The sequence below is a fragment of the Shewanella maritima genome (assembly GCF_004295345.1).
Lineage (GTDB): Bacteria > Pseudomonadota > Gammaproteobacteria > Enterobacterales > Shewanellaceae > Shewanella > Shewanella maritima.
In genome coordinates this window covers 980,414-1,038,084 of the sequence record NZ_CP036200.1, presented here as the reverse complement: position 1 = coordinate 1,038,084, position 57,671 = coordinate 980,414, and the positions used below count along the sequence as shown (strand labels likewise).

General features: G+C 45.6%; 46 protein-coding genes (2 of these 46 running past the window's edge). 24 read left to right on the top strand and 22 right to left on the bottom strand.

Annotated features, from left to right (window positions below):
- Both EXU30_RS04380 and EXU30_RS04375 read right to left on the bottom strand, forming a co-directional pair.
- On the bottom strand, nt 1–998 hold the 5' portion of the coding sequence (locus EXU30_RS04380; protein WP_130597993.1) for an RluA family pseudouridine synthase. 763 nt of this gene lie to the left of the window's left edge; the window shows 998 of its 1,761 coding nt (coding positions 1–998); the start codon lies at nt 996–998; its stop codon lies beyond the left edge, outside the window.
- A 147-nt stretch (nt 999–1,145) separates the two neighbouring features.
- Nucleotides 1,146–1,805: a hypothetical protein gene (locus EXU30_RS04375; RefSeq protein ID WP_130597992.1), complete on the bottom strand. Its 660-nt coding sequence runs from the start codon at nt 1,803–1,805 to the stop codon at nt 1,146–1,148.
- 250 nt (nt 1,806–2,055) lie between these two features.
- On the opposite strand from EXU30_RS04375, the gene EXU30_RS04370 reads away from it, so the two are divergent.
- Both EXU30_RS04370 and EXU30_RS04360 read left to right on the top strand, forming a co-directional pair.
- Nucleotides 2,056–2,640, top strand: coding sequence for a DUF4442 domain-containing protein (locus EXU30_RS04370; protein ID WP_207234101.1), 585 nt, complete (start codon nt 2,056–2,058; stop codon nt 2,638–2,640).
- Between the two features lie 503 nt (nt 2,641–3,143).
- Nucleotides 3,144–3,863 (top strand): SDR family oxidoreductase, encoded by a 720-nt coding sequence (locus tag EXU30_RS04360; protein WP_130597991.1) that lies wholly within the window; start codon nt 3,144–3,146, stop codon nt 3,861–3,863.
- Nucleotides 3,864–4,216: 353 nt separating this feature from the next.
- Here the strand turns inward: EXU30_RS04360 and EXU30_RS04350 are convergent, their stop codons facing one another.
- Together EXU30_RS04350 and bla are read right to left on the bottom strand one after the other, a co-directional pair.
- Nucleotides 4,217–5,194: a LysR family transcriptional regulator gene (locus EXU30_RS04350; protein ID WP_130597990.1), complete on the bottom strand. Its 978-nt coding sequence runs from the start codon at nt 5,192–5,194 to the stop codon at nt 4,217–4,219.
- Between the two features lie 251 nt (nt 5,195–5,445).
- Complete coding sequence (gene bla, locus EXU30_RS04345; RefSeq protein WP_130597989.1) at nt 5,446–6,300, bottom strand: subclass B1 metallo-beta-lactamase; 855 nt, start codon at nt 6,298–6,300, stop codon at nt 5,446–5,448.
- A 361-nt stretch (nt 6,301–6,661) separates the two neighbouring features.
- On the opposite strand from bla, the gene EXU30_RS04340 reads away from it, so the two are divergent.
- The 9 genes from EXU30_RS04340 (at nt 6,662) to EXU30_RS04300 (ending at nt 17,130) form a co-directional block, all read left to right on the top strand.
- Nucleotides 6,662–7,699, top strand: coding sequence for a DUF2235 domain-containing protein (locus EXU30_RS04340; RefSeq protein ID WP_130597988.1), 1,038 nt, complete (start codon nt 6,662–6,664; stop codon nt 7,697–7,699).
- A gap of 31 nt (nt 7,700–7,730) precedes the next feature.
- Complete coding sequence (locus EXU30_RS04335; RefSeq protein ID WP_341274640.1) at nt 7,731–8,720, top strand: cobalamin-binding protein; 990 nt, start codon at nt 7,731–7,733, stop codon at nt 8,718–8,720.
- Nucleotides 8,721–8,987: 267 nt separating this feature from the next.
- Entirely contained in the window at nt 8,988–10,259 is a 1,272-nt protein-coding gene (locus tag EXU30_RS04330) for an efflux RND transporter periplasmic adaptor subunit (protein WP_130597987.1), read from the top strand.
- Nucleotides 10,260–10,317: 58 nt separating this feature from the next.
- A complete protein-coding gene (locus EXU30_RS04325) occupies nt 10,318–10,587 on the top strand; it encodes a hypothetical protein (RefSeq protein WP_130597986.1) in 270 nt (89 codons plus the stop codon).
- A gap of 49 nt (nt 10,588–10,636) precedes the next feature.
- Nucleotides 10,637–11,365: an ABC transporter ATP-binding protein gene (locus EXU30_RS04320; protein WP_130597985.1), complete on the top strand. Its 729-nt coding sequence runs from the start codon at nt 10,637–10,639 to the stop codon at nt 11,363–11,365.
- Nucleotides 11,366–11,377: 12 nt separating this feature from the next.
- On the top strand, nt 11,378–12,691 hold the full coding sequence (locus EXU30_RS04315; protein ID WP_130597984.1) for an ABC transporter permease: 1,314 nt from the start codon (nt 11,378–11,380) through the stop codon (nt 12,689–12,691).
- A gap of 108 nt (nt 12,692–12,799) precedes the next feature.
- Nucleotides 12,800–14,008, top strand: a complete 1,209-nt coding sequence (locus EXU30_RS04310) for an ABC transporter permease (RefSeq protein ID WP_130597983.1) — start codon at nt 12,800–12,802, stop codon at nt 14,006–14,008.
- Nucleotides 14,009–14,163: 155 nt separating this feature from the next.
- On the top strand, nt 14,164–15,630 hold the full coding sequence (locus tag EXU30_RS04305; RefSeq protein WP_130597982.1) for a sigma-54-dependent transcriptional regulator: 1,467 nt from the start codon (nt 14,164–14,166) through the stop codon (nt 15,628–15,630).
- Nucleotides 15,631–15,735: 105 nt separating this feature from the next.
- A complete protein-coding gene (locus EXU30_RS04300; protein ID WP_423213374.1) occupies nt 15,736–17,130 on the top strand; it encodes a sensor histidine kinase in 1,395 nt (464 codons plus the stop codon).
- 26 nt (nt 17,131–17,156) lie between these two features.
- Here the strand turns inward: EXU30_RS04300 and EXU30_RS04295 are convergent, their stop codons facing one another.
- Both EXU30_RS04295 and EXU30_RS04290 read right to left on the bottom strand, forming a co-directional pair.
- Entirely contained in the window at nt 17,157–17,450 is a 294-nt protein-coding gene (locus tag EXU30_RS04295; protein WP_130597981.1) for a hypothetical protein, read from the bottom strand.
- 254 nt (nt 17,451–17,704) lie between these two features.
- Nucleotides 17,705–19,201, bottom strand: a complete 1,497-nt coding sequence (locus EXU30_RS04290; RefSeq protein WP_130597980.1) for a hypothetical protein — start codon at nt 19,199–19,201, stop codon at nt 17,705–17,707.
- Nucleotides 19,202–19,965: 764 nt separating this feature from the next.
- Between EXU30_RS04290 and EXU30_RS04285 the strand changes: the two genes are divergently transcribed.
- Nucleotides 19,966–20,349, top strand: coding sequence for an MAPEG family protein (locus EXU30_RS04285; RefSeq protein ID WP_130597979.1), 384 nt, complete (start codon nt 19,966–19,968; stop codon nt 20,347–20,349).
- Between the two features lie 35 nt (nt 20,350–20,384).
- Here EXU30_RS04285 and EXU30_RS04280 read toward each other — a convergent pair whose 3' ends face one another.
- Complete coding sequence (locus tag EXU30_RS04280) at nt 20,385–20,891, bottom strand: YcxB family protein (RefSeq protein WP_130597978.1); 507 nt, start codon at nt 20,889–20,891, stop codon at nt 20,385–20,387.
- A gap of 158 nt (nt 20,892–21,049) precedes the next feature.
- Nucleotides 21,050–23,731 (bottom strand): [protein-PII] uridylyltransferase, encoded by a 2,682-nt coding sequence (gene glnD / locus EXU30_RS04275; protein ID WP_130597977.1) that lies wholly within the window; start codon nt 23,729–23,731, stop codon nt 21,050–21,052.
- A gap of 133 nt (nt 23,732–23,864) precedes the next feature.
- Here glnD and EXU30_RS04270 point away from each other — a divergent pair, with 133 nt between their 5' ends.
- On the top strand, nt 23,865–24,575 hold the full coding sequence (locus EXU30_RS04270) for a 16S rRNA pseudouridine(516) synthase (RefSeq protein WP_130597976.1): 711 nt from the start codon (nt 23,865–23,867) through the stop codon (nt 24,573–24,575).
- A 241-nt stretch (nt 24,576–24,816) separates the two neighbouring features.
- Entirely contained in the window at nt 24,817–28,113 is a 3,297-nt protein-coding gene (locus EXU30_RS04265; protein ID WP_130597975.1) for a S41 family peptidase, read from the top strand.
- Nucleotides 28,114–28,219: 106 nt separating this feature from the next.
- On the opposite strand, the gene EXU30_RS04260 is transcribed toward EXU30_RS04265, so the two are convergent.
- Complete coding sequence (locus EXU30_RS04260) at nt 28,220–28,657, bottom strand: OsmC family protein (protein WP_130597974.1); 438 nt, start codon at nt 28,655–28,657, stop codon at nt 28,220–28,222.
- Nucleotides 28,658–28,697: 40 nt separating this feature from the next.
- On the opposite strand from EXU30_RS04260, the gene EXU30_RS20230 reads away from it, so the two are divergent.
- From EXU30_RS20230 to hpf, 4 genes are all read left to right on the top strand, one after another.
- Complete coding sequence (locus EXU30_RS20230) at nt 28,698–28,841, top strand: hypothetical protein (RefSeq protein WP_165398961.1); 144 nt, start codon at nt 28,698–28,700, stop codon at nt 28,839–28,841.
- Nucleotides 28,842–29,082: 241 nt separating this feature from the next.
- On the top strand, nt 29,083–32,049 hold the full coding sequence (locus tag EXU30_RS04255; RefSeq protein ID WP_130597973.1) for a TonB-dependent receptor: 2,967 nt from the start codon (nt 29,083–29,085) through the stop codon (nt 32,047–32,049).
- Nucleotides 32,050–32,089: 40 nt separating this feature from the next.
- Complete coding sequence (locus EXU30_RS04250) at nt 32,090–36,430, top strand: alpha-1,6-glucosidase domain-containing protein (RefSeq protein WP_130597972.1); 4,341 nt, start codon at nt 32,090–32,092, stop codon at nt 36,428–36,430.
- A gap of 543 nt (nt 36,431–36,973) precedes the next feature.
- Nucleotides 36,974–37,330, top strand: a complete 357-nt coding sequence (hpf, locus tag EXU30_RS04245) for a ribosome hibernation-promoting factor, HPF/YfiA family (protein WP_130597971.1) — start codon at nt 36,974–36,976, stop codon at nt 37,328–37,330.
- A gap of 91 nt (nt 37,331–37,421) precedes the next feature.
- Here hpf and EXU30_RS04240 read toward each other — a convergent pair whose 3' ends face one another.
- Nucleotides 37,422–38,144: a YebC/PmpR family DNA-binding transcriptional regulator gene (locus tag EXU30_RS04240; RefSeq protein WP_130597970.1), complete on the bottom strand. Its 723-nt coding sequence runs from the start codon at nt 38,142–38,144 to the stop codon at nt 37,422–37,424.
- A gap of 340 nt (nt 38,145–38,484) precedes the next feature.
- On the opposite strand from EXU30_RS04240, the gene EXU30_RS04235 reads away from it, so the two are divergent.
- Nucleotides 38,485–38,754, top strand: coding sequence for a TIGR02922 family protein (locus EXU30_RS04235; protein ID WP_130597969.1), 270 nt, complete (start codon nt 38,485–38,487; stop codon nt 38,752–38,754).
- A 122-nt stretch (nt 38,755–38,876) separates the two neighbouring features.
- On the opposite strand, the gene EXU30_RS04230 is transcribed toward EXU30_RS04235, so the two are convergent.
- Complete coding sequence (locus EXU30_RS04230; RefSeq protein WP_130597968.1) at nt 38,877–41,537, bottom strand: EAL domain-containing protein; 2,661 nt, start codon at nt 41,535–41,537, stop codon at nt 38,877–38,879.
- A gap of 471 nt (nt 41,538–42,008) precedes the next feature.
- Here EXU30_RS04230 and EXU30_RS04225 point away from each other — a divergent pair, with 471 nt between their 5' ends.
- From EXU30_RS04225 to EXU30_RS04215, 3 genes are all read left to right on the top strand, one after another.
- Nucleotides 42,009–42,350, top strand: a complete 342-nt coding sequence (locus EXU30_RS04225; RefSeq protein WP_130597967.1) for a zinc ribbon domain-containing protein YjdM — start codon at nt 42,009–42,011, stop codon at nt 42,348–42,350.
- A 230-nt stretch (nt 42,351–42,580) separates the two neighbouring features.
- A complete protein-coding gene (locus EXU30_RS04220; protein WP_130597966.1) occupies nt 42,581–43,255 on the top strand; it encodes a class I SAM-dependent methyltransferase in 675 nt (224 codons plus the stop codon).
- On the top strand, nt 43,255–44,343 hold the full coding sequence (locus tag EXU30_RS04215) for an HNH endonuclease (protein ID WP_130597965.1): 1,089 nt from the start codon (nt 43,255–43,257) through the stop codon (nt 44,341–44,343). The genes EXU30_RS04220 and EXU30_RS04215 overlap by 1 nt, the downstream gene beginning before the upstream one ends.
- A gap of 53 nt (nt 44,344–44,396) precedes the next feature.
- Here the strand turns inward: EXU30_RS04215 and EXU30_RS04210 are convergent, their stop codons facing one another.
- Complete coding sequence (locus EXU30_RS04210) at nt 44,397–45,296, bottom strand: helix-turn-helix domain-containing protein (RefSeq protein WP_130597964.1); 900 nt, start codon at nt 45,294–45,296, stop codon at nt 44,397–44,399.
- 449 nt (nt 45,297–45,745) lie between these two features.
- Between EXU30_RS04210 and EXU30_RS04205 the strand changes: the two genes are divergently transcribed.
- Both EXU30_RS04205 and EXU30_RS04200 read left to right on the top strand, forming a co-directional pair.
- Nucleotides 45,746–46,603, top strand: a complete 858-nt coding sequence (locus EXU30_RS04205) for an alpha/beta hydrolase (protein ID WP_242620318.1) — start codon at nt 45,746–45,748, stop codon at nt 46,601–46,603.
- Nucleotides 46,604–46,718: 115 nt separating this feature from the next.
- Complete coding sequence (locus EXU30_RS04200) at nt 46,719–47,333, top strand: nuclear transport factor 2 family protein (protein ID WP_207234100.1); 615 nt, start codon at nt 46,719–46,721, stop codon at nt 47,331–47,333.
- Nucleotides 47,334–47,482: 149 nt separating this feature from the next.
- Here the strand turns inward: EXU30_RS04200 and EXU30_RS04195 are convergent, their stop codons facing one another.
- The 10 genes from EXU30_RS04195 to EXU30_RS20495 all read right to left on the bottom strand — a co-directional run.
- Nucleotides 47,483–48,709 carry a beta-ketoacyl-ACP synthase gene (locus EXU30_RS04195; RefSeq protein ID WP_130597961.1) on the bottom strand — a complete coding sequence of 409 codons (1,227 nt, stop codon included), beginning with the start codon at nt 48,707–48,709 and terminating at the stop codon, nt 47,483–47,485.
- A complete protein-coding gene (gene fabG, locus EXU30_RS04190; protein WP_130597960.1) occupies nt 48,709–49,437 on the bottom strand; it encodes a 3-oxoacyl-ACP reductase FabG in 729 nt (242 codons plus the stop codon). Before fabG ends, EXU30_RS04195 begins: the two co-directional genes overlap by 1 nt.
- Nucleotides 49,438–49,472: 35 nt before the next feature.
- Nucleotides 49,473–49,937 carry a hotdog family protein gene (locus tag EXU30_RS04185; protein WP_165398960.1) on the bottom strand — a complete coding sequence of 155 codons (465 nt, stop codon included), beginning with the start codon at nt 49,935–49,937 and terminating at the stop codon, nt 49,473–49,475.
- The gene (locus EXU30_RS04180) at nt 49,930–51,117 is read right to left on the bottom strand and encodes a beta-ketoacyl-ACP synthase (protein WP_165398959.1); all 1,188 of its coding nucleotides are present in this window, start codon (nt 51,115–51,117) and stop codon (nt 49,930–49,932) included. The genes EXU30_RS04185 and EXU30_RS04180 overlap by 8 nt, the downstream gene beginning before the upstream one ends.
- Nucleotides 51,114–51,740 carry a DUF3261 domain-containing protein gene (locus EXU30_RS04175; RefSeq protein WP_130597957.1) on the bottom strand — a complete coding sequence of 209 codons (627 nt, stop codon included), beginning with the start codon at nt 51,738–51,740 and terminating at the stop codon, nt 51,114–51,116. The genes EXU30_RS04180 and EXU30_RS04175 overlap by 4 nt, the downstream gene beginning before the upstream one ends.
- Entirely contained in the window at nt 51,737–54,190 is a 2,454-nt protein-coding gene (locus EXU30_RS04170) for an MMPL family transporter (RefSeq protein WP_130597956.1), read from the bottom strand. Before EXU30_RS04170 ends, EXU30_RS04175 begins: the two co-directional genes overlap by 4 nt.
- A 47-nt stretch (nt 54,191–54,237) precedes the next feature.
- Nucleotides 54,238–54,897 carry a LolA family protein gene (locus EXU30_RS04165; RefSeq protein WP_130597955.1) on the bottom strand — a complete coding sequence of 220 codons (660 nt, stop codon included), beginning with the start codon at nt 54,895–54,897 and terminating at the stop codon, nt 54,238–54,240.
- The gene (locus tag EXU30_RS04160) at nt 54,897–55,373 is read right to left on the bottom strand and encodes an acyl-CoA thioesterase (RefSeq protein ID WP_130597954.1); all 477 of its coding nucleotides are present in this window, start codon (nt 55,371–55,373) and stop codon (nt 54,897–54,899) included. Before EXU30_RS04160 ends, EXU30_RS04165 begins: the two co-directional genes overlap by 1 nt.
- Before the next feature lie 91 nt (nt 55,374–55,464).
- The gene (locus EXU30_RS04155) at nt 55,465–57,012 is read right to left on the bottom strand and encodes an HAL/PAL/TAL family ammonia-lyase (protein WP_130597953.1); all 1,548 of its coding nucleotides are present in this window, start codon (nt 57,010–57,012) and stop codon (nt 55,465–55,467) included.
- A protein-coding gene (locus tag EXU30_RS20495) for an LpxL/LpxP family acyltransferase (RefSeq protein WP_165398958.1) crosses the window boundary here: on the bottom strand, nt 56,999–57,671 show its 3' portion. It continues 353 nt past the right edge of the window; the window shows 673 of its 1,026 coding nt (coding positions 354–1,026); its start codon lies beyond the right edge, outside the window — the gene reads right to left on this strand; its stop codon occupies nt 56,999–57,001. The genes EXU30_RS04155 and EXU30_RS20495 overlap by 14 nt, the downstream gene beginning before the upstream one ends.

Sequence of the window (57,671 nt, the reverse complement as noted above, 5' to 3'; positions counted from 1 at the left end):
CCCCACCAGAACTCCGCCATTGCGATGGGCTCAAACTTATGGGTAAAGGCGTACTGCAGTAGCTTAGGTGCTGCGCATTCTCCTGCCGCCGCTGGTGGCAAGTGATTTGGGGTATCAGCAAAAATCGCATTGAGATCTTTAATCTCACCCAAGCCATTGTTGAATTGGTATTGAGCAAATAGTTGCTGTTGTAATTGGTTCGAGCGTTGTTTACGAGCCGCCTTTAAGCCTTGTAATTCGTCAGTTAATTTATCTAACGCGCGCTCAACTTCAGTGATTCGCTCAAGCCAATGCGCTTTTATTTCAGCCAGATGGTTTTTTTGCGTCACGCTTTGGCGACTAAGTTCTATCGATAAGTTATTAAATGCTTGCTCGGTAATGACTTGCTGCTCAAGTTGCGCTTGTGCCTGCTTGCGTTGTTCTTTTCGTTGTTTACGTCCAGTTACCATTAACTGCTGTTGAGTTTGAACAGCTTGGTCTCGCTGCTCGGTTAGCGATCGCTTGTTAACTTGGAATTGCATGAGTTGCTCACTGTGACTCAGCGACTCAATTTGCGCATTGATTTGGTTTATTTCTTGGCTCTGCTTGGCGAAAAAGCTGTCTTGCGTCAGCATGTCGAATACAGGTGGTACAAACGGAGACAGTAGATTTTGATCGGCAAGCTTGCCTGAAAATGCCGCAATAAAACCCAGCTTGCCCTGCTGGTTTTTAACCACCAATACACCAAACATCTTACCGACAGCAGATTGTTGCTCATCACTGTCATTTAAACCAAAGTTATGCTGCCAAGGGTTAGGCTCAAGATAATCTTGTTGCAGTTGTTTCGCCGCTAGCTCAGACAGCGCATGCGGCTGATAATAGAAGGGAAATGTAAATTTCTCAGGCAAAGCGATTTGACTGATATCATCATTAAACTCAATAAAGCAGTCTGCATCGTACGCATTGGCATTGATATCAGCTTGTGCATTATTTATTGAATCGCTCGTTTTCACCGACATATTACAACTAACAACCTAAAATAAAATTCGCGCTATTTTACCTTGATAGTCTTAAGCAACCAAATTGAAATCTAAGTGCATAGATGAGTCTTTTCACTTGTAATAAATTCAGTTGCTTAGCGTTTTACTCTGACCCAATTTGCTGCTTTAGTTGTTGGAAGTGGTGTTGATAAGCTCTTTAAAGGTATCGCCGTTAAATTCAATATCTTTGATATAGCTAAAACCAGCTTTGTTGATGTGAGCCGCAAAAGAGCGGGCGTTATCTTGATGAACATAGGTGTAAACAAACTGGTAGTTTGTTGCCATTTCCATTGCGCTGTACTCGTAAAGTTTGGCAAATACTCCTTGGCCGCGGCACTGCTCACCCACACATACAGGTCCCCAAAAATAGCTATTTGCTGGAGTGATAACACCTTGTTTATGGCTAATGTTCACTAGGCTTTCACTTAGCTGAGTCAGCGTGGCAGAGCACTGCCAAAACTGCCATGAAGCACAAACCGCCATGGCGACAATTTGCCTGCGTTGCTGAGTAACGCTGAGTTCAGAGTTATAAGGCCCAGAGGTATTGAGTTCTTTTACTTTCGACTTGTCAGCTTTTAGTTCAGCGACGTCTAACTCAGCGATGCCTAACTCAGCTACGTAAACCGTTTGTTCTGTTTCGATGATGTGAGTGAGTTGCTCAGCGCTTAATACAGTATTGAGAAACCCTTGCGACTTATCTTGCCCGTCGAGACTGTCGATATGGCAGGATTGCTGCAAAGCAACTAATTGGCTGACATCTTCAATAGTTGCGCGTCGATACATCATCTTGAGCCCTCTTTAAAACAGAATAAGCTTAAGAGCCTAGCAAGCTTGGGAATAGGTATCTGTTCTTTAGATAACGCTTAAGCGATTCCATTTGGAATAAAACTACTTTTTAAAGTTGATTTTAATCAATGCTTTATAGGTTTACTCTGACCCAATTTAGATAAGTAGTTTAGTGTTGTAGTCGTAGTGGTGGGCTTGCAGTAATAGGGCATTTACTCCAACTTGAGTTTTCTATACTCTGTTCAAACGAGTGTTTGATTTTATTGCTGAGCAAGTTAGAGAGAAGTTGCCTGTGACCATCTATCAAAAGATTGCCAAAGTTGGGCCTAAACTAATAGGTCAAGATAAGCTGTTTAAATACGGTTTTAATTGGCTGCCTATGTATCGTCGCAGTACTGGGCGGATCGTATCGGTGTCGAAAGACTTAACCGAGGTGACTATGCGTTTACCTTTGTCTTACCGTAACCGCAACTATGTAGGCTCTATCTTTGGTGGCAGTATGTTTTCTGCGGTTGACCCAATTCCTATGGTGCAACTGATTAACCTGCTTGATAGTCAGTATGTGGTGTGGGATAAGTCAGCTGAAATCTACTTTAAAGCGCCAGCCCGTGAAGATTTATATGCAGACTTTGTATTTACTGAGCAAGAGCTTGAGCAAATCAAGCGCGATGTTGAGCAGCAACAAGAAATCAACCTGATTAAAACTACCCAATTAACCAACAAAGCCAGAGACAAGGTATTTTGCGAAGTGAAGAAGACCTTGTATATCTCCACTAAAGCGCACTACAAGAAAAAGCGCGCTAAACGTCAACAAGCTAAAGCGGAGCAAAGCTAAACCAATCAGCAATTTTAATTCTCGATTCTCAAAGCTTAGCCCTCAAAGCTAAGCCACAAGCTCAAACCTAAGCCATTAGCTCAGCGCCTAGGCCTATTGTTGTTATCTGGCAACAGTTTGTGAACTTTATCGCTATATATCAACAAATCTTGGCTCGTTATTATTACCTCACTGTCGCAGCTAACTAGGGCGTGTTGATCTTTGCTGATTAGAATTTGTTCGAATTAAAAGCACTTTAATCGCGACGCGAGCGATGACGTCTAGTCACCTAAACAAATTCGCTCGCAACAAAGAGTAAAGTGCTTTTAAACGAACCTTTCAGGCAGCGCTTGTTGTCATTTCTACTGCGTTAACGACTTATCATGTGGAACAACCACACATCAAAGTCGTTGCCTTGTATAAATTTCCAACAAGCAGCTGCAAAAATAATCTTGAAAGATCAACACGCCCTAGATACAGGCTGCACAAACTGAATTGGTCGATGTACAAGTTAGAGGTAAGTGATGAAAAAGTTAGTGGTTATTACAGGTGCAAGCTCAGGTATCGGTGAAAGCATTGCAAAACGTTTGAGCGATGAAGGGCATCCGCTACTACTGATTGCCCGTCGTGTTGAGCGTTTAACTGCGCTAAATTTACCAAATGCGCTTTGTGAAGCAGTTGATGTGACTGACAAACAAGCGTTTAGCGCTGCAGTGGCAAAAGCTGAGGCACAATTTGGCGCGGTAGATTGCTTAATTAACAATGCAGGCGTGATGTTGCTTGGGCAAATCGATACTCAAGATAGTGACGAGTGGCAGCGCATGTTTGATGTCAATGTCATGGGGTTATTGCACGGTATGCAAACTGTACTTAAGGATATGAAACTGCGTAAAACAGGCACAGTGATCAATATCAGCTCGATTGCTGGTCGCAAAACGTTTGCTAATCATGCCGCGTACTGTGGTACTAAGTTCGCCGTGCACGCTATTACTGAAACTGTTCGTGAAGAAGTCGCAGATAGCGATGTGCGTTTAACCACGATTTCTCCAGGTGCCGTTGAAACTGAGCTGTTGTCACATACAACATCAGATGAAATCAAAGCAGGTTACGATAGTTGGAAACAAGACATGGGCGGCGTATTAGCTGCTGATGATGTGGCGCGCGCGGTAAGTTTTGCCTATAGCCAACCACAGAACGTGTGTATTCGTGAGATTGCACTGGCACCAACACGTCAGCAGCCATAATTAGCTCTTAGTGTTAATTAGCGCGTTAATGGTAGAGTTTAAGTAGCGCGTTAATAGTAGAGTTAAGTAGCGTATAGATGGCAGTGTTGCGCCGCACTTAAACAAAAGGAAGCCAAGTGCTTCCTTTTGTATTTTTATAGCTTGTGAATCAATGCTTTTTTACAAGACTACTAAATTAGATAGCCATTACTGCCTAAAGCGCTTAACACAAAACTCGATAAAGGCACGCAGGCGCTTGGGTTGATATTTGTCTTTATGGTAAATGGCGTAAAAGGGGATGCTGTGGGTTTAAAGTATGCCAATTTGGCATAGGTACAATTGGGTCTCTGTCATCTTTATCTTGTAGTGCATGCCTAATACCTAAAGCGCTCAACACAAAACTCGATAAAGGCACGGAGGCGTTTTGGTTGATATTTGTCTTTATGATAAATAGCATAAAAGGGGACGCTGGCGATATGCCAATTGGGCATAATTGCGACGAGTTCACCTGACTGAATTTGTGCTCGGCAATACATTTCAGGCACGCGAATAATGCCGTTGCTTTTAAGCGCTGCGTTAACCAAAGTACGACCATTTTTACAGCGAAGTTTACCCGCAATATTGACTTCGTAATGAGGGCTAGTTTGCTGCTGCACAGACCCATTTTTGTCAGAGCCGTTTTTATCAGAGCCGTTTTTGTCAGTAGCCGTGTTGTTCAATTCTGTATTTGCTTCGCTTGCGCGATAGCGCCATTGAGTCACTGACCCTGTAATGCAACGGTGGTGTTTTAGTTCGCTTGGATGCTTTGGCTTGCCATACTTCGCTAAATAAGCTGGGCTGGCTAGGGTAAGCATATCTATTTGCATTAATTTACGGCCAACGAAACCTGCATCATCTAACTCACCCATACGAAATGCCAGATCAAACTCATCTTTAATCAGATCAATTCGATGGCTGCTAAAATCGAGCTCGATATCCACTTCAGGGTGTTGTAGCATAAAATCGCTAATCAGTTCAGTAACCACATCTTCCCCAATCGGACCGCCAACACAATTGATTGCGAGTTTGCCGCGAATGGCGTCATTGTCATCAATGGTGGCAAGTAGCGCCTGATCAAGTTGGTTTAATGCTGTTTGTGCCTGTTTTAGTAGCTGTTCACCTGCTTGGGTGATCTTTAAGCTGCGAGTGGTGCGGATCACCAGGGTGACACCCAGTTGCTTTTCAAGCGAGCTTAACTGACGTGACACATGGGAGCGCGAAACGGCCAGTATTTCAGCCGCTTTAGTGAGGTTACCTTGCTCGGCAATTAATACAAATGCCCTAAGGTCCGCGAGATTGATTTGATTGATCATAGGAGAATATTAGCGCGCTTTCGTTTTAGCCGCTGCACCTAGCTGTGGCCCATACTTGTGACGTTTATAGCGCCAGTATTACTAACGGTCACCCAAAAAGCTACCGTTAAAAGCAAGGTAGCTAGCTAACTAACAGAGTCACTAAATAACAAAGCCTCTAAATATGAGAGCCACCTTAGCAACAAGGCGGCTTTGTTATTTAGCGATGTTTAGCTTTACTCAAGCAAGTTTTGAATAGCGAAGCGCTAGGCTTACTTCATCATACCCGCGGTGTATTTTTCAATGAGATCTATGGTGTGATCTAGCAGGCACTGATCGCCAATGGCGCCATGGCCAGGCATGATGGTTTTTGCATCTTTGAATTTGTCTTTAAGATGGGCAATTGAGCTCGGCCATGCGTCGATATTGGCTTCACCCACATAACCTAAAGTGCGGCTGCGGATACTTTTTACTAGGCAGCCACCGTACAGGAATTTATGTTCAGGTAACCAGACGACTAGGTTGTCTTCGGTATGGCCTGCGCCAACATAGTGGACTTCGATTTTATTCTCTAGCATTGCAAAAAAGTCACCACTAAAGCTCTCGCTTGCCAGTGGCTGACCTGTTTTTTGTAGCAGCGCATTGGTCTTGTCAGACACATAAGTTGGCACGTTAATGCTATTTAAATAACCAACTCCACCTGTACGATCAGTATGGGAATGGGTCGAAATGCTAGCTGCTAAGGTTAAACCTTGCTTGTCTACCCAGGCGACCAGTTGCTTGGTGTCTTCTGCTGTCCACGGCGTATCGACCAAGTAGGCTTGTTTGCCATCCACATAAATCAATCCGTTTGACCCAACCATGCCAAAGTTTTGCGTTTGCACGTACGAGCTATGCATATACACGTTCTTGGTAATGCGATTAACACTGAACTTACCTTTTTTCAGTGCTGGCATTTTTGCGTGTTGCGAACTGGTTTTACATTGTGCCGCTTCGGCCGTCATATAGCCGGGTAAGGTTAGTGCGCTGGCGATTAAACCTGTTTTCAGCGCTTTTGATGAAGCGATGCGGGTAACAAGCTTGCTTACTTGATTCAATCTGTGTGGATGGCGGATTGACTTTTTCATCTTGCTCTCTGTGCTGTGTATCGCTATCAGTTCGTGACATAAACCTAGCTAAATAGCGGTGGCGTAAATGCCTTATTATGTTGTAATAACCGCGCGATTTTGCGTTGTAAAATAGCGTATTGCAAGGACTAAGCAATGGAATCGCTCCAAATATAGCAATTAGCTAATTTAGTTAACTTATTAATAATAATTGCTGCGATTTTTAGAGGGTGTGATACACAATACGGTTAAAAATATCAGCCAAACTTTCGTTGAAACTTCTCAGCAAATGTTGAACTAGCGACAAAAGCAATCATAGGTATTAAGCAAACTGCAGCTTTTGCCTGTATGGTAATAGCTGCACGATGCGCGAGGGATGAAAATGGCAAAACGGATAGTGATATGTGCTGATGGCACCTGGAATCGACCAGAAGAAGATCTAACTAAAGATCAAGCCAGTAATGTACTGCAGCTTGCCAGAGCGATAACGCCTGTGGCAAGTGATGGGGTCAATCAGCAAGTGTTTTACGACTGGGGCGTAGGTTCGTATTACGACAATGTGATTGGCGGTGCTACAGGTCGAGGGTTACATAAAAATATTGTCGACTGCTATCGCTATATAGTGCAGAACTATGAAGCTGGCGATCAAATCTATTTATTTGGCTTTAGCCGAGGTGCTTATACCGTGCGCTGTCTATGCGGGCTGATCAACAATTGCGGCATAGTAAAACGCGCTGATGCCAAACTGATCCAGCAAGCGTTTGACCACTATAAAACCCAGGCAAAGTCCTATGCACCAGATGGGGTAAAATCACAGCAATTTCGCGCGCATCACAGCCATCAGTCAAGGCAAATTCACTTTGTTGGGGTTTGGGATACCGTTGGCGCAATGGGAATACCTAGTTCACTGCTGGGTTTGTTTGAAGATAAAGACGAGTTTTACGATACCAAGATAGGTAGCAATGTGTCGATTGCCCGTCACGCTTTAGCCATTGACGAGCATAGACGTGATTTCGAGCCGACAATTTGGCAGGTACGTGATGGCGTAGACATGCAACAGGTGTGGTTTGTCGGTGCCCACAGCAATATTGGTGGTAGCTACTTGCCCGATAAAAATGGGCAAATGTTATCTGACAACGCACTTATTTGGATGCTGCAGCAGGCAACAGCCGCAAATTTACAGATTGAGGCCCATCTTACTGACAGACTCGCGCCTACGCCGATGGCAAGACTGCACAATTCAAGGCGCAGTTTTTATCGCATTAAACGTAAATTTTATCGCGAGCTGGACAACCAGGTTGCGCCAGTGCAGATCCACCGTTCAGTCAAACAGCGCTGGGACAATGACGAGAGCTATCGCCCTAAGAACTTACAATCTTATATCGATGACTTTGGTTGGCCCGATAATTTGGTAGACTAGCGCCAGATATAGCTGGGGATAAGGAATTGTTTTGTTAGTAAAAAAATCAAAGGCTGCGGCGGTATTGGGAGCAGAGTCATTTGGAGTCGGCTTAAAGGTAGCCTCTAAAGCGCGTCGCCTTTTAGGCTTTGCTGTGGCGTGTGGATTATCTGCTTCTGCAATGCTCATTACTTTGCAAGTACAAGCTGAGACTCGCCGCTCTGAAGCTAACAGCCAAGCTGAGACTAACCGCTCTGAAGCAAACAGCTTTGAAACACGCGTGAAACCTGCGAAAAAAATCATCGCTTTGTCACCGCACTCTGTCGAGCTGCTATACGCCATCGGCGCAGGAGATAAAATCCTTGGCACTACTGAACACGCTGATTACCCAGAAGCGGCTAAATCAATTCCGCGTATTGGCGGTTATCATGGTATTCAAATCGAGCGTGTGATTGAGATTGACCCAGATTTAATCGTGGTGTGGCAATCAGGCAACAAGCTTAATGATATTAATCAACTCATTGAGCTTGGTTTCCCTATCTACAACTCTAGTGCCAAAACCTTAGATGACGTTGCCAAGCACTTACGTGAATTGGGCGAGCTAACCGGTCATCGCTCTCAAGCTGAGCAAGCAGCTCGTGAGTATGAAACCGAGCTTGCAGCAATTCGTGCCCAGTACCAGGCGAAAGCGCCAGTAAAGGTGTTTTACCAGCTGTGGTCAAACCCACTGCGCACAGTTGCAAAGGGCAGTTGGATTGAGCAAATCATCAGCGCCTGTAATGGCGACAATATCTTTTATGATGCAGCGAGTGAATACCCGATAGTGAGCATTGAAAATGTGCTTTTAGGTGGCGCAGAGGTGATTTTGCAAAGTCAGGAAAAGGGTAACTACCTTGGTATTGAATGGAGCAAATGGCCAGAGTTACCAGCAGTGAGCAATAAGCACATTTATCAATTAGATGCCGACTTACTTCACCGCGCCGCGCCGCGAGCGGTTAAAGGCGTTCGCGCTATGTGTGAGGCGATTGATAAGGCGAGATAGCGACTTTGTTGAGTCAATCTCTAACCTAGTCATCGACCTAGTGTCCACCTAAGTTCGAATAAATAAACCTCACTTAACTCAAAAGTGTCCGCCGGACACTTTTTTTGTGTCCGTTCATAGATTATTAAGTGTCCGCGGACACTTTTAGTTTACCTATTAAATTCTAACTATCTGTTATGTAGTGTTTTATTCGTTATGGCACACTCTGTGCTGTATCTAGTCATTGAATATTGTTGCGGACAGCTCGATTGGGTTTAAGGACGACAGATGATTAAAGATACCAGTGCACAAGATACCGTTATCGCACCTACGTTAGGGCAAAAGCTAGGGCAGAAATTCCGCATACCTTTAGTTGCTGGTGGCGCTTTATTACTGGTTAGCGCTCTTGGCTTTGCCAGTTTCGACCGTGATACCAGCATTCGCTCGGTAGACAGTGAGCAACTCCGTTTCGCTACCGTGAGTCGCGGCACTCTGGTTCGTGATATTGCTGCGACGGGTAAAATTGTTGCGGCAAACGCGCCGATTTTGTACAGCACAGAGCAAGGGGTGGTAACCCTACTGAGTCAGCCTGGTGACACTGTCAGTGCCCAGCAAGTGGTCGCCACCATTGCCAGCCCTAAATTGCAAAGCCGTTTTGAGCAACAAAAATCGTTACTTGCCGCGATGCAAAGCGATTTAGAGCGCGCCAAGCTTGATGCAAGGCGTGAGCAGCTGCGCGTTAGTCAAGTGCTCGATATGGCCAAAGTGGATTTAGAAGCAGCAGATCGTGAAAGTCGCCGCGGCGATCAATTGATTGAAACCAGCCTAATTAGCCGCATCGACTTTGAAAAAGGCAAAGATGATCTGCATAAAGCTAAGCTGCTGCATAAGCATGCGTTGCAAGAAGTTGACCTGATGCGCGATACCTTAGCCTTTGAGTTAAAAAACCGCGCTTTAGAAGTTGACCGTCAAGCGTTAGTGGTCAATGAGCTAGCAAGACAAATTGAAGCGCTGAATATCAAGGCACCTGTTGACGGCATAATCGGTAACTGGTTAGTCGAGCAAAAAGCGCGTATTGGTGCTAGCCAATCATTGCTAACGGTTGTGGATTTAAGCGCCTTTGAAGCTGAGTTAGCTGTGCCTGAATCTTACGCTGATGACCTCGGAATAGGCATGGATGTTGAGCTGAGCTTTGGTCATATCAAGGTGATAGGTCAGCTGGCATCTATTTCTCCTGAAGTGCGCAATCGTGAAGTGGTTGCCAGAGTGCGCTTCACCCCAACCGATGAATTATCTCTTAGACAAAATCAACGACTTTCTGCCCGTGTATTGCTAGAGCATCGCCCAGATGTGCTGATGGTAAAACGTGGCGACTTTTTAAATCATGGCGGCGCAAGTGCCTTTGTGGTGAATGATGATGTCGCTTCGCTAGCGGAAGTGACGCTAGGCGCGCGCAGCATGAGCCATGTTGAAGTTATCGCAGGTGCTAATGAGGGCGATGTTTGGGTGGTATCAGGTACTGAAGAGTTTGGTCGCGATAAACAAATTCAACTGCGCTAGTACACCTAGCACCTAGCACCTAGCAATAAGACAAAGATTCAAGGAAGTGGAGTCAGAGATGAAACAAGTTAGCAGACACACAAGCAAATCAAAGCAGTTATTAGGTTTTATCGCCCTTGCAGTACTGGCGCTGGCGATTAGTTATCGACTAGAGCAAGGCATCGACTGGTTACTGGTGAGTTTTCAAATTATTGATGCCACCGGGCAATTCACCACTTCAATGCAAATGCCAGCAGTGCCAGATACACCGATTATCAGTATTTCAGGCGAGGCGTTACGAATTAACGCAGCAGAGCTTATGCGGCTGATATTGGATTGGCTGTTTTAACCGTTAGCAACATTGATAAACAACAGAATTAGATTACAAGGACATCACCATGTTAACCATGACCAACATCAGCAAGGTATTTAAAACGGATTTAGTGGAAACCCATGCGCTGCGCGACTTTAGTTTACAAGTTAACGAGGGCGAGTTTGTTGCGGTAACTGGCCCGTCAGGCTCAGGTAAAACTACGTTCTTGAACATAGCAGGCTTACTAGAAGGTTTTAGCTCAGGTGAGTATTTACTTGATGGCGTCAATGTATCGAACCTATCGGATAATCATAGCGCTAAAGTACGTAACGAAAAGATTGGCTTTATCTTTCAAGGCTTTAACCTAATTCCTGATTTAAACCTAGCTGAGAACGTTGAAGTGCCATTGCGCTATCGTGGCATCAATGCCAAAGAGCGCCAACGCCGTGTGACTGAGGCGTTGGAGAAGGTGGGGTTAGCATCGAGAATGAAGCACCTGCCAACTCAGCTTTCTGGTGGTCAGCAGCAACGCGTAGCTATTGCGCGTGCACTTGCAGGTGAGCCTAGATTCTTACTTGCCGATGAGCCAACCGGTAATTTAGATAGCTTAATGGCGCGTCAGGTGATGGAGCTGCTTGAAGATATTAATCAGTCTGGTACTACCATCATTATGGTGACCCATGATGTTGAGCTTGCTCGCCGCGCGCAACGCAATATTCAAATTGTCGACGGTCAGGTGTGTGATTTTACTCAGTATCAAAAGCCGCAGCAGATGATGCAAGAGCTGCAACAAGTCGCCAATAGTGGTCAGTAAGCGGAGGTCATTATGTTTATTTATTATTGTGTTCTGGCCTGGCGTAGCATTAAAAAAACGCCTATTTTGTCGCTGCTAATGGTGCTTGCTATCTCGATTGGTATTGGTATAACCATCACTACACTCAATGTTTACAAGACCATGTCTTACAACCCCGCGGGCGATCGGAGTGAGCAAATTAACTCGATTCAGCTTTGGACGCAAGGGCTAGATACCTGGGATGAGTTTAGTTCAAACATCACCTATACCGATGCTATGAATCTGCGCAATAACCAGGATATTCCCTTAAAAGCTGCATCCTTTCGTACAGGCTTGGCTATTCAATCCGAAAACACAGACATCAAGCCTGAGCTTAACAGCGTGCGTATGACCGACCGTGACTTTTTCGACATCTTTGAGGTGGAGTTCTTGTACGGTGATAAATGGGCGACCGAGGTGGACGAGCAGGGCGGCTATCAAGTGGTTATCAGTGAGCAGCTTAATCAAACCTTCTTTAATGGTGCTAATAGTGTTGGGCAAACGGTGTTTTTGGACCGCAAGCCGTTTCAAATAGCTGGGGTAATAAAAGAATGGAATCCGCAGCCTAAGTATTTTGACCCACTTAATGGCCCTTTTAATGATGCCGAACAAATCTTTATTCCATTTTCGTTAGTCGCAGAGCAAGAGTTTGCTGTTTGGGGCAACACCAGTGGTTGGAAGTTTGAGCCTATGCTCAACCATCAAGACAGGCTCAACTCTGAAAAGGTGTGGATTCAATTTTGGACATTTTTAGATACTAAAGAAGATAAAGCGCAACTGCAGCAATGGCTAACCCAATATGTCACCGAGCAAAGGCAAATGGGGCGTTATACTGACACAGCCAAGCAAGTGACTGAATTAGCTCAAGTAAGCGATGTAGATAAGTGGTTAGAGGATAACAATGTGGTTCCTCGTGACAGCAAGATTTTGGTTGGGCTAAGCGCGCTGTTTTTAAGTGTGTGTTTAGTGAACATTCTTGGGTTACTGCTAACTAAATTCCTAAAACGTGCACCAGAGGTAGGAGTACGCCGAGCCATTGGCGCCAGTCAGGGGCAAATATTCGCCCAGTATATGGTTGAAGTGGGCGTGATTGGCTTTATCGGTGGTGTCGTTGGTCTGCTTTGGGCGTGGGGCGCACTATCAATCTTACATGGTGAGTTTGGCATGGACGCCGCGGTAACAGGCCTTGATGCCAGTATGTGGATTATCACGCCAGCTATCGCTATTTCGACAGCCGTGCTTGCGGGCGTCTATCCAGCCTGGGTGGTGTGTCGAACCAAACCGAGCGTGTACTTAAAAGCGCAGTGATCTATTTTGCACAAAGCAACTTAGCCAAAAACTAGTGGCAAGAAGCAACTTAGTAAAAACTAGTTCGCAAGAAGCTACTTCGCGAGAGTCTTAAGCAAGGACCAAACCATGTTACATATTAAACCTATCGTATCGAGCTTATTACGCAGCAAAAGCGGCCCAATACTGCTGTTATTACAGATTATTTTGTCGGTAGCGATTGTTGCCAATGCTAGCTTTATTATCCACGAGCGCCTGTCGTTAATGGCACGCGACTCAGGCGTGGTTGAAGAGCAAATTGTACGTTTTAACGTGTATAGCTTTGAGCCAACAATTGACCATGTGCAGCAAAACGTCATTGATCAGCAAATTATTCGAGACCTGCCAAATGTGATGGCTGTAAGTTCAACCAATATGATGCCTGTGAGCGGCAGTGGTTGGATGGACCGCTACGTAGACGGCCCTAATCCAGATACCGCTAAAAGCATGCCTGGTTTTGCTTTGTATTTAGGTAATCAGCATCTACTTGATGTATTTGGCGCAGAGTTAGCCGACGGACGTAATTTCCGCCCAGATGAGATTAATACTCGCTTGGATGACACAGGCATGAAAGCCATGGTGTCACAAGCTTTGGCAACTGAGTTTTGGGGAGATGAGTCTCCAGTTGGCAAAATTATGTATCAAGGCGACCAAACTATTGAGATCATCGGTGTTATCAAGCAATTGCAAGGTGCCTGGGTTGATCACCGCCATTTTGAGTACAGCGTCATTCAAAACATCGACTTTGGTGGCAGCTCGCAAAACAAAACCTATGCAGTACGTTTATTGCCTGAGCATATGGAAGATTTTGAGCAGCAGGTAACTGAAGCGCTACTTGCCGAAAACCCAAACCGAGTGATTAACGATTTCGATACCCTAAGCGATATTAAGCAGCTTACCTACAATAATCACCGCTTAATGGCGTGGCTATTAAGTACTATGGTTGTGCTTTTATTACTGATCACTGCTTTAGGTTTAACCGGTATGGTGATGTTTAATATTCAGCGCCGCACTAAGCAAATTGGTACTCGCCGTGCGTTAGGTGCAAGCAAAATGGATATCATTAAGCACTTTATGGTGGAGAACTACCTGATTTGTATCGCTGGCGGTGTTATTGGAGGCTTGCTAGCGCTGCAGCTTGGTGAGCAGCTAATGAAGCTGTACTCGCTGCCTATGTTACCTAGTAAGTACCCAATTGCTGCAGTGGTTGGATTGCTATTAGTTACAACGCTCGCGGTTATCTTCCCAGCCTTTAGGGCTGCTAATATCGCGCCTGCCACTGCAACCAGAACGGTATAACAGCTTTGAGTGGATTCAATTGCAAACTCGAAAAATGCTAGTAAATAAGATAGCTTAGCAAGACTAAGTCGCTAGATTACGAAGCAGAGCTACCTTTTGACTGCATGGCGGCAAGAGTTTTAAATAAGCAACACAAGGATATTTTACTGTTTTTTATGGATAGCATTTTAATCGTCGATGACAATCAGGCTATTTGCAGCGCGCTTTCGCTTATGCTGGAAATCCACGGCTATAAAACGCTAGTTTGTCATACTCCAGAGGATGCGATAAAGCTGGTTGCCGAGCAGGATATAAGCTTGGTTATTCAGGACATGAACTTTAGCCGTGACACCACCTCCGGCGAGGAAGGCAAGCGCTTGTTCTATACCTTGCGTGAGCAGCAAGCTCAGTTGCCTATCATCTTAATGACCGCCTGGACCCAATTAGAAACCGCCGTTGAGCTAGTTAAAGCTGGCGCGGCAGATTATATGGGCAAGCCTTGGGATGATGCTAAGTTGCTTACTAGCATTAATAACCTACTATCGATATATCATCTCTCTAAACAAAATCAGCAGCTGAGTCGAGTTGACTCAGAGCGCATGCAGGCGATTAGTCAGGCAAATTTGTGCGGCATCGTATTCGGTAGCGGCGCCATGCAACGCTCAATCGATTTAGCGCTGCAAGTGGCAAAATCTGATGTGTCAGTGATGATCACTGGGCCTAATGGCGCGGGTAAAGACAAACTCGCTGACATCATTCAGGCAAATTCACTGCTGCATGACAAACCCTTCATTAAGGTAAATATTGGCGCTTTGCCAGTCGATTTATTAGAGGCCGAGTTATTTGGTGCTGAAGCTGGTGCATTTACAGGCGCGACTAAAGTTAGGATTGGGCGATTTGAAGCGGCAGATGGCGGCACCTTGTTTCTTGATGAAATCGGTAATCTGCCGTTATCTGGGCAAATCAAACTATTAAGAGTGCTACAAACGGGAGAATTTGAACGTTTGGGTAGCCATCAAACGCGCAAAGTAAACGTGCGAGTGATTAGCGCAACCAATGCCGATCTTGCACAAGATATCAATAATGGCAGCTTCCGCGAGGATTTGTTTTATCGCCTCAATGTGATTGAGTTAGCGCTCGCGCCGTTAAGTCAGCGTGTGGATGATATTTTGCCGCTGGCTCAGCACTTTGTCGGCCAAGGTTATCGCTTTGATAAGCAAGCGCAGCAAGCCATGCTAGCTCATGCTTGGTCAGGTAATGTACGTGAACTTGAGAATGTATGTAAGCGTGCAGTGTTGCTAGCGCAATCTGATTTAATTGGTGTTGCCGATTTAGGTCTTGAACGCTTTGAGTCGAGGCCTGAACAGCATCTCGAGCAAACGGCTCAGCTGGCACAAGCTTCACAGCTTGATATCGCTCAATCAGTTAACTCTACCTCACCGGTAAGCAACAATATCAGTGAACCAGAAAAAGTCAGCCCAGAGCTAAATAAAAGCGCCAGCCCTGAGCCAAGTAAGAGTGATATCGAAACCGCGCTAGCTGAGCATAATGGCGTGATCGCCCGAGTGGCAAAGTCACTCGGCTTGAGCCGTCAGGCTTTATATCGCCGTATGGAGAAGTACGCCCTTTCTAGTAAAAAATAAGTGATCACAATGAGCGCGACAACCGATAAACCTGCGGCAAAATCAACTCCGAAAATGACACCCCGAGGCTTGCTTAGCCTCAGATATAAACTGGTACTTGGCAGCATGCTAAGCTGCGCTATTGCCGGTACAGTCGTGTGGCTATGTTGGCATTACTTAGCGCTTGATTCAGTTGTTTCAGCCGTGCTGCTTGGGCTTGGGGTGTGCTTTTTATTAGTCATGTGGCTTACCCGTAAACTTGATGCCAGCTTGCAATCACTAGAGATTGGTTTGCTTAACCTTAAAGACAACGAATTTAGCGCAGCATTGCACACCTATGGCGAGCCACAGCTTGATGCGATTGCAAAGCTTTATAATCAGGCCGCTGCTAAGATGCGCGATGAGCGGCAATATATTTATCAGCGTGAATTAATGCTCGATAAAGTCATTCAAAACTCTCCCAATGTAATGATGCTGGTGGATGATCATCAGCGAATTTTATACGCCAATGACGCCGCGCGGCATTTATTTAATAAAGGCATTCGCATTGAGGGTATGGCGTTAACAGAGCTAATAGCCGATTTACCTCAAGGGCTGCGTCAGGCATTGGCGAGCGAGCAAGAAGGCTTGTTTGCGGTACATGCTGACGATGTTGGTGAAGTTGAAAATAGTGATGTTGATACAGATAACCTTAATGAAGCAGAACTTGAGCGCTGGCATATCTCCCGTGGTAGCTTTAATCAGAATAACCAGCAGCACCACCTCATTTTACTTAAACAGCTCACCAAGGAATTAAATCGGCAAGAAGTGGCTGTGTGGAAGAAGGTTATTCGCATTATCAGCCATGAGCTTAACAACTCGGTGGCGCCGATCGCATCTATGGTTAATTCAGGGCGCCTGCTAACTAAAGATCAGCAAAACAGTAAGTTGCAGTTAATATTCGATACTATCGAGAGCCGCACCTCGCACCTAAGTCAGTTTATTTCTCATTACGCTCAGTTTGCTAAGTTGCCGCTGCCAGATAGAAAGGTAGTGGATTGGACAGGTTTGGTTGCGCAGCTACAACAGCAATATCGTTTTCGTTTATTAAGGCCGATTGTGCCAGAGCTTTTAGTTCCTGATGCGTCAAACAATGTGCATCAGTCTCAAGTCGGGCAAGATGCTAACGTGTATCAGCAGGTGTTGTTAGACAGTGTGCAGCTTGAACAGGTATTGATTAACCTACTTAAAAACGCCCATGAATCTGGCTCAAACCCAGATGAAATCACGCTAGATATTCGCTACCTTGCCCAGCCAATGCAAGGGGTATTGATTACCCTTGATGATGCAGGCTCAGGGATGCCGAGTGAAGTATTAGCCCAAGCCTTGTTACCGTTTTATTCGACTAAACAATCAGGTACAGGTATTGGCTTGCCATTGTGCCGCGAGATAGTTGAAGCTCACGGCGGACATATCAGTATGAAAAATCGCGCAGAAGGTGGCTTGAGTGTCAGCCTATGGCTGCCAGTTGATGTGAGTTGAAGTGTCTCTACTATGGTTTAAGTACATTAGTTTTGGTGTAGGCAAGTTTTTGTTTGGTAGTTGTATCTACCACCCGCATCCAAACATATATCAACTTGAATAAAGCCGTACACTTTAATTGCAACTATAAACATTGAACCCCAAAAAACTAAACCTGCAATTATGACTACAAATCCATCAGGGTTTATGTTTTTTGAGAAAGGGCGACAAATAAAATAGCCAGTGCCTTTCAGTAAAAATTCCAACAACACTTCGTTTAGAATACGAAATAGGAACCTGAATACACCTGTGAATATTTCGGCAACTGTTTCTACTGCCATACCTTGACATCACTCCATTGACGCATAGCCGTGCCTAATTAAAATTTATGAACATCAAGTTCAAGCTCCACCTTTCACGTATCTCCACACATGGGAATGCTCTAGGTCGCTTGTGTTGGCAATAGTTGCGTTGACATTTAAAGCCGTTGAAAACATGGATGTTTTCGTCGAGCTCACAGGATGTGCTTGCTGCGAGCTTTAAATGTCATTGCAACGCGGGCTTACAGTTTGGCTAAGCTGGAGCGCGGTGAGTGTTATAGGTAAATCACCTCTAGAGAAATCAGCATAGCGTCATCATCATCTGAGGCGAATTCCGCTCTAACCTCGTAGTCGTCATGGGTAACCATCAAGTTTTCAGCCCATACTTCTGCATTGGTTGGATACTGTCTCATCATCTCTTCTTTCGTTGCCGGAATATTGGCTTGTCTTAAGAAGTTCATAAAGTCCTGATCAGTTTCAACAGGGTAGTTAATACTCTCTGTGAGTCTGACTTGAGTGATCTCATGGTCGTCATGTTTCACTTGTAGGTACTTAGATAGCACCTCCCAGCTGCCGTCTTGAGAGTAGTTAATGATATTAGGTACGTAGCTAACGACAATATCTTCTAACTTTAAATCAGGCGCATTAAAGTTAGGCAATAGCAAATCATCAAGCAAAGTTTCATCAATTTGCGAGTAAATGATGTCACCTATATCTTGGTAGTAGTCGCGCGAGTGGAAGGTAAAGCCACTTAGTAGCACCTCTGGCTCGGTAGTGTTGTATGACGAGAACTCAGCAAAGTCGAGTTTCAGCAAGTTCTTTTGGTTCGATACAGTGAACTCGGTTTTAGACTGCTGTTTTAGATAGTTCAGCTTGCGGCGCACGTTAGGAACATCGTCCCTAAAGCCTGCTTTGTCATCGATTAGCCAGTTATTATCAAAGTCTTGATCGTACAAGATGATATTACGGCCAGTGTAGTTCAACAGTGAGCGTTCGCGGTAAGTGACTTTTTGCACTTTATCGTTTTCAAAAATCACCCATAAGTCGCGGCCATATAACCAAGCTTTAGTATCTCGGCCAAGGGTGAACTCTGCGCTAGCAGGTCCTAGTAGGTTACGAACGTATTTGGCTGAGTTGTTAATGTTGACGCCATAAGCGCCAGATAGTGTCACGTTTGAGCCTGAATTACGGTCAGCTTTAGCGGCTATCTTAGCTAACTCCAATTCGCTCAAAAGCTCTGACTTAAAGTTCCTTACGCCTGTATATCTAGGGGTGCTAGATGCGCGAGCTGCAGGCTTTGGCGCAGGCTTAGCTTTAGGCTGCGGCGAAGTTTGAGCTTGGGCTACACGGGTTTCAGGAATTGAAATACTGGCAGGCGACTTTTTCTTTGGCGTGCTAATTGAGCTTGGATTGGTGCGCTCAAAGGTAATCGGTCTGCGGCTTAGTTGATTATATGCGGTGCGAATCCCCGACAAGCTGCGGTCTTCATCACAATAGTCAATCAGATCTGCCGTGATGATCAGCTTATTGGTTTGAATTAGGTTGGTAATAATGACTGCATCAACGCGTTTATCTTTGGCGATAGTCCGCACCTGATGAAAACTGCTTTCAATCAATTTGTTCTTAGGAATATCCGCAAGTTGTTTCTCAACATAAATACCATCAATAACATTCGGGGAACAGCTTGGTAAATACTCAAGAATTGGCGGAAGTGATTTTGCAGATACAGGCAGACTGAAAAGTAGCACAGTTGCCGCTAGCAGTTTTTTCATTGTCGGGCGCATCCTTATTATTGTTTTTGGACGCAGGCGAGTAACAGTTAATTTTGAGCTTTAGTCATACATATTTGTTAGTACAACAGACAAAATGCTGATGTTACTTAGGTCATTAAAGCCAGCGCATCCATACTTTAGTATTGTTTTTAGGAGCTATTGAGCTCAAGCTTTAAGTTAACAAAGATTTAACAACAGTGTCAAAGGTCGTTTACAATAATTGCGAAGGATATTTGTATTTTACTGTTTGAAATTAATCACTAGAGAGTATATTCGCGTATACATGGAAGAGTGACTCGGCTCAATTGTAACAAGCTTGATGTTAATATTTTGTATCCTGCCTGACTTTGCAGGCGTATTTAAAACACAAGTTTAAGATGTAGATAGTCCGATTTGATGACTTTGGTTTAGCTTGCTACTAGCACTACTAATTATTGGATATAAAAAATCATACTAAAGCAGTAGGTTTCTGCTATGCGAGCGTTTAGCAGGTGAATACCTTAGTAGCCTAGCTGGGCGAGAACATGAACATTTCGCGCGTTTTTTTATGAGATTAATGAGCTTTGAGTAAGCAAGCCTCTTTAGCAGGGATGCTAAAGCGGAGCCATCAGGGATGATTTAACGGCGTCTTGCGCAATCAAAGTTCGTTAATCCTTAGTACATGGCAGATGATTAATCACTCATGCGCTTGCCCTAAGAACCCTAGCTTGCTAGGTGTTAACACCCTGCGAAGCTGATTGAATACACAAAAATAAGGAAATGTGATGACAACAATACTGGTTTGCCTGCTAATTGCGATGATACTGCCTTACCTGGCTAAAGCGCCGGTTGCCAAAGCCATGGCTGATTTACAAGGTTATGATAATGAGCACCCAAGATTACAGCAGGCAAAGTTAACTGGGTTTGGCGCAAGAGCATTAGCTGCACACAAGAATGCGTTTGAATCGCTAATTCTGTTTGCCATTGCCTGTTTGGTTGTGCTCGCGACCGACAAAGTTAATGACACTGCAGCAACGCTGGCAGTTGTTCACATTGTGGCTCGCTGTGTGTATCACATTTTCTATTTGGCAGGGAAAGGGACATTGCGCTCCCTATCATGGTTTGTAGCCATTGGCAGCGCAATTGGGATTTTTTGTCAGGCGTTTTAGCGAGTCTTGTAAAAAATAGTAGCTTGTTGCAAGCTTTAGACTTTAGCTAGCTGTTCACGGACAAATTCAATACATGCTTCACTGAGTTCACGTTTAGAAAGATATTGTTTTTGCTGGTCAACTTGTAAGGTAAAACCGACTTCAGACTCAGTGTGGCTGGTGATTTGTTGCCAGCTGAGTTTGTGGTTAATAAAATCTGAATAGCTATGAATGCCTTGTTCATCAATGGTAAGGGTTAACGGGTTGCCAGCTGCTTTACTCATCATTTGACGCCACAGCCACCAGGTACGTTTAAACTTGATGCTAAACACCTCAACCACCGCTAGACCGATAAAGAAGTAACCCAGGTAATAGGTGTTTTGTACTAACTCATCACTGGCGAGGCTGGCGAATACTGTGATCAGTAATAAGCCTGCAATTGCAAAGCCTATGGCTTTATAAAACGGCTTTTTGCCAGTCGGTATACTCGCGGTTTGGTCATAGCATTCGGCAAAATAGGTTTTATCTAGGGTGTAGCGGGCTTGGAAATGTGCTTGGCTCACTGTGGCTCTCTATCAATCTATGGCGACTGAGGCGTATTGTCGCATATCCAAGAGCACGGGCAAAATTTGCCCTAAGCTTAACTCACCTCTGGTACAGTTTTGTAACAGCATAGGCGCAGCCCAAGCACGGAAAAGTGCAGAACTAGCACAGTCCAAGATTAAATTTCAAATTCGCCTACAGCTGCCTGCTCATCATTAATTCTATTAATCAGCAAGTTAGATAATGCCTGTTGCTCTCTCTGGTCAAGCTGCTGCCCTTGGTTGTTGGACACCAAAAACACGTTATCTGCGCGCTCACCCACGCTACTAATGGTCGCTGAGTGAATATTCAGGTCTAATTCTCTAAAGGCGCTGGCGACTTTATCCATAAACTCGTGAGTGTCGAGTGCAGATACGCTTATCAGGCTGCGGGTTGAGTGGCGCGAATACAGGAACTCAACGTTTGGCTGGTTATCGAAACTTTGATGTTGGCGTGATAAACGTTGCTTAGGCGGTTTGGCGTTATTGTCGAGCACGCTTTTAAGCTTGTTGATAATTAGCTCGCGGCGAGACTGACTGTCGATTGGCTTTTCATCAAAGTCGAGAATTTTGAATGACTCAACCACATAACCATCTTTCGTGCGCGAGATCTGCGCTTGTTTCACCGATATCTTCAATGCCGATAAGGTTTTGAATAACTTAACAAATAAACCTGCTCTATCTTGAGTGTACACAAACACATCGCTGCAGCCCTTAACCACTGTGTCATCGATGACAATCAAGGTGTCAAACGGGTTATCGGCATTTGGCAACGTGGCTTTGTGAGCGACTAATGCTTTGGAATAACGGGCGATGTCGTCTGCTTCGGCATGGCTGAAAAACGAAATAGGTAATTGCTTCCAAACTTCTTTGACGGCCTGTGCGCCATTATCGTCTAGCTGCATTAAACCAAGGGCTTCTTGCTTATGCTCTCTGACAATGGTGCGCAGTTGCAATACATTTTCGCCGCCGCTTCTCAGTACATTGCGAGTGGCGAAATACAAGTCGCGAATTAACGCTGCTTTCCAGTCATTCCATAAATCGACATTAGTGGCCTGAATATCGGCAATCGTCAGGCAGTAAAGCGCATCCAGCCGTGTTTGGGTACCGACTTGTTTAGCAAAACGCTGCACCACGTCAGGGTCGTAAATATCCATGCGCTGAGAGGTAACCGACATTAACAAGTGCTGCTCAACAAGCCAGCTGACCAACTGCTGCTGCGATTGTTTTAATCCGTGATAACGGGCAAAGTGCAGCGCATCAACAGCGCCTAATTCGCTGTGATCGCCGCCGCGACCTTTGGCCAGGTCGTGAAATAAGGCACCAAACAACAAGCTCGATTTGTTCGACATCTTTTGATAAATCTCACTTGCTAGGCGTGTAGCTGAATCAACCGCACCATCTTGTTTGGTGTGCGCATATTTAAGTACGTTTTGCACCACTTTGTGGGTGTGTTCATCGACCGTGTAGGCGTGGAAAAGGTCAAACTGCATTTGGCCCACAATTTGTCGCCATTGAGGTAAATAGGACGACAAAATACCGTGTTGATGCATTAAGGTGAGCGCTAAACCTAGGCCGCGATGATTGTTAAATATGGCGACAAATTTTTCACGGCATGCCTGAAAGTCTTGCAAATCGGCCATTAAGCGGCGGCGAACCTGCCTAAGTAATCGCAGAGTTTCAGGGGTAATACCAACAATTTGTTCATGGTGCTCAGCAATAAGTTCAAACAAAGCCAGAATTTGCGTGCGGTCAATAAATACATCGTCATGGCGCACGTGAATATGATTGTCGACTATCTCGAATTGCTCGTTGAGCACCTGTGGTTCAGTATGGTTTTTTGGCAAAATCGCGCGCTCAAAATATGCCATAAGCAGCTGATTAAGCTCGCGGATGCGCTTCATCACTCTAAATAGCTGGCGCATCATTTTTTCAATGGCGATATTGCCGCCTTCACCTAAGGATGAGCCTTCACCAAAGCCCATCATTTTGGCGACATCAGCCTGATATTGCAGTAATAACCGGTTTTCACTACGCCCAGCAACTTGATGCAAAGCAAAGCGCACTCTAAATAAAATGTTCTGACACTCAATTAATTCGGCGTATTCGTCATTACTGAAAAAGCCCTGACTACGCACACCATGCATATCGGCGGCGTTGAAGTGTTTGCGTGAAATCCAGGTCAGAGTTTGAATATCACGAATGCCGCCAGGACTATTTTTAAGGTTGGGTTCAATGCTATAAGCTGTGCCACCCGCTTTTTGGTGGCGCAATTGCTGTTCTTGCTTTTTTGCTGAAAAGAAACTTTGGCTGCTCCAAAGCTTGTCGGCATACATGGCTTGTAGCACTTGTTGCTCGTGATCGCTATTGCCGCAAATATGGCGGATTTCTAAATGGCTGGTCGCAATGGTGATGTCATTTTTACAGGCGCTGAAGGTATCATTTAGTGAACGAACGCCATGACCTAGGTCCAGATTTAAGTCCCATAACGCGGTAAGAAATGCGCCGGCTTTGTCGCCGTCTTCTGCAGTTAACGCATTGCTATGGATGATGCAGATATCGATGTCTGAATAAGGGTGCAGTGTTTTGCGGCCATACCCGCCGACAGCATTGAGCGATAGGTTGTTTGAATCAAAACCTTGTTGCTGCCAAAGCAATGTAAGTAGCTGGTCAAAAAACTCGGCGCGTTTTAGTAGCGTTTCGTTAATTGAATAATCTAAAATGCACGCATGAAGCTGCTCATCGAGTGCTTTTATCGCATGTTTTAGCTCGCTGATGGTCATATCTGCGCGTAGCTGAGCGGCTTCTGGTAACGAAAACATATCTGTTGTATCAACCCCAATTTTTCTGCAAACACTTTGACTTGAATAATTATGCATAGATTTACAATTTGTTTACAACCTAAAATGTATAACTTAGATGAGTTTTGCATACGTATGGTTGAGGATTCAGTGAATGGCTAAGCGAGGCAGACTCGATAGTTTTGTCGCCAAAAAGCTGCAAGTCTCAAAAAAAGCGGTGCGTAATCTGCTGATTGAAAAACAATTATGGGTTGATGGTGAATTAGCCACTGGGCTTGATCAGCAAATCGATGAGTTTAGTCATATCGTGTGTGCTAGTGAGGTGTTGCAACAATTTACCCGGCGCTACTATTTACTGCATAAACCCGTTGGTGTGGTGAGCGCGACTACAGATGATATTCACCCCACCGCGCTTAGTTTACTGGCGCTACAACAAAGTGAACAAGCAATGCTACATATCGCAGGTCGGCTCGACCTGAACTCTACTGGCGCACTTATCATAACCAATGATGCCAAATGGTCAGATGCATTAATGGCGCCCGAGCGCAAAGTCGCCAAAGAGTATCTGGTCACCTTAGGTAATCCAATTGATGCTAGCTATATTCAGCCCTTTTTAGATGGCATGTATTTCGGCTATGAAGACATTACCACCAAGCCCGCTGAGCTTGAGATAGTGTCAGATTATCAAGCTAAAGTGACACTGCATGAAGGTAAGTATCATCAAATTAAGCGCATGTTTGGCCGCTTTCGTAACCCTGTGGTCGCGCTGCATCGCACTGCTATTGGCGAAATAAAACTGGCAGATTTGCCGCTAGGTGAGTATCGCGAGCTAACCCAGGCCGAGGTTGACTCGGTTAAGCGTTAATAGCTTTAAGGGGTTGTGCGATGTTATGGCTGCCACTCATGCGCCTCATTGAAGCAAGCCTCATTGACGCAAGTCTCAAGGGCAGCAAAGCCATTCGTCTTAAGCGGTGTAATCCAGCTTTTACATATTCTCTGAGTCTAGTATTAGCCCCGTTACTTCTTGAAACAATGTCTGCCTGACACTCAGGCGAATCTTTGCTAACGTGAGGGCACTTTAGTAACCCTTTCAAAGGCATATAACAATGAAACTACGCCAATCTGTTTTGAGTTGCTTGCTCGCACTCGGCACATTATCAAGCGCAGCTGTTGCGGTAGAGGCTGTCGCTGCAGAGAATAGTCAAAAAGGCTACTACCGTGCGCCAGCACTGCATGACACGACTGTAGTCTTTACCGCCGAAGGTGATTTGTGGAAGGCAAGCATTAACGCACAATCTGCCACACGCTTAACCACTCAAGTCACTGAAGAAATAGATGCCAGTATTTCCCATGATGGCCAATGGGTGGCTTACACCGCAGATTATGACGGCGTAAAAGAAGCTTATGTGATGCCTATTGCTGGCGGCGTTGCCAAGCGAGTTACGTTTGAGAATAGCCGAGTCACAGTGCAAGGTTGGACCGCAGACGGCAAGCTATTATATGCAACTGACCATGCTTTTACCCCAGCTAATTCATGGGCGCTTAAAATTGTCGACCCATCCGATTTAACCGTTACTGATATCCCGTTAGCTGACGCCGTTGAAGGCAGCCTTGACGATAAAGGCGAGTACATTTATTTCACTCAATTCGGCCTGCAATTAAGTACCGACAATGCCAAGGTGTATCGCGGCGGCGCTAAAGGTGATATTTGGCGCTTTAAGCTTGGCAGCAAACAAGAGGCTGAAAAGCTAACTGGCGAGCATATCGGTACTGTGCGTCAACCAATGTACTGGAATGAAAGGGTTTACTTTATCTCTGACGCCTCAGGTAATGACAACATCTGGTCGATGAGTCAGCGCGGTGGCGACTTTAAGCAGCACACTCAATTTGCAGACTGGCAAGTACGTGATGCCCAGCTAAATAATGGTCGCGTAGTATTCCAACAAGGCGCCGACATCAAATTATTCGACCTAGCCTCTCAGCAGTTAATCAATCTAGATATCGGCTTAACCTCTGATTTTAGCGATCGCCGCGCCAAGTGGGTCAATAACCCAATGGATTACGCCACTTCAATCAACTTTGCAGGAGAGGGCGATAAAGTAGCCATTACTGCCCGCAGCCACATCGCCATAACCAGTAACGAGTCAGGCCGCTTAGTTCAAGTGAGTGCGCCGCAAGATAGCCGTTTGCGTAATGGTGTGTTATCGAAAAACGGTGACTATGTTTATGCCATTAGCGATGCCTCGGGCGAGCAAGAAATTTGGCGCTTTGCGGCAGATGGTAGCAGCGATGCCAAACAATTAACCAAAGATGGCAACACCTTACGCACCGGGCTACACCTGTCGCCAAATGGAAAGCTTATTGCTCATGAAGATTACCAGGGTAACGTGTGGTTGCTTGATTTAAGTGACAACAAAAACAAGAAGATCATCACTAACGGTGAAGGTCTTGGCGAATACCAAGATATTGTTTGGTCGCACGATAATCGCTATTTAGCACTGACCAAATCAGAAGTGGGCAAACAGCGCTCGCAAGTGGTGTTGTACTCTATATCTGATAACAAAGAAGTGCCATTAACCACAGATAAATATGAATCCTTCTCGCCGAGCTTTAGCCAGGACGGTCAATGGCTGTACTTCTTATCTAACCGCGAGTTTAATGCTAATCCAACATCCCCTTGGGGTGACAGAAACATGGGGCCAATGTTCGATAAGCGCACCCAAGTGTTTGCTATTGCCCTCGATCCAAAAGCTAAGTTCCCGTTTGCTAAAGCCACTGAGCTAACAAAAGCTAACGCAGAAAAGAAAGATGATAAAGATGACAAGCAAGCCAAGGTTAAAGTTGATTGGAACGACATCAACACCCGCTTATGGCAAGTACCTGTCGATGCCGGTAACTACTCAAGCCTTAGCGCTGCCAAGGGTAAGCTTTACCTGCTAGAACATCAGGCTGAATCAGCCAATCTGTTAGTGGTTAAGTTCAGCAATCGCGGGGTGAAAGCAGAAACCTTCAGTGAAGATGTGGCCGACTACCAATTGTCGAATGACGCTGACAAATTAATGCTGACCCGTGCATCTAACCCAAGTGATATTCTGATTGTTGATGCTGGTGATAAACTGCCGGGCGACACTGCAGATGCTAAAGTGAATGTTAGCGATTGGCAGCTAAGCATTTCGCCAAAACTTGAGTGGCGACAAATGTTTGAAGATGCTTGGTTAATGCATCGCGACTCTTTCTATGACGCTAATATGCGTGGTCTGGACTGGGCTAAGACCAAGCAAAAATATCAGCCGTTACTCGATAGATTGACCGATCGTAACGAGCTTAATGACATCTTTGAGCAAATGATGGGCGAGCTTGATTCATTGCACTCGCAAGTGCGCGGTGGTGATATCGCTAAAGATCCTAATCGCCCACAAGCTGCAGCGCTAGGGGCGAAATTTGCCAATGTTAAAGGTGGTGTAAAGGTTGAGCATATTTACCAAACCGATCCTGAGCAGCCAAGTCATGCCGCGCCTTTAGCCCGCGTAGGTGTTGATGTTCAAAATGGTGACGTGATCACCGCAATGAATGGCCTAAGCGTAGCGAACATTGCCGAGCTGACTAAGATGCTAAGCAATCAAGTTGGTAAGCAAGTGCTGTTAACCCTTAAACGTGGTCGCAGTGAGCATCAAACTGTAGTTGAGCCGTATTCATCGCGCGATGATTTATATATGCGTTATCACGATTGGGTATTCCAAAATGCTGAAAAAGTGACTGAGGAATCCAAAGGTGAGTTTGGCTACTTGCATCTTTATTCCATGGTGTCTAACGACATCGAGAGCTTTGCTCGTGAGTTTTACACTCACTATGACAAGCCGGGTTTGATTATCGATGTTCGCCGTAACCGCGGCGGTAACATTGATAGCTGGATTATCGAGAAGTTATTGCGCCGTAGCTGGATGTTTTGGCAGCCAACTCGTGGCAGTAGCTGGGGCAACATGCAGCAAACCTTCCGAGGGCACCTGGTCGTGTTAACCGACCAAATGACCTATTCAGATGGCGAGACCTTCTCGGCAGGTATTAAATCACTGGGTTTAGCACCATTGATTGGTAAGCAAACTGCGGGTGCAGGTGTGTGGTTATCAGGCCGTAATGCAGTAACTGATAATGGTATGGCGCGTGTCGCTGAGTACCCACAATACTCGCTTGATGGCACTTGGGTAGTTGAAGGTCATGGTGTTGAGCCTGACATTGAAGTCGATAACCTGCCTTATGCGACATACCAAGGCGGCGATGCGCAGCTTGATGCGGCAATTCAATACCTTAAAGATGAAGTGCAAAAGCAGCCAATCTTGCCGTTTGAAGCCAAACCTATGCCAGTAAACGGCCCTGCGGCAGATGTTAAGCTAATTAAACAGTAAGCCTGCATATTAGCTAGCTAAACCGCTTACAAACAAAAGCCCACCTAAATTATTTTAGGTGGGCTTTTTAGTGTCTAGCTAGCTTCGTGAGAGATTAGCTAACAAGCTAGTAGTTAATCTCAACTTCACAGGCGAGAGAATTTGCAATAAAGCAGTTTGCGTGGGCTTTTTGATGAATTTTATCAATCACTTCAGGGCTGACTTCAACACCATCGGCGAATACCACTTCTGGAAACAAACTCATTTTAGTGACAGCAATCTTGCCGCTGGCGTTTTTACCCAGTTCAGCTTTGGCGTTATCGACATAGCTGGCAACTGGTAAGCGCTTTAAGTGGGCAATGGCTAAGAAGGTTAGCATGTGGCAAGAAGATAACGCCGCTAATAAGTTCTCTTCTGGATTAATCTTGTCTTCGCTGCCCTTGTACTCAGGGGCTGATGAGGCCTGAATAACCTGACCACTGCCAAACTCAATTTGATGGTCGCGATTGAACTCACCTTCGTCTGCTGGCGATGTTTGCCAGTTAACAGTTAAATTAAATGCCATTACTTGCTCCAAGGTGCCAATACTGGCAGGGAGTGGAAAAATGAATCCAGAGTTTACAAGAAAATTTAGCCAGTATGTAAGCCTGTTTGGTCACAGAACTTATGAAAATATGACATCAGATATACCCGAAAGTGGCATAACTTCTTCACACCTTTGGTTAGCCAGTAAAAAAACGCCAATCTAACCTACCCAAAAGTATTATTGGCTAATCGATTGACTTCATTGGATTTTAACCGATTTAACTCATATATCACCCACCTATGATTGTTACAAAGTTGTAATGAATACGTATGCATTAGCTTGTTAGAAAATCCTGACGATGCCTAGTATATCGAGATAAAAAACTGCCCATACACTCTTTTAGGATGAGTTGTATGACTGAGTATTGGGTGACTAAAAAACCAATATGGTTCAAGGGGAAGCCGATGCTCAAGTTCAAGCCCAGTCTTTTGACTGTGGCTATGGCTGCTGGTATGAAAATGATGTTCATACCCAGTACTGCTCTAGCTGCAGAACAAACCACCAATAATGCTGAAACCGAAATAGAAGTTTCAGCCACCGCTGCGCAAAATGCAGCTTCAACGACTACAAGTAACACCAACTCAAGCGATGCTGCCGCAGAAGAAGCGGGCGATATTGAGCGCATCAGTGTTCGTGGTTATAGCCGCAGCTTGATTGATTCGATTAATGCAAAACGCTTTGGTGATACCGTTTCTGAACAGTTATCTGCCGATGATTTAGGCTCGCTGCCTGATGTGTCTATGGCCGATGCACTGACGCGTCTGCCGGGGATCAGTGCGGTGCGTACTGGTGGTCAGGCTGCCGAAATCAATATTCGCGGTATGTCTGGTGGTTTTGTTTTTTCAACCTTGAATGGTCGTGAGCAGGTATCAACCAGTGGCTCACGTAGTATTGAGTTTGACCAATATCCATCTGAGCTAATTACTTCAGCAGCGGTGTATAAGTCACCAAAAGCATCGCTAATTGAAGGCGGTGTTGCGGGTACGGTTGAGCTAGCAACAGTTAGCCCGCTGAGTAAAACTGACACTCATAACTTTGTTGCCAATGTTCGCGGCATGTACAACGACCGTGCGAGCGAGGTTTATGGCGCAGAGGAATATGGTCACAGGGTCAGTTTTTCTTATCAAGGTAAGTACCTTGAAGACACCTTAGGCGTGGCAGTGGGTTATGCACGTCTAGATCAGCCTAGCGTAGCTACTCAGTTTATTGGTTTGGCTTACAACGATGTCAAAGACGTTGACGGTATCGTAGGTGACATGGACGGCACTGAAGATTGTCCTGAGTGTGAATACATCAGTGAAGGTTTCGAGCTGCAGCATTTAGGCGGCGTTGAGAGGCGTAACGGTTACATGGGCGCGATTGAATGGGCGCCAGTAGATAATTTCACCTTAAAAGCCGATGCCTTTATCTCACGTTTTGACAGTGAAGCCTTTGCACGTGGCTTTAGGGTTAAGCTGGGCGGGCAGGGTGCATCAGTTGCCAACCCTGTGCTTGATGGTAATTCAGTGATTGGTGGCACGTTCAACCGTACTTCTAAAAGCTTTACCCGCGTTGAGTTAGTGAATGACGATAATCAGGACTTCGATGAAGTCGACAACTATGGCATCAATGCCGACTGGCAAGTCACAGACAATCTAAACGTCAATGTCGACGTGTCGTTATCTTCGGCTAAAAGCGATTTTCGCAACGGTTTGTTATGGTCTAACGTTGCGGTGGATGCAACCGCAGACACACCACTGTTTGATGAAAACGTGTCAATTAGCTATTTGCTGAATGGGTTAGATTTACCTGATGTTGGTTTTAATCAAGCTGATGCCTTTACCGATATCGACCGGGTGATGGTGAGTAAATACGGTATCTACCCATTTGAAAATGAAGATGAACTTAAAGCTTACCGCGTTGATTTTGAATACACCTTAGACAACGAATACATCTCAAGTATTGAGTTTGGTGCCCGCTACTCTGATCGCACTTATTCAAACGATCGCTCAGTATTTGAATATGGTAATGACGGCGCGTTTTCAAAATCAGAGCCGCCATTACAGCTCACTTCAGACATGGCAACTGTTGTGAATTGGGAGGGTGATTTCAGCTACTTCCCATCTTACCTTGCTATCGATTTAAACAGCGCCTTAAATGCCTGGTTCCCGAGCGGCATACCACAACCTGTACAAACCTGGGGTAATGCTGGTGGTGTGATAGACCCTAAAGGCTACACCACTAACTACTCTTGGTCTGTGCTGCAAAGTGGTGATGTGTTTGAAAAGGTCACTTCGGGTTATGTGATGGCTAACATCAACATGGAGTTAGGTGATATTCCTGTCACCGGTAACTTCGGTGTGCGCGTGGTGCATACCGACCAGTCCGCAACCATGCTGCAAAATGTTGAAGGTGATCCTGAGTTAGGTGCGCAAAACATAACCGATGAAATCGGCATTATTAACCAAAACTACGCGCCAACGGTGCAAGGCTTAACCTATACCGATTACCTACCATCAATTAACTTAAATTTTGGCATTACCGATAACTCGCAAATTCGTTTTGCGGCAGCGAAGGTCATGTCGCGCCCACCAATTAACCGCCTAGCAGGTGACATTAGCGCCACGGTTAATGACGATGGTGAGATTAACGGCTCAAGTACAAATAACCCATTCTTAATTCCGTTTTATGCGACTCAGTATGACTTATCGTATGAGCGTTATTTTGAAGAGGGCGCGTTTGTTGCAGCACTTTTCTATAAGGATATTGACTCATTTATCGATACTTTCGCCATTGAGGGCTATGACTTCAAAGGTAACGGCTTCAACGTACCTGACTACATCATTGACGAAGACAGCGGTGAGCAAATCAAAACCACTAATGGCACCTACACAACGGCGGTAAACAATGCTGATGGTGGTTACATTCGTGGCCTAGAGCTAGCGTATACGCAAATCTTCACTTTCTTACCTGATGCATTCTCAGGCTTAGGCTTTAGCGGTAGCTACTCATATACCCAATCAGAAGTTGAATCTATCACTAGCCTTGGTGGCGATAGCGTTAAGCAATCGCTTGATGGCTTATCTGATCACGTTGCTAATGCGACCTTGTTCTATGAGTACGAAGGCTTTGAAACTCGCATTAGTGCACGTTACCGCTCTGACTTTGTTTCTGAGCAGGTGGCAATCAACGAGCAAGTGGTCAACTTCGATGCCGAAACCGTTGTGGATTATCAAGCGTCATATCAAGTCACTGAAGGCTTAGGTGTGTTGTTCCAGGTGAATAACTTAACCGACGAGCCAACAAAGAGTTACTTCGGCACAGAGTCTAAAACCGGCACCATTCAATACTTTGGCCGCGAATTTTATCTGGGGGTGAACTATGTCATGTAAAAACCCACAAAAAATAACAATAACGAGGGAGAAAGCTACCATGAGTCGCTTTTATCAACCGCTAAAATTACCGCTATTGGCAGCTAGCGCGCTAATGCTCTCTGCTTGTGGCAGCGACAGTTCAGAGCCAGGTGAAGTGCTACTGACCTGTGATGTGCCAAATGTGCCAAATGCTGCAGGAACAGAGTGTGTGCCACCGCCGCCGCTCAGCTGCCCAGCGCCGCAATTCCCAGATGCTAAAAATGAATCATGTATTGTCGGTTATAACCCTGAGTTACCAGAGCCAGTCGCTCTTGCTGGCCCGAATCAGGCGGTGCTGTATTACAACCGCATTAAAGATAAGGATAACTCTGATAGCAACCCAAACTATCCAGGCTACAAGCTCCATACCTGGAATAACGATGCGTGTGACGCTTACGCGCCGCCGTTTGATTCTACCGACTGGGCCAATGGTCACTCTTATGATGGTATCGACCCTAACTATGGTGCCTACTGGATTTTGGACTTAAAAGAAGGCCACAGTGAATGTGCCAATTTTATTGTTCACATCGGTACTGAAGGTTCGGGCAAGGCATTGGGTGATGCCGACCTTAAGATGAACCTAAAACCTTATGATGACCAATCTGCGCCAGAGGCACTATTTGATCGCGCTAACTTTACTATCCATGGGCAAGGGGATGTATACGACTTCCCATTGTTAGAAGTGGGCTTTGCAATCGAAGGTGCTAGCGCCCATTGGTTAGACCAAAATACCTTTATTTGGAACGCTGCCCCTGATGGCATCGCTAAGTTCTTAGTGCATCACTCAAGCACGGCTGAAGCTGTGTTAAATGATGATGGCACGGCTATTGGCGGAGAGCAGTTCGAGGTAATGGCTACAGAGCTTACCGATGCCCAAAAAGCCTTAGTCCCGCACTTGGCTGATTGGCCAGCTTATCAAGCGCAGCTTGATATGGACGCAGCCAAAGCCATTGCCAAGCAACAACTGGTCATGGCTGCCTATGATGCCGACGGCAAAGCCGCTGCAGCATCCAATGTGCAAGTGGCGAAAGTGCTCGATGATCTTTACACCAAGGGTGATATGGATGCTAACGAAGCAAGCCTAGGTGTGATTTACTCGGGCGATAACATCAGCGCTAAAGTATGGGCGCCAACCGCGCACAGCGTAAACTTAAAAGTATATGACGCGGCTAAAAATGAGCTGGCAACCCATGCTATGAGCGAAGACAGCGCTACGGGTATATGGTCATACATGGGCGGCAGTGAGTTAGACCGTCAATACTACCGTTATGAAGTGACAGTTTATCATCCTGTCAGCGCTAAGATTGAAGTGCTAGAAACCACTGACCCATACTCGCTTAATGTATCAACCAATGGTCGTTATAGTCAGTTTGTGAACCTTGCTGATGCAGACTTAAAGCCTGAAGGTTGGGACAGTCACGATGTGCCAACTATCACCAATGTTGAAGATGCGGTGATTTATGAAGGTCATGTGCGTGACTTCAGTGCGCGTGATGAGTCAACCTCAGCCGCCAACCGCGGTAAGTACTTAGCCTTTACTGAGGAAGGCAGTGCGCCAGTTGAGCATTTACGTAAGCTTGCACAAAGTGGTGTGACTCACTTCCATCTGTTGCCAGTGAATGATATCGCCAGTGTTAACGAAGACGCTGCAGAGCGCGTTGATATAAGCGATACCTTAAGCAAGCTGTGTGACAAGATTGATGACAACGCTGATGCTTGTAAAACTGAAGATAAAAACGCCACTATCGAAGAAGTTTTAGCTGGCTTTATTGCAGGCTCTGATGACGCGCAAAACCTAGTTAATGCCATGCGCGGCTATGACAGCTTTAACTGGGGTTACGATCCGCATCACTTTATTGCACCAGAGGGCAGCTATGCCAGCAGCGCTGAAGGTACCGCGCGTATTGTTGAGCTGCGCGCGATGAACCAAGCGCTGCATGAGCTTGGTTTACGAGTGGTGCTAGATGTTGTCTACAACCACACCAATGCATCAGGTCTGTGGGATAACTCAGTATTCGATAAAGTTGTGCCCGGCTATTATCACAGATACAACGAAATCAGCGGCAAAATTGAATCATCAACCTGTTGTGATAATACTGCAACAGAGCATGTGATGATGGATAAGTTTGTTGCTGACTCTATGGTGATCCTTGCTGAGCAATATGGTTTTGACAGCTTCCGCTTTGACATCATGGGACACATGCCAAAAAGTAGCATCTTGGCTGCACGTGACGCTGTACAAGCTGTTGATGCTGACAACTACTTCTACGGTGAAGGTTGGAACTTTGGCGAAGTAGTGGATAACCGCCTATTTGAGCAAGCGGTACAAGCCAATATGGCAGGTACAGAAGTGGGTACCTTTAACGACCGCATCCGTGAAGCTGTCCGTGGTGGTGCACTGTTTGCCATGGAGCAAAAAGACGATTACCTGCGCGATCATGACACCTTGCGTTTGTCTATGGCAGGTAACATCGACACCTATGTGCTCAAAGACTTCAACGGTAATACTGCAACAGGTAGTAGCTTCAGCTGGAATACTCAGCCAACGGCTTATGCCAAAGACCCTGCCGATAGTATTAACTATGTGTCGAAGCACGATAACGAAAGCTTGTGGGATATTCTGCAGTACTCAAACGACATTACCTTGTCGATTGAAGATCGCGTGCGCGTACAAAACATTGCAGCAACAATTCCGCTAATGAGTCAGGGCATTCCATTCTTGCAAATGGGCGGCGACATGATGCGTTCTAAATCACTTGACCGTAACACCTATGACTCAGGCGATTGGTTCAACTATGTCGACTTCACTATGGAGACCAATAACTGGAATGTGGGTTTACCACTGGCTCAAGATAACAACGCTAAAATGGAGCAGATTATCGAGTTGTCGGGTAACCCTAACTCTGCGGCGTCGATGAGCGAAATTGAGTTTGCCTCTGGCGTATTCAATGAGTTTCTATCTATCCGCCGCGACAGCCCGCTTCTGCGCCTGACCACCGCGCAAGATATTATCGACCGCGTGGGCTTCCACAACATTGGCAAAAACCAAACTCAAGGCGTAATTGTCATGAGTGTTGATGACGGCGAAGGGCTGGTTGATATCGACCCTGCCGTTGATGCTATGGTCGTGATGGTAAATGGCTCGCACGAGTCGCAGTCAATCACTGTTTCAACCGCAGCAGACTTTAGTCTACACAGCGCACTGGCAAGCTCGGTTGATAGCCGCATGGCTGATGCAAGCTTTAACCAGGGAGAAGGTGAAGGCACATTCACAGTACCGGCACTCACGACAGCTGTGTTTGTAAAACTTCAGGGCGAGGCTCAAGGCAGCGGCTTAAGTGCAGATGCCACAGCAGGAGCGCCTGATGTTGTACCTTACGGCAGCACAACCGTGTTTGTCAGAGGTGGCATGAATGGTTGGGGTGAAGTTGATGCCTTTGAATATGTCGGTAGCGGAGAATACCGCGTAGCGATAGCTCTCAATGCCGAGTCTTATGAGTTCAAGATTGCTTCAGCAGACTGGAACACCGTCGACTTTGGTGGCGTAAGTGCAGCTGAGGCTGGTGTGGACGAAGACGTAGCTGAAGCATTAGCAGCAAAAGGTGCAAACCTAAGCTTTACGCCGAGCATGGCTGGTACCTATGTGTTCTCACTTGATGCATCAGATAAAGATAACCCAGTGTTAACCGTTTACAACGAGGAGCCATTTGTAGGCACGGCAGTGTACCTGCGCGGTGGCATGAACGGCTGGTCGACTGATAATGAGTTAGTCTACATGGGCGGCAGTATTTATCAGGCTGAGGTGATGGTTGGTGTTGCGACCCACGAGTTTAAAGTGGCATCGTCTGACTGGAGCACGGTTGATTATGGTAGCGGCGAAGCTGATGGTGTAGTTAGCTTAGGCGAGGTAAAACAGTTAGCAGTAAAAGGTGGCAACTTAAGCTTCGAGTTCGACAGCGAAGAAATGTACACCTTTACCTTTGACATGAGTAATCGCGACGAGCCTACGCTAACCATTAATAAGACAGACATGTTCGCAGGTAACACGGTTTATATCCGCGGCGGCATGAACGGTTGGGGTGAGGTTGATGCGTTAAGTTATCAAGGCTCATCGGTTTATAGTGTCGACATAGCCCTAGAAGCTGGCGCGACTGAGTTTAAGATTGCGACCGGTGACTGGGATACAGTGGACTTTGGCGCGATTGGTGGCGATGAAAATGTGGTAGTTGGTGAAGCTAAAACCATGGCAAGAAAAGGCGCAAATATTAAGTTTGATGTGCCAAATGCTGCAACATACCGCTTCACTATCACAGGGCCATCTGCTGATAGTCCGAGCCTTATGGTGACTGAGTTGAACTAGCTGTTTAATAGGTTAGAAGCTGTTGCTGAAGCGTTTTACTAAGCGCTCCTAGCTAGCGTTAACAAAATAAGTCGCAAACTACCAAGCCCAACGCTAAGTTGGGCTTTGTTTTGCTCCCCAAAAAATGCGCTTTAAGGGTTACGACTATAGTTGTAGCGACTAAGTTTTAAACAAAAAGGCTCAGTAAATTTGTTTTATATCAACTAGCTTGTCATTTTTTGAGCAAACAAACCAAAAGTTGCAACCTTTGCCTGAAGAATAGGGCTATACTCAAGCTTAACAGCACTTTGACAACGCTTACGTTGCAAGGTGCTTACACTGCGCCAACAAGGCGCATCGCTGACAATGTAAAGCTCGTAAATCTTGTTTTATCTCAGCGAACATTTCGTACATGATGAAGTTAAGCAATGTGATCCAGCTATCAAAGTTGTAGCCCGTTTGTATTAGCCTCTTGTTTTAGCAAACCATGCCCTTATGTCTATTAAAGCGAGCATGTAAATGTATGAAATTGAAATAATAGGCAAGCTGAATTAAGGATACTTTATGAAAATAAATCTTTCAGGACACCACGTCGACGTAACAGATTCTGTAAAACAACATGTAGACGAAAAATTTGCCAAGATTGCTAGCCATTTCCCCACTCTTATTTCACTAGATGTCACCATCACTAAAGAACATGGTGAGTTTGAAGTTGAAGTTCGTACCAACTATGAAGGTGCGAGCGTTGCGGCTAAAGGTACAGATCCTGTTATGTGGCCAGCTATTGCGGCAGCAAACAAAAAACTAGACGCGGCACTAAAACATCGTAAAGGCCAACTTAAAGCAGACAAGCATGCAAAGCCTGATGTAACAGCCCCTGAAATTGCGTACGAAAAAGTACAAGAAATGAACCTGAACTAAAGCTTCAGGAATCGAATACAAAAAATGCAGCCAATTGGCTGCATTTTTATTATCTAGCTTCTAATTAAGCTTTTGGCTTAGCCGTATTAGACTAGTCGTTAATCTCAGCGTTGTGGTAAACGTTTTGTACGTCGTCGCAATCTTCAAGTGCAGCGATAAACTTATCGAAAATCTCTACGTCTTCACCGCTGATCTCAGCCATGGTTTGTGGCACGAAAGATAGATTCTCAACTTTAAAGTCGATGTTTGGCATTTCTTCAGTTAGCGCGTTACGTACCTTGCTAAACTCAGGTACTGGCGCAAATACGCTGATCATACCGTCTTCAAGCTCAACGTCTGTTACGTCAACATCAGCCATCATTAGCATTTCTAAGATTGCTTCATCGTCGTCACCTTCAAACACGAATACAGCCTGGTGATCGAACATGTGGGCAACTGTACCTGGGCCGCCTAACTTAGCGCCGTTTTTCACAAACGCTTGACGAACTTCAGTGAAGGTACGCTTACCGTTGTCGGTTAAGCAGTCAACAATGACCATACAGTTACCTGGGCCGAAACCTTCGTAACGTGCGGTGTCGTAATCTTCACCACCGCCGCCGCGAGCCTTTTCAATCGCGCGCTCAATAACGTGTGCAGGCACCTGGTCTTTCTTTGCGCGAGCAATCAAGCTACGTAATGCTAGGTTACCGTCAGGGTCAACACCACCTTGCTTAGCGCAAACGTAAATCTCTTTACCATAGCGCGAATATAAACGGGTTTTTTGACCGGCTGTTTTAGCCATTGATTCTTTACGGTTTTGATATGCTCTGCCCATCTTAATCTCGTTTTGTATCTATAATGGATTTTTTAAATTTTCCCGATTCTAGCAGGATTCCCCACGACTGTTTAGCGGATGACTGAATTTATTCATAAAAAAGCGACTGATATCCAACCAGATTTAGCAATTTTTGTTATAGACTTGTGGTGTCTCACACCATGTAGAGTTTCATGTACGTTTGGCTCTGCAATGCCTTCAGTCAATATAGTAACTGATAAGTGAGGCTAGCTAATAAGGGGTAACTCTATTAGTATGGCAACCGATAAAGCTTAATTGCTGCTAGGTTATTGACCGGTGATGACATTAAGCATGTGACAAATTTAAGTGAGTCCAATTTATGAGTTCAGAACAAGTAGTACAACAAGTGCTTTCGTCAACCAATGACACTGGTAAAGCCACTGTGACCGTGCTGTATTATGAAGCGCCAGTGGGCTTAGAAATGCACAATGCTGTGCTGTACGACCTTGATATCAGCCAAAGTGGCAGGGTGATTATTCCTGATGATTTTAGGGTCAATAAATCCATTATTGCGGTACTAGATGGTGAGTGTCGCATTCTGAACTCATTGGGCGAGCGTGTATATTCGCAAAAGGTTGTAGCAGAGTAACTTATCACTCACGCTGCAGGCCATTGCGAAAGGCTGTTAACCAAAAAATGACACCCAATGGTGTCATTTTTTTGTGTCTGATGAATGCGCTTTAGTTAAGCGATTATTTATCTTTGTTGGGGCTAGTTACTAGAGCGACAGCGCCTAGCTGAGTTAATACAAGGCTGGGGTTTACCAAGGTAAAAACCTTGGGCAAAGTCGATTTGATACTCAATCACTTTATCAAGTACCTGTTGTGAGTCGACAAACTCAGCAACAGTTAAAATCCCCATCTTCTTAGCAAAACTCACCACAGTCTCTACCAGCTGCTGCGCCTTAGCATCGGTATCTAAATTACGAATAAGCGAGCCATCAATTTTTACTATGTCGATATCTAGGCCCAGTAAGTGCACAAAGTTCGAATAGCCTGCGCCAAAGTCGTCAATGGCGATGGTGCAGCCCATAGGTTTCACCAGCTTAATAAAGTCACGCACTAGATCATAGTTAGTGATTTGCTCACTCTCTAACAGCTCAAATGTCAGGCGCTTACAGGTTTCTGGGTTAGCTCTTAGTAGTGCCTGTAGCTGTTTTAAGCGAATAGGGTCGGCAATATCATCTAGCGTGACATTAACCGAAAAATCGTAAGGTTGATTAGCAAATAATGCGAATGACTTCTCGAGCATGCTTTGCATCAAATGTGGGTACAAGCGTGAACGCAGCGCGGTCTGCATAAACATAGCTGGCGTTAGAATATGCCCGTCTTCAAGGCGAATACGCATTAAACACTCAAATTTAGGTACGCCGCCTGTAAGCGGCTTAATCATTTGCACAAACGGTACGACCAAGTCATTTTGCACCGCCTGTGCTACTAAACGGCTTTGATGCATGTTGTCTTCAAAAGCTTTAGGGTCTAGCAGGTCTTCAGTGAATAACCTAAATCTTTGGTGGCGGTCGCGGGCAAAACGCCTTGCTAGGTCTGCCTGTTGATGTAAGCGCGAATAATTGTTATCGACACACAGCGCAGCGCCAGCGATCATATTGATGTACAGCTCATTATCATCAATTTCAATAGCATGCTCGCTCACTTCATCCATAATGCGCTCAGCTAAGGTCATCAGTTGCTGCTCGTCCATTGGGTTAGCAATGGTAATGGCAAATTCATCTGCACTGGTTTTGTAAACCTGGTGCTCATTAGCGTGATGCTCTTTAGCATAATCGACCAAACGGCTGGCCACCTCTTGCAAGATAGCATCACCGGTAGCCAGGCTATAAAAGTCATTGATTTGCCCAAACTGATTGATGTTTAGCACCATCAACGCATGCGGAGTTTGCTCGGCCATATCGCTGTAGAGCTTTTTACGGTTAGGTAAGCCGGTTAGGTTATTAAAGTAAGCCTCAAAATAGAGGTTAGATTTTTGCTGTTCAATGCGGTTAAAACTGCCGCTGAGAGATTGGCGCATAAGCTCAAAGTTTTCGGCCAGCTGCTGGATCTCATCTTGACTGTTAATCTTTAATTGCTCGTTCAAATCGCCTTTAACAATCTTCTGCGTCCAGCTTGTTAGCAGTAGTACATCCTCTGTGACTATCTTACCCACGCGGATCAGCAGCCAACTAGCTAGCGCGAGTACGCCAGAGAGCAATAAAAGCTGGAATAGCAGCATTTTAAGTAGCTCAGCGCCGAACAGTTTCACCTGAATTGATGCGCCGTAAAAACCTTGCAGCTGACCTCTAATAACAATCGGCTGGATCATTTGGCTAAAACCTAACGCCCATTCAGATTGAAAGGTGCGGCCGGTTTCTACGCTATTGATTAATCGTGAGCGTTTGCCAGTGATTAGCTGCCCCGACAAAGCTTGCGCTTTAGCTATAGGAATAATCTCGGCCCACACACCCTGGGTAAAATAGTCTTTGGTACTATCGAACCCTAATCGTGCTGCTCGGTCTTGCTGTATGCCACGGTTTTGATCTCTATGGTGCAGCGTAAGCAGTTCACCATTGGCATCAAATACCGCAAAATCTGAAATAGTGATTTGAAATAGGCTATTTTGTTTGCTGTCAATTCGCGTGGTTGCGCGGGTAAAAAAGTCATCTATCTCATACTTTAATTTGGCGCGTTGCTCTGGCAGGCGGTTAAAGTCAATGTCTTCAGAGGCGAGCATCAGGTGCATATTGTGCACAGCATCAGTTAAGCTCAGCTTGATCAGTTGGCGGCTTTGATGCAGCTGATAGCCAAAGAACACCACTTGCGCACAAATAAGAATTAACAAGTTCGCCCACATCAACTTGCGATGGAACGGCATGTTTAAATGCAGTAGCCAATACAGAATTGGCTCTAAACAAAAGAACAGTAAAATCGCGCCGAGCAGAGATAGCGTAAATAGCTTGGTAGTAATGCGAATTTTAGGCCAGTCAGGCACATTTAATACTGAGTTAATACCGCCCCAAGGGTTCTCGGCAGTGTCTGGGTTACTGGGGTCGGTTATCCAAACTGGGTCGGGGCTATCTTTTAGGTATATAGCCATCTTGTATTCAACCAGTCCAGGGTGCAACGCGAGCTGATATTGCCATCGATTTTCATCAACTTGTTGCATTTGATAAAACGGGTCATCGCTATACCAATCTGAAAAGTTACCTGAGATAAATATTTTATCTATGTTTGTTGGCTGACTGATGCCGTTGAGCTCAAGAGTTGAGTCAGGTAAGGGCAGGGATACGGTTAAGGTGTGTGGCTCGAGTGAATCTGAAGCGAGGTGATTAATCAGCCAGGTTTGAATTGGTAGCAAGCACAGCAGTAAAGCGAACATTAGTAGTCTGCTTTTCCACTTATGGGCGTAGTGCTTAAATAAACTCAAAAGCAACCTTTCCTTAGTTAACTTGTCCTGACTTTATCGGTGCTAGGTGTTTAAAAAAGATTAATGCTGTATCTCAGCCTATAATGCTAGCTTGGTTAGCGTACAGCATATTCATATCTTGCTCATGTTGGCATTTTATCGTGACGATAGTAAAGCATGAATAAGATATTTTTCAGTATTTCTTAGCAGAAACAACTGCTTGATGAATCTTGGTGATACATATTGTTACCAAGTTAAAAGGCACGCATAACTTGCGCTAGTCATGAATGAAAAACTACACATTATGTGAGTAGGCTCATATCTCCAATATAGCTGCTTTGCCTAGTTTTACGTATAATTCTAGTTATCTATTGCCTAATGCTTATGGTTGTTTGCATAAACATTAGGCTAAATTTTTTGTACCAAGTAAAAGAGAACATACCCATGAGCAATATCCCACCATGCCCAAAATGTGAGTCTGAATATGTATATGAAGACGGTTCACTACTAATCTGCCCTGAGTGTGCTCATGAGTGGAACCCAAATGAAGTGATTGAAGACCCAGATGCAATCATTTTAAAAGATGCAGTAGGCAACCTACTGGCTGAAGAGGACAAGGTAACCTTAATTAAAGACCTTAAAGTAAAAGGTTCTTCACTGGTACTAAAAGTAGGCACTAAAGCGGTTATAAAGCGCTTTGTAGACGCTGACCACGACATTGATTGTAAAGTAGATGGTCACGGCCAAATGATGCTGAAATCTAAGTTTGTGCGTAAGCAAAACTGATTTAGTTTAACGCGCTTAAAGTGTTTCAAGCATAGACTCACTAACAGTGCTTTAAGAATATGATTAAACCTCCTAGTGAGGTTTAGTTTAAGAAACACCCGCATAATTGAGATTATGCGGGTGTTTTTGTTTTGTTTGCTATTTACCCATAGTGACAATCGCAGTATCGTAAAGGAACTTAGCTAAGTTTTTATTTAGCTTACATATTTTAACTAATAGGGCTTGTTTAGTTGTCAACGCCGAGTAGTCAGTTTTATAACCAGAATGCCGCTGAGTTAGCAGAGCAATATCAGTCTAAGTCTTTTATGCAGGTGCATAGTGACTGGGCGCATCTGTTGCCTGGCTTGTTCAAGTCACCAGACAAGCTTACGAAGCATGAGCTCGCAGTACTTGATGTTGGCGCTGGTTCAGGGCGCGATATTGGTTATTTAGCTGCTCAAGCAAAGATTCATTTATCTGAATCTCACTCATCTCAATACTTTGTGGCAGTTGAGCCTGCAGCAGAGCTGCGTAGGTTAGGGCAAGCTAACACCCAAGAGCTAAGTGTGAATTGGTTAGATGATGCAATGCCCAAGCTGACGGCAATTAAAGCACTCGATAAGCAATTTGACCTAATTTTACTCAGCGCCGTGTGGATGCATTTTGAACCACAACATCGCGCAGAGGCGATGGCGAGCCTTACAAGCTTGCTCAAACCACAAGGCTTACTGGTAATGTCTTTGCGGCATGGGCAAACTGAGCAAGAGCTTAGAAGCCGCGCTATGCACCATGTTGAAGCCAGCGAGGTGCTAGCGTTAGCTAACAACAATCTATTATCTACAATGCTTGTAACCGATCTTAATCAAGACCAGCTAGGTCGCAGCCATGTGCAATGGCAAACAGTCGTATTGCAGCGAGGTGCTTGATGCCAACTACACCAGCAACAGCTCAGCAACAGGTCGATTTTATTGCTTATCTACAACGCTTATTAGTTGAGGGCGAGTTTGTCGCAACCTACAAGTTTGCCTTACTACATGCCATTGCGGATATTTGTATTGAAAGGCCAATTACTGCAGAGCTTGCGGCTCACTTACAGCAAAACCCGAGTTCAGATTTAGATCCAAACATCATTAGCATTGATGCTCTTGTTGAGAAGTTTATTGAGCTTTACTGGTATCACTCGTTGCCGTATGGCGTTGATGACAGTCAAGCGATTATCTTGATGCAAAATACTGGTAAGCAATCAGCGCTGATCCGTAACTTGAGTGAGTTTCGCGCCCAAGGTGTCAGGTCATTTAGTCAGTTAAAAATGCATCCAGAGTGGAGTTCTCTTAAGAGTGCTACACGCAGAACTCTAAAAGAAGGTCCTTTGTGGCGTTTGCAGCTGTTAGCTGGGCAAGAAGAGTGTTTTTACTACGCCCATGACAAAAAGCTTAAACATATTCGCCTCAACTCAGGTATTGCCTATTGTTTTAGGCGTTTTTATGACTTAGTGGTATCGCTTGCGCGAACTCATTGGGTACAAAAGGTTTGTGATATTCCTGCAAACCAATCTGTGATTGGCGGCTTGGGCAATGTGTCTGACTTCTTATTCGGTCGAGATAGACAAACCATCACAGCGGCGCGACCCATCTTGACCGAGATCCAACATGGCAATTGCTTTTATTGTGGTAAACCGCTGAAAGAAAATGGAGAAGTTGACCACTTTATCCCTTGGGCACGCTACCCGAATGACCTTGCCCATAACTTTGTGCTTGCACACAGTAGCTGCAACAATGCCAAGAAAGATTACCTTGCTGCAGAGCAGCACAAAGACCGTTGGTTTGAACAAAATATCATCCAGCACAAACACATTATTGACGCTGAAATGAGTAAATACTTCGTATGCGAAAGCGAGCGTAGCGAGGCAATTACCACTTGGGCGTATCAAATGGCTGCCAATAGCAATTCTTCGTTATGGCTTCACGGTAAGCAATTTGAATCACATGGAAATAGCGGGTTACTGCTTAGTTAACTTTGATTTTTAATTATGTCAGTTACGTATATTCACGAATTTACTATTTAAACTTATCTTCTTTTCAAAAACTGATTTGGCGTCATACCAAACTGGCTTTTAAATGCGCGGGTGAAGTGTGATTGGTCGTTAAAGCCGACTTCTTGACCGACAATGGCGATGCTGGCGTTGTCATTGCTGAGCATCTGCTTGGCAAGTTCTAGGCGTTTGCTCATTAGATATTGATAGGGCGTGTTGCCCATCAGTTTTTTAAATTCTCGTAGAAAGTAAAATTTGCTGCAGTTAAGTAGCTCGGCTAGGTCATCAACTGTGATAGCCTCTGAAATATTGGCGTCGATGTAGGCGTCGATTTTGCTGATTTGGCTTTGATCAAACTTAGAAGCATCATTTTGCTGAGTTTGCAGATCGGCATAGTTGGAATAGTTTTGAATATAGTGGGTTGCTAGTAGCGAGACTAGGTTATTGAGATACACGCTGCCATTTCGCCCCTTGTTGCGCAGCTCTAGCAGGAACAGCTCAATCAAGCCTTTGATGACATCGTCATGCACATTGTAATTATTGAGAAAGTTAAGCTGCTTGCCTTGTAAATTGAGTGGGCAGTTCGCCAGTAATGTTTGTTCTTCAATGGCTAGAATAATGAAGTAACACGGCTCATCAATATTATGAGTAAAAGGCGTGGCTGGTGGGTTTATCCAAATGTCACCAGGCGTAGTTTGTAGTGGCGTTACGTTGCCATCGTTCATCGCCGACCAGGTTAGGTCTTTATCTAAAGCCAGCGCGAAGTAAAAGTAGGGCGTATACACATTTTGCGGATAAAAGTGCGGTGATGCGCCTTTTTCCAGTACCACACCTTGCCAATTTAGTGGCTCACTCGATAGCTCAATATTAAGCACCTCGCCGCAGTTAGACAATTGCTTTGAGTCATAGTCGAAGAACTTTAAATTTGACTTCATCGCTAAGTATTTTCCTTTATTTTCCTTAAGTTATCTTCACTTACGCTTAGGTCAGGCTTTATTTACAGGCTTTGTTTATTGTAGGCCCTGCCCTGATTCTGCTTTAGTCACATGTGGCTCGCTTCTGTGGCTGCCCTTAGCTTTCATCACTATTACCTTAGTTTTTTGACCTTAGCTTATGGAATTGGCTAGGGTCAAACACTAAAGGCCACTTCTTTTTTTACCAGTGTTAAGCAACTCTTTATTGGGCAAGTATCTCCTGAGCAACTTTTCACCAAGCAAGAATGTACAAAAACCTGAGCAGCAATTTTCAATATTGATATTCAAGGTATCGCTATTCTAGTCATCAACAACTGAGCACTCGCAATCATGTGAGCGTATTTAATCAGCTAAAGATGACTAAAAGGCTGTTGTCATTTTCTGCCAATTCACAACAAGAGGGTTTTACTATGCAATCAATTAATCTAGATACACGCCTTGGTACATTAGCGGCAAACCTATACCTACCTCAAGGTGTTGAAAATCCGCCTGTTGTTGTGGTGACGGGAGCCTGGACTACGGTGAAAGAACAAATGCCAGCTGTGTATGCTAAAGCGCTAGCCGATAAAGGTTTTGCAGCAATTACTTTTGATTTTCGTGGTTGGGGCAGATCAGAAGATGCGATTCGCTATTTAGAAGACCCAAGCCGTAAAACCGACGATATTCGCGCTGTGATTGACGCCTTAGCGAGTGTAGAGCAAGTAGATGCTAGCCGTATTGCGGGTGTGGGAATATGTGCATCAGCAGGGTATATGCTTGATGCGATAGCCGGCAATAGCAAGATTAGCGCCGCAGCCGTGGTGGCTCCCTGGTTACACACACCGGCAATGGCGACACAAATTTATGGTGGTGATGAGCAAGCAGCAAGCTTGTTAAAAGCCGCAGCTGCAGCCAAAGGCGCTGAAGTTTATATTGAAGCAGCAAGTTTAACCAATGAGAACGCCTTGATGTATCAAGCGCCTTACTACACCGAGAACGATCGCGGCTTAATCCCTGAGTATGATAACCAATTCAATGTGGCATCGTGGGATGGTTGGCTTAACTACAATGCGCAGTTAAGCGCGACAAGTCTTGAGCAGCCAACGTTAATGGTGGCATCTGAAGCAATGGCGTTGCCAGCAGGCGCGCATGAATATCTAGATGCCGCAAAAGGCAATGTATCAGCGGTGTGGCTAGAGAATGTGACTCAATTTGATTTTTACGACCAAGCTGATGTGGTATCACAAGCTGTAGAAAATATTGCTAAACACTTTAATGCTCACTTATAGGCTGCGAAGCGATAGGAGGGAAGAGATGTTTACTCGAGCTTTAACTGTTATGTGTCCCCCGATTAAGGGCGCGGTTTTAAGTATGGTCTTAGGATTGATTTTAGGAGTTGCATCAATGAGTGCTAACGCGAAAACGAGTGTTAAAACCAACACAAGTGCTACTGAGTTAACAACACCATCAATGGCTGAGGCGACAATCGCCCGCAATCTAGCAAGTTATGCGGTGCTTGCCGACCAAAATGCGTTTGCATATTTAGGGCGCCTATTTGCGCCAAAGGTGACTGTTGATTACACCGCGCTATGGGGTGGTGAACCGCAGAGCTTAACTCGCGAGGCCTTAATGCAACAATGGGCAGGCTTTTTACCTGGATTCGATGTGACCTACCATCAAGTCAGTGATATTAAGGTAGAGCTTGATCAAGATAATGCTACCAACGCAAAAGCTACGATGCGCTTTAGTGCAAGCCACTTTATTAAAGATGCTGGTAATCGCGATAAGGCTGACGCGAACGGTGTTAGCGTTAAAGAGCACGAAGATAAAGGCTTTTGGCAAGTGGCTGGGCGCTACCATTTTACTCTGACCCAGATTGACGGTGACTGGTTAATCACTTCAGTGACCTTAACTGAGCCTAGCGAGCAGGGTAGCCGCGAGGTGTTAGCCATCGCCCCTGAACGCGCCGCAACAAATCTTGCTAAGCGCCAGACAAAGTTAGTGGATTACCAAAATTAGTGGGTCACAAAATTAGTGTAAACAGCAACTTGTTGTTGAAATCTCACTAGAACTACAAGCACTAAAAAAGGCTTAGCCAATTACTGGTTAAGCCTTTTTGTTTACGGAGTTCATTTATTGGACTCGACGCTTAATAAGCTTTGGTGAGTCTACAACAGCTTAAAGATAAGCGAGGTGTTAATGCCGCCGAATGCGAAGTTGTTGGTCATAATGTATTGGCAATCCATTTCTCTGCCCTTGCCAGTAATGTAGTCTAGTTCGCCGCAGCGCTCATCGACATTATCTAGGTTAATAGTTGGTGCAAACCAGCCGCTACGCATCATTTCAATGCTCAGCCAGGCTTCAATTGCGCCGCAGGCTCCTAAGGTGTGACCAAAGTAGCTTTTAAGACTAGAGATTTTTTGCTGACTGCCAAATACCGCATTGGTTGCTGTGGTTTCTGCAATATCGCCTAAGTCTGTCGCGGTGCCGTGACCATTCACATAGCCAATTTGCTCAGGCTTAAGCCCTGCATCGCGAAGCGCCATTTCCATACATATTTGCATGGTTTCCGCACGTGGTTGCGTCACATGGGCTGCATCACAATTGGTGGCAAAACCAACCACTTCAGCGATAGGTTTAGCGCCGCGAGCTGCTGCAAAATCGGCATCTTCTAAAATCAGTGAGCCAGCACCTTCACCAATTACCAAGCCGTCACGGTCTTTATCGTATGGACGTGGAGTTAACTTGGGTGTGTCGTTCTTGCCGCTGGTGGCGAATAAGGTATCGAACACAGCTGATTGAGTCGGACAAAGTTCTTCTGCGCCGCCGCCGACCATGACCTGTTGTTGACCGTATTTAATTGCTTCATAGGCAAAGCCGATACCTTGCGAGCCAGAGGTACAGGCGCTTGATGTTGGCACTACGCGGCCGCGTAAACCAAAGAACAAACCTGTGTTAACTGCAGCGCTATGGGACATCATTTTCACATAAGTGTTGGCGTCTAAGTCGCGGGTGCTGTGATCTTTAAGTACCGTAGTAAACGCATTGCCCGCAACTGTACTACCAGAGCAGCTGCCGTAAGCGATACCGGTTTGGCCGCTAGTGAGAATATCGGTTTCAAGCAGACCTGCTTGCTCAAGTGCTAGCTCAGTTGCGCGCGTTGATAAATGCGAGACACGGCTCATTGAGCGAATGCGTTTGCGGGTGTAGTGCTTAGGTAAGCTAAAATCTGCAATCGGCGCCGCTAGATTGATTTTCAATCCCTGGTACTTTTGCCAGTCGTCCATTTTTACCACGGCACTTTCACCTTGTTTAAGGGCTGCCATTACCATTTCTAGGTTGTCACCTAAAGCCGTAATGCCTGACATGCCGGTTACAACAACGCGCTTTGCCATTAGTGTAGGCCTCCATTCACGCCAATCACCTGACGGTTAATGTAGGCGGCTTTATCGCTTAGTAAAAACTCCACTAAACCTGCTACTTCTTCTGGCTTGCCCATGCGCTTTAATGGCACTGCTGGCAGCACGTGATCTTTTACATGATCCTCCACCATACCTGTGTCGATTAAGCCTGGTGCGACGCAGTTAACCGTGATCGCGCGGCGTTTGTTACTTAGCTCAGTCGCTAACGCTTTGGTTGCGCCAATCAGGCCAGCCTTTGAGGCTGAATAGTTCACCTGACCACGGTTACCAATTTGCCCAGACAGGGATGAAATAGTCACGATACGGCCAGTGCGCGCACCAACCATTGGCATAATGGTTGGATGAACCACGTTATAAAAACCGTCTAGGTTGGTATGGATAACCTGATCCCACTCTTCGCCTAACATAGATGGAAAAGCGGTATCTCGGGTAATACCAGCATTGACTACCACACCGTAATAAGCGCCATGCTCGGCGATGTCTTTGTCAATTTCAGCTTTGCATTGTTCGCGGTCTGAAATATCAAAACTTAAAATACGCCCTTTGCCCGAAGCGGCTTCAATTTGGCTAAGGGTATCAAGTGCGCCTTGCTCATCGCGGCCATAATGGATTGCAATTTCATAGCCAGCTTTCCCTAGCTCGATTGCGATTGCTTTACCGATACCTTTGCTGGCACCAGTGACCAATACTTGTTTCATCACTATTCCTAAATTTTCCAAACTCTTTACAAAAAGCATTATTGGGCTGAGGTTAATTGTGCTAGCACATCTTTGCTTGGTACGTATGCGTTAACTTGACTGCTTGCCACTTCTTCGCCGTCGAGCTCAATCTTTGCGTGGTACACGCCCATAGATTCATCGCTCATGGTTAATTTTGCCGACACCACTAGTTTTTGCCCTAGCGGGTAGGTCAGGCCGACATCTTTATAACTGCGGCCGCCAAGCAGCAAGCCAATGGGAGCTTGTTCGCCTTTTTTGTGGGCTTTTAAGCCTGCTAATGCGCCAATGGTTTGTGCCATGTACTCGATACCCACGTGTGACGGAATACCGTTTAGCGACTCATTAAAAAAGATGCTGTCTTGCTTAATGACAACTTCGCAGCTAATGGTGTCGTCCTGTGTGCTAAGTACACGGTCGATAAGCAGCATAGGAGCTTGATGGGGCAATAGCAGCTCAATGTCAGGAAAGGTTGGTTCAGTCATGGTTGTGCTCATATAACTCAAAAACTAATGAGGCGTTGTTTCCGCCAAAGGCAAAGCTGTTAGATAATATCCTTAGGCTAGATAGTTGTCCTGAACTTGCCATAAAGTTTAGTGATTTTACGTCATCTGCCTGTGTAAAGTCTTGTGGCCATTGCGGCGCAGATTGCTTTTCCTCTAGTAAGTAGCAACAAATGGCAGCTTCAATCGCGCCAGCTGCGCCTAAGCAGTGCCCAGTTAATGCCTTGGTTGAGCTAACTGGCACTTGATTGCCAAATAGCTCTTCAATCGCGGTAGACTCCATGGCGTCATTTAGCTGAGTTGCGGTGCCATGGGCATTGATGTAGCCAATATCAGCTGGCTGTAAGTTCGCTGATTCAAGTGCTTGCTCCATTGCGCGTTTTGCGCCGCTACCACAAGGCATAGGCGCAGACATGTGATGACCTTCGCCAGACTCGCCCCAGCCAACAAGTGCCAGCTTTGATGGTGTTTTGCTTAGCACAAATAAACCTGCTGCCTCACCAATATTGATGCCACGGCGGCGAGAATCAAACGGACGACTTGGCTCTGGCGAGACTTGCTCTAAGGAATCAAAGCCATTGACGGTGAGTTCGCACAAACTGTCGACACCGCCGCAGATCACTACATCGCATAAACCTGATTCAAGCAGCCCTTGGGCTGAAATAAAGGCGCGATTTGATGACGAGCAAGCGGTCGATAAACTGTAAGTTGGCCCAGATACTTGCGCTAGGCGGGCGATAAAATCTGCAGTATCGCCAATATCTTGATGAGCAAAACGAAAATCATCTGGCAACTTGCCATGTTGTTGATGATGCTTAATCGCGCTTTCGCCTTCTGCAATAGCTGTGGTGCTGGTGCCAATGACTACGCCAATACGACTAGCCGCGGTAGTTTGCTTCAAGGTTTCTATCACCTCGGCGATTTGTTGATAGGTGGTGGCGGCAATCAAGTTGTTGCGGTTTTTGGCGTCATTAAGCTTTGGTGGCAGTTCAACCAAAGGCTCAGTAACCTTGCCAACAAAGGTGCTGCGGCCTGAGTAAAGCTTAGCGTCATAGGCTTGTAGCCCTGCTGATTGACCACTGCTAATGCCTGCTAAAGTGGCCTGTTTTCCGCTGCCTAAGGCGCTTAGTGCAGCGATGCCATGAATGTAAATTGGCGTCATGATTGGATCCATTGAATTGTCGTCAGCGCAGTGGCAAGTTTTGTGCGGTGGTCAACTAGGTTGATTTGACCTTGTGGCTGACGGTGTTTTTTATAGTTAATCTCTAAAATTAACTTATTATTTTGCAACACTTTACGCTCGATCAGACTTGTTTGGCTAGCGTTTGAGGTGGCAAGATTTGTGTCATATGTTTGCTGCAACTGCCAATTGCTATCATCTAGCATGGCCTCAAGTGCTGCCTCAGGCCAGTAACTGTAGAAAATGCTATCTAAGATCAGCTCAAACGGAATAACACTGATATCCATTCCTGTCGGGCTTTGTTTATCTAGCTTAACACCATCCCAGGTGATGATGGCGATAGGTACGCCCACTGGCGACAGAGCCACTAAGGTGAGCTTTTGCGGATTTACTTCTAACGCCACCGTCATGGTATGGGAATCATCGCCATGGTTAATGGTAAGCACTTGTTGGGCTTGCAAACTAAACCCAAGCGATTCAGGCGTTGGCCAATGTTGCTGCTGCGAGGCTGGCATCATGGCTTTGGCTGCGCCTTGTTTAAGCGCAGTGCAACCAGACATTAGCGGCGTAATCAGTAATAGCGCAATAACCAGTAAACGTATCATTGACTGTCTCCTGTACTGTTTTGAACCGCGTGATGGCGAGTATGTAAATACTGCGAAAATACCGGCGCTAATACCCAAGATGCCAAAATACCGCCTGCGATAGTTAAGCCAAAACTGGCGATTGCATGATTGCTTGAAAGTCCCATTAACCCAAACGATAACAAGGTGGTGATACCAGCAAGTAGCACCGCAAGGGTGGCGTGAGCCTGATTAAGATGAAAGCGCAGAAACAAGCTGTAATCGATACCAATACCAAAAATGAGCAGCAGCGCGACCACGTTGAACAGATTGGCAGGCATGGAAAATAGCCCAGGCAATGCAAGGGCAAAGATGCCAGCAAGTAGCGGCGCGGCAAGTATGCAGATGGCATCTTTAAATGAATAGCGCATGGTTAATAACAGCAGCACTAGGCCATAGGCGATGGCGAGCATATACAGGGTGAACTCACGGTAATCGCCCAGCAAGGCACTTATTTCATCGGCGCGGGAAACATAGGCAATGTCGAGCTGCGATCCGCTATTACTCAAGCCGCTATTATTCAAGCTGGTAGTAATAGTATCGCTGTTTGCCAACTCAGTTAATTTAACTAGCGGCGCAACATCGGTAACGCCCGACAAGGTGATAATGCTATAAGCTCTGCCACTTTCAAGCTTGCCCCAAAGATAGGGCGTGTGCGGTGCAAGCTCGGCCAAAGCATGCCAGTCGAGCGCTTGGTAGGGCGCGTATGCGTTAGGTCGCAAGCCAATTTTTGCTGTTAATGCGCTTGCTTGCTCGCGATAAAGCTTGCTGATTAACTGCTGATTGTGTTTTAGTTCAGTCTCACTTGGCAGCAATTGATATACGCCGCTAAAGTCGCTAATGACGCCTTGCTGCTTTAGCTCATTTAGCTTAGGCGCAAGCGTTTGTTCTGCTTGGCGTAATTGCGCTTGGCTTTCGCCATTAAGCACTAACCATTGCTGCGATTGACTCACGCCAGTTAGCTTAGCGATTTGCAGCTCTTGCTGTTTTAGCCATTGAGGCGCTGATTGCAGCAAGCGGATATCGTCATCAAAATTAAGCTTGCTGATGCCAACAACGCTACCTAGCGTCATTAACGCAATGACCGCCCACGCCACTTTGCTTTGTTGATAGCCTTGCACCAGATGAAGTAGACCATTAGCAAGCTTAATGGGTTTGTGTTTGGCGCTTGCTTGTGATAGTTGGGGGTAGAGCACAAGCACAGTGATTAAACTGGCGATAAGCCCAGCGCTTGAAAACACAGCAACCTGATTTAGCCCAGGAAAGTTTGCCCATAACAAGGCGCTATAAGCGAGCACGCTTGAGATTAGCCCAAGCAGTAATACAGGGCGCAGGTGTGCAGCGGCTTTTACGCTGTGCCAGTGATTGCTGTTGCAGGCGCGGTAACTTAAATAATGGAACGCATAATCAACCGACACGCCAATTAAGCTGGCGCCAATCACTAGCGTAAAACTGTGGATTTCACCGAACAGCAGCACGGTAATGCCAGCGGCGCTAATTACCCCAATGCTGATAGAAGTGAGGCACAGCAGTAATGGGCGCACGCTTTTAAATACCAATAAGATCAGTAATATCACCCCAAGCAATGAGCCGCCGCCAATAATACTGACTTCACTTTTCGCGCTGCTTGCCGCTTCAACTACATAAAACGCCACGCCTTGACGCCAGATGTCTATGTTTCTTGCTGCCTGTTGTTGTTCGGCTTGAGCATTAATCGCATTAATGGTTTGCTGCGCAGCTTGGGTATAAGCGCCAACGTTTAGCTTGGCTTGAATAAGTGTGTAGTGAGCTAGTTGCTCGGCGTTGTCGTTAGCTGCTGTTTGGTTTAGGTAAAGCAGATTATCGACCAGCTCGAACTGATTATCGGCAAAGCCTTGCTGCATATAGTGGCGAAACAGCAGCCACGGGTCTTGCTCAAGCTCGCCAGCGGTGACGCCGGCAAAAGGGTTATAAAGCTGGGTTAATACTCGCGTTGTGAGTTTGTCTGCTTGTTGCTGCTCAAGCCAGTTTTTGGCGTCAGCGTCTAGCAGTTGTCCGCGATAAGGAAACAGTCCTTGATAATAAGCGCGCTGGCTTTGCTCAGGAGTGACTAGCTCAACATGCTCAAGTCCAGTAAGCGTTTGTTGCCAGCTTTTGGCTGCATCTAGCGCCTGTGCTTTAGAGTTGGCCTTAATCACAAATACCATGCGCTGCTCAAGACTGCCGGCAGCAGCTTCGATGGTTTGTTGCACCCAAGGGCGCTGCTCATCTTTGGGCAACAGGGCTAAAAAGTCATTGTTTGGGCGCAGACCATTGAAAATCTGAGTAACCAGTAATATACACAAGGCAAGCTGACACACAAGCCATAGCCACATGGCGTAGCGAGGCTTGTTGCTGGCAGGCAGTGCATTGTCAGCATGATTGTGTGAGTGAATCTCTCGGCCTGGTTTCATTCGCTTGAGCTTTTTATTATTGGGCTTTTTGTTATTGGGCTTGTTTCTTAGTGAGCGGCGAGTTTTAGCACTCGTTCAATTGACGCTGGTAGCTCACTAGCATCATCGGCTTCAAGGCTAATGTTGGTGCTGTCGCCACTGTGTTCATGTAGCGAGATACGGCGAATATGGGTATCTAACCCTTGAATATAAATCGCTTTAAATACCTTAGCCATGGCACCAGATGTTGGCGTTAGCTCGGCTTGCCAATGGCTTTTATCACCGCTGATCTTAAAAGCAAAATCTTGGGTTAGCTGTTGCCAGTTGCCAGAAAATAGCGCCATGATCATCTCTGACACCATATCACTGGCACCCGCTTGGTTGCTGGGCTGCACTTCACCATTTACCAATTGGGTTAACTCGCCATTTTGGATCAAGGTGGTTTGCGCAAAAGGCTGGAGTTGTTGCCAAACAATAGTCTTGCCCGGGTCAACAAAATAAACACCATTAGAGTTAAGCGGTAGGGTGAGTACCGACATGTTCTTTTGCTGCTCGAAACTACCATGGGTTTGGCGAGTGTCGCTAAACATAGTAGCTAGGCTGTCGATTTTTAGCGCTTCAGTGTTAGCTGTAGCGCTAGGTAATGAACAAATCGATGCTAGACAGACGAGTGTTGCTGCCAAATAGCGATGTAGTGGTAGCCAGTTTTTCGCAAAGCGTAACTTCATTATTGCTCCTGCGCCGGTTTGTTTTGCTCTAGTGTTTGTTGGTTTAGCGTTTGCGCTTGCTGGGTTTGAAAATAGTGATTCACTCTATCAAGCAAACAAGATGGCGAAGCAAAGCGCATTTCGCCATCTTCCAATCCTACGGCGCAATGTGTGGTGTAGGCTTTTATGCAGGTTTTGCCGTCGCTGACACGTACAATGCGGTAGCTTATTTTGAGGCGATTTTCCCACTCATCAAGAGTGGCGATGACTTTGAGGCGGTCGCGAAAACGCGCTGAGTCGACAAACTTCATTCGAGTATCGACAACAGGATAGGCATACCCCTCTTGCTGCATGATCAAGTAGCCAAAGTCGATTTTGTCGAGCAAGGCCAGACGGCCTTCCTCTAGGTAGCGGAAGTAGTTGCCGTGCCAGACAATTTGCATAGGATCGCAATCTTGAAATGGCACGGATAATTCAGCTTCTGCGGTGATTTTCATCGCCTATATCCCTATAAATGTGGGTAACCTAATTGTTGTTCGTTTCGCCCGTGTACCGCTGATTCAACTTTTATATTGATCCAACTCGCTGCTAGCCGTAAAAACGCCACGCTTGATTGGCAATTGCCGCCAAACCTGCTCTTAGTTCAGTTTCTAATGGGCGATCTTCTGCTAAAAATGGTGATACGGTTCTAACATCATCCATGGTTGTCAGTAGCGCTGGCGTTAGGCTGTCTTTTGACAGTTGCTGCGCGTTAATGCGTAGCTCGACACCTTGAGTTGCAGCATATAAACAGGCAACTGATACTTGCTCGGTTTGTTCAAGCACGCGGCGACAATCACGAGAAGCAATGGTGCCCATGCTAACTTTATCTTGGTTGTGCGACTCAGTAGAGCGTGAGAATACCGACGCTGGCATGGTGTTCTTTAACGCTTCAGCTGTCCATGATGATACGCCAATTTGCACTGCTTTAAAGCCGTGGTTAATTGGGCGAATGTCTTCAGGAGCGCCGCTTAAGTTATACGGTAAGCCGTTGTTAAACTTGTAGTCACAAAGCTGCGCCAGTTGGCGGTCAAGTAAGTCTGCGACATTGGCAACCGCTGTTTTTAGGCTGTCCATTACCATCGCAATGTGACCACCATAGAAGTGACCACCGTGCAGCACGCGGCGGTTTTCACCGTCAATAATTGGGTTGTCGTTGGCTGAATTTAGCTCGATTTCAATCACGCCTTTGGCCCAATCTAGGGTGTCTTGCAGCACGCCAATCACGTGTGGTGCGCAGCGCAGTGAGTAACGGTCTTGCAGGCGATCTGAATTGCTTGGTGGCAAATCAGAGTTTAAATCATGGCGCAGACGCTCGGCGCACAGCATTTGCCCTTGATGAGGTTTTACTGCGTGCAGCGCTTCGTCAAAGTGGAATGCGTTGCCTTGCATTGCCACGCTCACCATAGCGGTTATGCGGGTTGCCATTTGGCATAGATACTCAGCGCGTTGCCAGTTTAAGCAAGCAATAGCAGTCATTACCGCAGTGCCATTCATTAAGGCTAGGCCTTCTTTTGGACGCAATTTGATAGGCGTTAAACCAGCGCGCTCAAATGCTACAGCTGTATCAACAATCTCACCTTTATAACGCACTTGACGCTCGCCGATTAACACGGCTGCAAGGTATGACAGCGGCGTTAAGTCACCTGATGCACCTACGGAGCCTTCTTCTGGAATAAGCGGTAAAATGTCGTGCTCAATCAACGCGGTGAGCAGTGATAATAACTCGTGGCTAACACCTGACATGCCGCGACTTAGCGAGGCAAGACGCGCCACCATCACGGCGCGGGTTTCTGCTTCATCAAAGTGTGCGCCTAAACCACAGCCGTGGAAGCGGGTAAGCTGATGAGGCAAGCTCTCTACTAAATGGCTTGGAATTGATACGGTAACACTGTCGCCGTAACCCGTAGTAACACCGTAAATCACGCCATCTTCTTTAAGTAGGTCGTCAAGAAACTTTACCCCTGCATCAATTTTATTGATAAATGCGTCCTGGGTAGATAGCGCGGCAATGCGCTTGCGCTGGGCTATTTGGCAAACCTCGTTAATTGAGATTTCGCTGTCGCCAAAAACGACTGGGGTACTACTTAGTGTCATTATCTAGTGTCCAAAAATCAAAAAAGTTAAACCATTGCAGCGGGTAGCGCAGTGCGTAATGCTCTAGTCGACTGGCGTAGCGTGCAATTAAATCTTGTAAAGCTTGGTCGCGGCCTTTGCGCGGTAGACTTGGGTTCGCTTCAAATTCTTCAAAGAAAATATCGTAAGTTGCGTCTTGCTCGCTGGCAAAACCAAACATTAAATAAACTGGGTGTTTTAAAATTGCCGCCAATACAAAAGGCCCAACCGGAAACGGCGCATCTTTACTTAAAAACTGCTGCCACACCACGCGCTTATGCTGGGTAACTGAGGTGCGATCGCCAACAATCACTACCCATTCGCCATCATTTAGCTTCTGCTCTAGCAATATGGCTGTATCTGGCCCTAGCTCGTTGACCTGAATAAGGTTCAAATTACTGCTTGGGTTAACTTGCCCCATGACTTTATTAAAGTTTTCTGCATGCTGAGTGAAGACTAATGCATTGATTTTTAAATCAACATATTTGCTGCTCAATGCGCGGCACAGCTCTAAGTTACCCAAATGGCTACCTAGGATCAGCCCGCCTTTGCCTGTGGTCAGAATTTGCTGCAGTACATCTTCGTTATGAAACTGAAGCTGGGAGTAATCTATGTCGCCACCCCAGCCCGCAAGTTTGTCG

Coding starts and splice junctions, on each gene's coding strand:
- EXU30_RS04375 (WP_130597992.1), bottom strand. CDS start 1,805: ATGATGTATCGACGCGCAACTATTGAAGATGTCAGCCAATTAGTTGCT.
- EXU30_RS04360 (WP_130597991.1), top strand. CDS start 3,144: ATGAAAAAGTTAGTGGTTATTACAGGTGCAAGCTCAGGTATCGGTGAA.
- EXU30_RS04350 (WP_130597990.1), bottom strand. CDS start 5,194: ATGATCAATCAAATCAATCTCGCGGACCTTAGGGCATTTGTATTAATT.
- bla (WP_130597989.1), bottom strand. CDS start 6,300: ATGAAAAAGTCAATCCGCCATCCACACAGATTGAATCAAGTAAGCAAG.
- EXU30_RS04340 (WP_130597988.1), top strand. CDS start 6,662: ATGGCAAAACGGATAGTGATATGTGCTGATGGCACCTGGAATCGACCA.
- EXU30_RS04330 (WP_130597987.1), top strand. CDS start 8,988: ATGATTAAAGATACCAGTGCACAAGATACCGTTATCGCACCTACGTTA.
- EXU30_RS04325 (WP_130597986.1), top strand. CDS start 10,318: ATGAAACAAGTTAGCAGACACACAAGCAAATCAAAGCAGTTATTAGGT.
- EXU30_RS04320 (WP_130597985.1), top strand. CDS start 10,637: ATGTTAACCATGACCAACATCAGCAAGGTATTTAAAACGGATTTAGTG.
- EXU30_RS04315 (WP_130597984.1), top strand. CDS start 11,378: ATGTTTATTTATTATTGTGTTCTGGCCTGGCGTAGCATTAAAAAAACG.
- EXU30_RS04310 (WP_130597983.1), top strand. CDS start 12,800: ATGTTACATATTAAACCTATCGTATCGAGCTTATTACGCAGCAAAAGC.
- EXU30_RS04305 (WP_130597982.1), top strand. CDS start 14,164: ATGGATAGCATTTTAATCGTCGATGACAATCAGGCTATTTGCAGCGCG.
- EXU30_RS04300 (WP_423213374.1), top strand. CDS start 15,736: ATGCTAAGCTGCGCTATTGCCGGTACAGTCGTGTGGCTATGTTGGCAT.
- EXU30_RS04295 (WP_130597981.1), bottom strand. CDS start 17,450: ATGGCAGTAGAAACAGTTGCCGAAATATTCACAGGTGTATTCAGGTTC.
- EXU30_RS04290 (WP_130597980.1), bottom strand. CDS start 19,201: ATGAAAAAACTGCTAGCGGCAACTGTGCTACTTTTCAGTCTGCCTGTA.
- EXU30_RS04285 (WP_130597979.1), top strand. CDS start 19,966: ATGACAACAATACTGGTTTGCCTGCTAATTGCGATGATACTGCCTTAC.
- glnD (WP_130597977.1), bottom strand. CDS start 23,731: ATGTTTTCGTTACCAGAAGCCGCTCAGCTACGCGCAGATATGACCATC.
- EXU30_RS04270 (WP_130597976.1), top strand. CDS start 23,865: ATGGCTAAGCGAGGCAGACTCGATAGTTTTGTCGCCAAAAAGCTGCAA.
- EXU30_RS04265 (WP_130597975.1), top strand. CDS start 24,817: ATGAAACTACGCCAATCTGTTTTGAGTTGCTTGCTCGCACTCGGCACA.
- EXU30_RS04260 (WP_130597974.1), bottom strand. CDS start 28,657: ATGGCATTTAATTTAACTGTTAACTGGCAAACATCGCCAGCAGACGAA.
- EXU30_RS20230 (WP_165398961.1), top strand. CDS start 28,698: ATGAATCCAGAGTTTACAAGAAAATTTAGCCAGTATGTAAGCCTGTTT.
- EXU30_RS04255 (WP_130597973.1), top strand. CDS start 29,083: ATGCTCAAGTTCAAGCCCAGTCTTTTGACTGTGGCTATGGCTGCTGGT.
- EXU30_RS04250 (WP_130597972.1), top strand. CDS start 32,090: ATGAGTCGCTTTTATCAACCGCTAAAATTACCGCTATTGGCAGCTAGC.
- hpf (WP_130597971.1), top strand. CDS start 36,974: ATGAAAATAAATCTTTCAGGACACCACGTCGACGTAACAGATTCTGTA.
- EXU30_RS04240 (WP_130597970.1), bottom strand. CDS start 38,144: ATGGGCAGAGCATATCAAAACCGTAAAGAATCAATGGCTAAAACAGCC.
- EXU30_RS04235 (WP_130597969.1), top strand. CDS start 38,485: ATGAGTTCAGAACAAGTAGTACAACAAGTGCTTTCGTCAACCAATGAC.
- EXU30_RS04230 (WP_130597968.1), bottom strand. CDS start 41,537: ATGTTCGCTTTACTGCTGTGCTTGCTACCAATTCAAACCTGGCTGATT.
- EXU30_RS04225 (WP_130597967.1), top strand. CDS start 42,009: ATGAGCAATATCCCACCATGCCCAAAATGTGAGTCTGAATATGTATAT.
- EXU30_RS04215 (WP_130597965.1), top strand. CDS start 43,255: ATGCCAACTACACCAGCAACAGCTCAGCAACAGGTCGATTTTATTGCT.
- EXU30_RS04210 (WP_130597964.1), bottom strand. CDS start 45,296: ATGAAGTCAAATTTAAAGTTCTTCGACTATGACTCAAAGCAATTGTCT.
- EXU30_RS04205 (WP_242620318.1), top strand. CDS start 45,746: ATGCAATCAATTAATCTAGATACACGCCTTGGTACATTAGCGGCAAAC.
- EXU30_RS04200 (WP_207234100.1), top strand. CDS start 46,719: ATGAGTGCTAACGCGAAAACGAGTGTTAAAACCAACACAAGTGCTACT.
- EXU30_RS04195 (WP_130597961.1), bottom strand. CDS start 48,709: ATGGCAAAGCGCGTTGTTGTAACCGGCATGTCAGGCATTACGGCTTTA.
- EXU30_RS04185 (WP_165398960.1), bottom strand. CDS start 49,937: ATGACTGAACCAACCTTTCCTGACATTGAGCTGCTATTGCCCCATCAA.
- EXU30_RS04180 (WP_165398959.1), bottom strand. CDS start 51,117: ATGACGCCAATTTACATTCATGGCATCGCTGCACTAAGCGCCTTAGGC.
- EXU30_RS04175 (WP_130597957.1), bottom strand. CDS start 51,740: ATGATACGTTTACTGGTTATTGCGCTATTACTGATTACGCCGCTAATG.
- EXU30_RS04170 (WP_130597956.1), bottom strand. CDS start 54,190: ATGAAACCAGGCCGAGAGATTCACTCACACAATCATGCTGACAATGCA.
- EXU30_RS04165 (WP_130597955.1), bottom strand. CDS start 54,897: ATGAAGTTACGCTTTGCGAAAAACTGGCTACCACTACATCGCTATTTG.
- EXU30_RS04160 (WP_130597954.1), bottom strand. CDS start 55,373: ATGAAAATCACCGCAGAAGCTGAATTATCCGTGCCATTTCAAGATTGC.
- EXU30_RS04155 (WP_130597953.1), bottom strand. CDS start 57,012: ATGACACTAAGTAGTACCCCAGTCGTTTTTGGCGACAGCGAAATCTCA.